Origin of the sequence: Corynebacterium sp. KPL2680 (genome assembly GCF_040225675.1) — a bacterium.
GTDB classification, from domain to species: domain Bacteria; phylum Actinomycetota; class Actinomycetes; order Mycobacteriales; family Mycobacteriaceae; genus Corynebacterium; species Corynebacterium rhinophilum.
On record NZ_JBEHFM010000010.1, the window covers coordinates 1 to 57,671 of the forward strand.

At 61.5% G+C, this 57,671-nt stretch carries 49 protein-coding genes and 1 tRNA gene (1 of these 50 running past the window's edge); 21 read left to right on the plus strand and 29 right to left on the minus strand.

Annotated elements, in window-relative coordinates; all coding sequences use genetic code 11:
- Positions 1-44 precede the first annotated feature (44 nt).
- The 5 genes from ABRP66_RS06365 to purS all read right to left on the minus strand — a co-directional run bounded on the left by ABRP66_RS06365 (position 45) and on the right by purS (position 5,283).
- Positions 45-371 carry a hypothetical protein gene (locus tag ABRP66_RS06365; RefSeq protein ID WP_349838474.1) on the minus strand — a complete coding sequence of 109 codons (327 nt, stop codon included), beginning with the start codon at positions 369-371 and terminating at the stop codon, positions 45-47.
- A 233-nt stretch (positions 372-604) separates the two neighbouring features.
- Positions 605-1,888, minus strand: coding sequence for a glycosyltransferase family 87 protein (locus ABRP66_RS06370; RefSeq protein WP_239268364.1), 1,284 nt, complete (start codon positions 1,886-1,888; stop codon positions 605-607).
- A gap of 145 nt (positions 1,889-2,033) precedes the next feature.
- Positions 2,034-4,343, minus strand: a complete 2,310-nt coding sequence (purL, locus tag ABRP66_RS06375; RefSeq protein ID WP_349838475.1) for a phosphoribosylformylglycinamidine synthase subunit PurL — start codon at positions 4,341-4,343, stop codon at positions 2,034-2,036.
- A 13-nt stretch (positions 4,344-4,356) separates the two neighbouring features.
- Positions 4,357-5,040, minus strand: a complete 684-nt coding sequence (gene purQ / locus ABRP66_RS06380; protein WP_023029203.1) for a phosphoribosylformylglycinamidine synthase subunit PurQ — start codon at positions 5,038-5,040, stop codon at positions 4,357-4,359.
- Positions 5,041-5,283 carry a phosphoribosylformylglycinamidine synthase subunit PurS gene (gene purS, locus ABRP66_RS06385; protein ID WP_005279580.1) on the minus strand — a complete coding sequence of 81 codons (243 nt, stop codon included), beginning with the start codon at positions 5,281-5,283 and terminating at the stop codon, positions 5,041-5,043. It abuts the gene before it with no gap.
- Positions 5,284-5,562: 279 nt separating this feature from the next.
- Here purS and ABRP66_RS06390 point away from each other — a divergent pair, with 279 nt between their 5' ends.
- A complete protein-coding gene (locus ABRP66_RS06390) occupies positions 5,563-8,301 on the plus strand; it encodes an ExeM/NucH family extracellular endonuclease (RefSeq protein ID WP_284770362.1) in 2,739 nt (912 codons plus the stop codon).
- Positions 8,302-8,393: 92 nt separating this feature from the next.
- Here the strand turns inward: ABRP66_RS06390 and ABRP66_RS06395 are convergent, their stop codons facing one another.
- The 7 genes from ABRP66_RS06395 to purD all read right to left on the minus strand — a co-directional run bounded on the left by ABRP66_RS06395 (position 8,394) and on the right by purD (position 16,184).
- The gene (locus tag ABRP66_RS06395) at positions 8,394-8,948 is read right to left on the minus strand and encodes a PIN domain-containing protein (RefSeq protein WP_284770361.1); all 555 of its coding nucleotides are present in this window, start codon (positions 8,946-8,948) and stop codon (positions 8,394-8,396) included.
- Positions 8,945-9,394 carry an excisionase family DNA-binding protein gene (locus tag ABRP66_RS06400; protein WP_284770360.1) on the minus strand — a complete coding sequence of 150 codons (450 nt, stop codon included), beginning with the start codon at positions 9,392-9,394 and terminating at the stop codon, positions 8,945-8,947. Before ABRP66_RS06400 ends, ABRP66_RS06395 begins: the two co-directional genes overlap by 4 nt.
- A gap of 92 nt (positions 9,395-9,486) precedes the next feature.
- Positions 9,487-10,170 carry a DUF2334 domain-containing protein gene (locus tag ABRP66_RS06405; protein ID WP_005279578.1) on the minus strand — a complete coding sequence of 228 codons (684 nt, stop codon included), beginning with the start codon at positions 10,168-10,170 and terminating at the stop codon, positions 9,487-9,489.
- Positions 10,171-10,259: 89 nt separating this feature from the next.
- Positions 10,260-12,383 (minus strand): S9 family peptidase, encoded by a 2,124-nt coding sequence (locus ABRP66_RS06410; RefSeq protein ID WP_284853873.1) that lies wholly within the window; start codon positions 12,381-12,383, stop codon positions 10,260-10,262.
- Positions 12,384-12,489: 106 nt separating this feature from the next.
- Complete coding sequence (locus tag ABRP66_RS06415) at positions 12,490-13,383, minus strand: phosphoribosylaminoimidazolesuccinocarboxamide synthase (protein ID WP_284853872.1); 894 nt, start codon at positions 13,381-13,383, stop codon at positions 12,490-12,492.
- Positions 13,384-13,436: 53 nt separating this feature from the next.
- Entirely contained in the window at positions 13,437-14,876 is a 1,440-nt protein-coding gene (gene purB / locus ABRP66_RS06420; RefSeq protein ID WP_284770393.1) for an adenylosuccinate lyase, read from the minus strand.
- Between the two features lie 33 nt (positions 14,877-14,909).
- Positions 14,910-16,184: a phosphoribosylamine--glycine ligase gene (purD, locus tag ABRP66_RS06425; RefSeq protein WP_349838476.1), complete on the minus strand. Its 1,275-nt coding sequence runs from the start codon at positions 16,182-16,184 to the stop codon at positions 14,910-14,912.
- A 34-nt stretch (positions 16,185-16,218) separates the two neighbouring features.
- Between purD and ABRP66_RS06430 the strand changes: the two genes are divergently transcribed.
- Positions 16,219-16,647 (plus strand): HIT family protein, encoded by a 429-nt coding sequence (locus ABRP66_RS06430; RefSeq protein WP_284770355.1) that lies wholly within the window; start codon positions 16,219-16,221, stop codon positions 16,645-16,647.
- Here the strand turns inward: ABRP66_RS06430 and ABRP66_RS06435 are convergent.
- The 3 genes from ABRP66_RS06435 to ABRP66_RS06445 all read right to left on the minus strand — a co-directional run bounded on the left by ABRP66_RS06435 (position 16,644) and on the right by ABRP66_RS06445 (position 20,835).
- Positions 16,644-18,158, minus strand: a complete 1,515-nt coding sequence (locus ABRP66_RS06435) for a sensor histidine kinase (protein ID WP_349838477.1) — start codon at positions 18,156-18,158, stop codon at positions 16,644-16,646. The two genes, ABRP66_RS06430 and ABRP66_RS06435, sit on opposite strands and share 4 nt — an antisense overlap.
- A gap of 14 nt (positions 18,159-18,172) precedes the next feature.
- Positions 18,173-18,877, minus strand: coding sequence for a response regulator transcription factor (locus ABRP66_RS06440; protein ID WP_005279568.1), 705 nt, complete (start codon positions 18,875-18,877; stop codon positions 18,173-18,175).
- A gap of 212 nt (positions 18,878-19,089) precedes the next feature.
- The gene (locus tag ABRP66_RS06445; RefSeq protein WP_284850201.1) at positions 19,090-20,835 is read right to left on the minus strand and encodes a pyruvate dehydrogenase; all 1,746 of its coding nucleotides are present in this window, start codon (positions 20,833-20,835) and stop codon (positions 19,090-19,092) included.
- A gap of 159 nt (positions 20,836-20,994) precedes the next feature.
- On the opposite strand from ABRP66_RS06445, the gene ABRP66_RS06450 reads away from it, so the two are divergent.
- Positions 20,995-22,512 carry an MFS transporter gene (locus tag ABRP66_RS06450; RefSeq protein ID WP_296089024.1) on the plus strand — a complete coding sequence of 506 codons (1,518 nt, stop codon included), beginning with the start codon at positions 20,995-20,997 and terminating at the stop codon, positions 22,510-22,512.
- Positions 22,513-22,995: 483 nt separating this feature from the next.
- Here ABRP66_RS06450 and ABRP66_RS06455 read toward each other — a convergent pair whose 3' ends face one another.
- Together ABRP66_RS06455 and ABRP66_RS06460 are read right to left on the minus strand one after the other, a co-directional pair.
- Complete coding sequence (locus ABRP66_RS06455; protein ID WP_349838478.1) at positions 22,996-23,691, minus strand: DUF3800 domain-containing protein; 696 nt, start codon at positions 23,689-23,691, stop codon at positions 22,996-22,998.
- 89 nt (positions 23,692-23,780) lie between these two features.
- Positions 23,781-23,853 (minus strand) — tRNA-Thr (locus ABRP66_RS06460).
- A 152-nt stretch (positions 23,854-24,005) separates the two neighbouring features.
- On the opposite strand from ABRP66_RS06460, the gene thrE reads away from it, so the two are divergent.
- From thrE to otsB, 5 genes are all read left to right on the plus strand, one after another.
- Positions 24,006-25,736 carry a threonine/serine exporter ThrE gene (thrE, locus tag ABRP66_RS06465; protein WP_284782676.1) on the plus strand — a complete coding sequence of 577 codons (1,731 nt, stop codon included), beginning with the start codon at positions 24,006-24,008 and terminating at the stop codon, positions 25,734-25,736.
- 62 nt (positions 25,737-25,798) lie between these two features.
- Positions 25,799-26,155, plus strand: a complete 357-nt coding sequence (locus ABRP66_RS06470) for a hypothetical protein (RefSeq protein WP_349838479.1) — start codon at positions 25,799-25,801, stop codon at positions 26,153-26,155.
- A 14-nt stretch (positions 26,156-26,169) separates the two neighbouring features.
- Positions 26,170-27,639, plus strand: a complete 1,470-nt coding sequence (locus ABRP66_RS06475) for an alpha,alpha-trehalose-phosphate synthase (UDP-forming) (protein WP_349838480.1) — start codon at positions 26,170-26,172, stop codon at positions 27,637-27,639.
- Positions 27,639-28,157, plus strand: a complete 519-nt coding sequence (locus ABRP66_RS06480; RefSeq protein ID WP_284782672.1) for an META domain-containing protein — start codon at positions 27,639-27,641, stop codon at positions 28,155-28,157. Before ABRP66_RS06475 ends, ABRP66_RS06480 begins: the two co-directional genes overlap by 1 nt.
- Before the next feature lie 11 nt (positions 28,158-28,168).
- Entirely contained in the window at positions 28,169-28,927 is a 759-nt protein-coding gene (gene otsB, locus ABRP66_RS06485) for a trehalose-phosphatase (RefSeq protein WP_284782670.1), read from the plus strand.
- Here otsB and ABRP66_RS06490 read toward each other — a convergent pair.
- The gene (locus ABRP66_RS06490) at positions 28,899-30,044 is read right to left on the minus strand and encodes a LacI family DNA-binding transcriptional regulator (RefSeq protein ID WP_284782668.1); all 1,146 of its coding nucleotides are present in this window, start codon (positions 30,042-30,044) and stop codon (positions 28,899-28,901) included. The genes otsB and ABRP66_RS06490 overlap by 29 nt on opposite strands.
- 39 nt (positions 30,045-30,083) lie before the next feature.
- Between ABRP66_RS06490 and ABRP66_RS06495 the strand changes: the two genes are divergently transcribed.
- The 5 genes from ABRP66_RS06495 (at position 30,084) to ABRP66_RS06515 (ending at position 34,789) form a co-directional block, all read left to right on the plus strand.
- A complete protein-coding gene (locus tag ABRP66_RS06495; protein WP_502879909.1) occupies positions 30,084-31,094 on the plus strand; it encodes a metal ABC transporter solute-binding protein, Zn/Mn family in 1,011 nt (336 codons plus the stop codon).
- Positions 31,094-31,795, plus strand: a complete 702-nt coding sequence (locus ABRP66_RS06500) for a metal ABC transporter ATP-binding protein (protein ID WP_349838482.1) — start codon at positions 31,094-31,096, stop codon at positions 31,793-31,795. Before ABRP66_RS06495 ends, ABRP66_RS06500 begins: the two co-directional genes overlap by 1 nt.
- Positions 31,788-32,687 carry a metal ABC transporter permease gene (locus ABRP66_RS06505; RefSeq protein ID WP_349838483.1) on the plus strand — a complete coding sequence of 300 codons (900 nt, stop codon included), beginning with the start codon at positions 31,788-31,790 and terminating at the stop codon, positions 32,685-32,687. The genes ABRP66_RS06500 and ABRP66_RS06505 overlap by 8 nt, the downstream gene beginning before the upstream one ends.
- An 11-nt stretch (positions 32,688-32,698) precedes the next feature.
- Positions 32,699-33,529 (plus strand): CE1 family esterase, encoded by an 831-nt coding sequence (locus ABRP66_RS06510; protein WP_349838484.1) that lies wholly within the window; start codon positions 32,699-32,701, stop codon positions 33,527-33,529.
- 69 nt (positions 33,530-33,598) lie between these two features.
- The gene (locus ABRP66_RS06515) at positions 33,599-34,789 is read left to right on the plus strand and encodes an HNH endonuclease signature motif containing protein (protein WP_349838485.1); all 1,191 of its coding nucleotides are present in this window, start codon (positions 33,599-33,601) and stop codon (positions 34,787-34,789) included.
- Between the two features lie 169 nt (positions 34,790-34,958).
- Here the strand turns inward: ABRP66_RS06515 and rlmB are convergent, their stop codons facing one another.
- From rlmB to ABRP66_RS06540, 5 genes are read right to left on the minus strand one after another with little or no spacing between them, the layout of a single operon-like run.
- A complete protein-coding gene (gene rlmB, locus ABRP66_RS06520) occupies positions 34,959-35,909 on the minus strand; it encodes a 23S rRNA (guanosine(2251)-2'-O)-methyltransferase RlmB (protein WP_023023899.1) in 951 nt (316 codons plus the stop codon).
- 60 nt (positions 35,910-35,969) lie between these two features.
- Positions 35,970-37,418 (minus strand): cysteine--tRNA ligase, encoded by a 1,449-nt coding sequence (gene cysS / locus ABRP66_RS06525; protein ID WP_284796531.1) that lies wholly within the window; start codon positions 37,416-37,418, stop codon positions 35,970-35,972.
- A 31-nt stretch (positions 37,419-37,449) separates the two neighbouring features.
- Positions 37,450-37,938 carry a 2-C-methyl-D-erythritol 2,4-cyclodiphosphate synthase gene (ispF, locus tag ABRP66_RS06530; RefSeq protein WP_005279548.1) on the minus strand — a complete coding sequence of 163 codons (489 nt, stop codon included), beginning with the start codon at positions 37,936-37,938 and terminating at the stop codon, positions 37,450-37,452.
- The gene (gene ispD, locus ABRP66_RS06535) at positions 37,931-38,656 is read right to left on the minus strand and encodes a 2-C-methyl-D-erythritol 4-phosphate cytidylyltransferase (RefSeq protein ID WP_349838486.1); all 726 of its coding nucleotides are present in this window, start codon (positions 38,654-38,656) and stop codon (positions 37,931-37,933) included. Before ispD ends, ispF begins: the two co-directional genes overlap by 8 nt.
- A complete protein-coding gene (locus ABRP66_RS06540) occupies positions 38,628-39,212 on the minus strand; it encodes a CarD family transcriptional regulator (RefSeq protein WP_284796528.1) in 585 nt (194 codons plus the stop codon). The genes ispD and ABRP66_RS06540 overlap by 29 nt, the downstream gene beginning before the upstream one ends.
- Before the next feature lie 192 nt (positions 39,213-39,404).
- Here ABRP66_RS06540 and ABRP66_RS06545 point away from each other — a divergent pair, with 192 nt between their 5' ends.
- Together ABRP66_RS06545 and radA are read left to right on the plus strand one after the other, a co-directional pair.
- Complete coding sequence (locus ABRP66_RS06545) at positions 39,405-40,004, plus strand: hypothetical protein (protein WP_284796527.1); 600 nt, start codon at positions 39,405-39,407, stop codon at positions 40,002-40,004.
- 84 nt (positions 40,005-40,088) lie between these two features.
- Positions 40,089-41,453 carry a DNA repair protein RadA gene (radA, locus tag ABRP66_RS06550; RefSeq protein WP_349838487.1) on the plus strand — a complete coding sequence of 455 codons (1,365 nt, stop codon included), beginning with the start codon at positions 40,089-40,091 and terminating at the stop codon, positions 41,451-41,453.
- Positions 41,454-41,600: 147 nt separating this feature from the next.
- On the opposite strand, the gene ABRP66_RS06555 is transcribed toward radA, so the two are convergent.
- Positions 41,601-42,308 (minus strand): hypothetical protein, encoded by a 708-nt coding sequence (locus tag ABRP66_RS06555; RefSeq protein ID WP_349838488.1) that lies wholly within the window; start codon positions 42,306-42,308, stop codon positions 41,601-41,603.
- Between the two features lie 10 nt (positions 42,309-42,318).
- Entirely contained in the window at positions 42,319-42,978 is a 660-nt protein-coding gene (locus ABRP66_RS06560; RefSeq protein ID WP_284770336.1) for a carbonic anhydrase, read from the minus strand.
- A gap of 35 nt (positions 42,979-43,013) precedes the next feature.
- On the opposite strand from ABRP66_RS06560, the gene ABRP66_RS06565 reads away from it, so the two are divergent.
- A complete protein-coding gene (locus ABRP66_RS06565; RefSeq protein ID WP_284796524.1) occupies positions 43,014-43,868 on the plus strand; it encodes an HhH-GPD family protein in 855 nt (284 codons plus the stop codon).
- 40 nt (positions 43,869-43,908) lie between these two features.
- Here the strand turns inward: ABRP66_RS06565 and ABRP66_RS06570 are convergent, their stop codons facing one another.
- Positions 43,909-44,079, minus strand: coding sequence for a DUF4236 domain-containing protein (locus tag ABRP66_RS06570; protein WP_081443674.1), 171 nt, complete (start codon positions 44,077-44,079; stop codon positions 43,909-43,911).
- 131 nt (positions 44,080-44,210) lie between these two features.
- Positions 44,211-47,045 (minus strand): ATP-dependent Clp protease ATP-binding subunit, encoded by a 2,835-nt coding sequence (locus ABRP66_RS06575; protein ID WP_284852292.1) that lies wholly within the window; start codon positions 47,043-47,045, stop codon positions 44,211-44,213.
- A gap of 216 nt (positions 47,046-47,261) precedes the next feature.
- Between ABRP66_RS06575 and ABRP66_RS06580 the strand changes: the two genes are divergently transcribed.
- Complete coding sequence (locus ABRP66_RS06580) at positions 47,262-48,587, plus strand: serine/threonine protein kinase (RefSeq protein ID WP_284853853.1); 1,326 nt, start codon at positions 47,262-47,264, stop codon at positions 48,585-48,587.
- An 82-nt stretch (positions 48,588-48,669) separates the two neighbouring features.
- Here the strand turns inward: ABRP66_RS06580 and ABRP66_RS06585 are convergent, their stop codons facing one another.
- On the minus strand, positions 48,670-50,091 hold the full coding sequence (locus ABRP66_RS06585) for an MDR family MFS transporter (protein ID WP_349838489.1): 1,422 nt from the start codon (positions 50,089-50,091) through the stop codon (positions 48,670-48,672).
- Between the two features lie 97 nt (positions 50,092-50,188).
- Between ABRP66_RS06585 and ABRP66_RS06590 the strand changes: the two genes are divergently transcribed.
- Genes ABRP66_RS06590 through crtI form a run of 3 tightly spaced genes read left to right on the plus strand, consistent with a single transcriptional unit; the run spans position 50,189 to position 54,108 of the window.
- On the plus strand, positions 50,189-51,625 hold the full coding sequence (locus ABRP66_RS06590) for a GuaB1 family IMP dehydrogenase-related protein (protein ID WP_349838490.1): 1,437 nt from the start codon (positions 50,189-50,191) through the stop codon (positions 51,623-51,625).
- Positions 51,626-51,656: 31 nt separating this feature from the next.
- On the plus strand, positions 51,657-52,499 hold the full coding sequence (locus tag ABRP66_RS06595; RefSeq protein ID WP_284852296.1) for a phytoene/squalene synthase family protein: 843 nt from the start codon (positions 51,657-51,659) through the stop codon (positions 52,497-52,499).
- Positions 52,500-52,524: 25 nt separating this feature from the next.
- Positions 52,525-54,108 carry a phytoene desaturase family protein gene (gene crtI, locus ABRP66_RS06600; protein WP_284770329.1) on the plus strand — a complete coding sequence of 528 codons (1,584 nt, stop codon included), beginning with the start codon at positions 52,525-52,527 and terminating at the stop codon, positions 54,106-54,108.
- A gap of 387 nt (positions 54,109-54,495) precedes the next feature.
- Here the strand turns inward: crtI and lysS are convergent, their stop codons facing one another.
- A complete protein-coding gene (gene lysS, locus ABRP66_RS06605) occupies positions 54,496-56,073 on the minus strand; it encodes a lysine--tRNA ligase (protein ID WP_284770328.1) in 1,578 nt (525 codons plus the stop codon).
- 190 nt (positions 56,074-56,263) lie between these two features.
- Here lysS and ABRP66_RS06610 point away from each other — a divergent pair, with 190 nt between their 5' ends.
- Positions 56,264-57,671: the 5' portion of a PhoX family protein gene (locus ABRP66_RS06610; protein WP_284770327.1), read on the plus strand. The gene runs 695 nt beyond the window's last position; 1,408 of the gene's 2,103 nt are visible here — the first part of the coding sequence; it begins with the start codon at positions 56,264-56,266; the stop codon falls past the right edge of the window.

Consider the following 57,671-nt stretch of genomic DNA (forward strand, 5'->3'; position numbering starts at 1 on the left):
ACTACGGTGGTCGCCAGCCTCATTCATAAGGGGCCCACCGTCAGTTACAGATACACCACGCTACTGGACGCAACCGCGAACATGACTTCCTGCAGCTCTGGGCTGACCGTATCGAGCTGTTCATTGCGCACGGTTCTAAAGTCCGCGACCTCGACCTCATCGCCTGTAGGAACATCGAGAAGCAGCCTGCCGAAAGGAATGTGAGCTTTTTTCGCTAGGTCTTTCGCTTGTTTTAGAGTGGGACGCTCTTCACCAGTTTCCCATTCATGGATTTTGGGAAAATGCTTGAGTAGCGCGGATTCTGAGAGCCTAGTGCGGGATACCGCCCAAGCCAGCACAGCAGGTTGAATCGTCACTCGTACAGGTGCCATGACGATCCTCCTTCACTATCCGTAGATCTTAAATAGTAGCGTAAACCAAGCAAACGGCCCGGTCGAGGCTGGCGGCATCGGCAAGCGCGTTCAGCACCATATGACCGGCCGTGGGCATACATCATCACTGAGTGGGTACCAGAATCATTGGGTGGATAGCGGCCGAGCAACGATCTTCAAGTCCTCGGTTCCGGAGAGGCGCGGTGGTGGCTTTAGTGGAGAAAAGCCGCTTACTAACTCGCCTTTTTGAAGGAAAGGCGGCGATCCCGCAGAGGCAAGGCGTCCTTTCGGCTTAGCTCCGCGATGCACAGTGCGATTACAAAGCCCACCAAGACAATCAACGAGGACCATGACAACCACATTTCAGAATCTGCCCTGGCCAGCGGTGGGAACAAGAAGAGACCTAAGACCGGCACAACATAAATGATGCGATTCTGCCCGCGTGCCAGAACGCCTAGCAGTGGCAATACGGCGCACAAGACGTAATGATCCCACAAGATATTGCCGGTAGCCGTGAGAACCGTAAAGATGCCGACGGCAGCAATGCGCCACGGCTCCTGTGAGCGTAAAGCGGTAACAATAACCAGCGCAATTAATGCCAGGGTTACAAAAGGCGGAATAAGGCTGGCAGCCAGTGAAGGATCATGAACGATGGTGACAAGAATGCTGTCATCTTCAACGCGGTTGGTGCTCAGTTGGGAAGCAATCGACCCGTTGACAGGAGCGACCATTATTGCCGCCTTGATGTCCTGCAGGGTATCCCACCAAGAGGTAAACACGTCCCAGCCAGAAACGACGATTGAGTAGAGCACAGCAACGGCTCCTGTCCCAAGTGCTACCAATCCCGCTTTGCGCGCCCGCGGAAAGACCACACAGATGAGCACGAGGATAATGGGGGTTAGCTTTACTGCAGATACAAGTCCTAGTGCAATTCCTGCGCGTACTGGGTGCACGCGAGCAGCAGCAAGGCCGTATGCAACGCCCGCAAAAATCAGTGGGCTCGTCTGGCCAAGAAATAACGATGATTGAAAAGCTATCGATGCCCAGCCCAAGAGGATTCCGAAAAGCAAGGTAATGGTCGCTATCTCTTCCTCAAACCACAAGAACCAGGCGGAGACTATCAACACCACCAGCGCCCAACCGGAAGCAATCGCGAGCAATATCACGGAGACATCAAAACTCATGACCCGCACGACCAAGCTCATCACATCCGCGAGAAATGGGACGTGAACATAAGGGTGCGGGAACTCAGTGACATCAGAGTGGGCGATGGTGTCTAACCACACATCACCACGTGGCAGTGCGAAATCGCGTTCATCGATCCTATATAAATGCTCCCGATTTCCATCGCGGACGAGCAATCCAGCAATCCATAGCGCACCCCAGTCACCGTAATTCAGTTTTCCGGCGGAAATTACGGCAACCACGAGGCCAAATACCAGCCCAATACCATGGTGGTACCACCGCAGCACTGTTGTTGCGGGCGCGGAGGCTTGATGGCGGGAATGCGCGCTCATGGGACTCCTAATATAAAAATTACGATTCGAGACAGAGAGAAAGGGCGATGCTCATTGGGCAGCGACCCCGATCATCGAAGATAGTCTAAACGCTCCTCAAGCCCGGCCAAAGCCGGGCTTGAGCTAAGCGGTGACAGGGGCTGGCTTACTCCACAACGGAGTTAGCGCCCACGGCGTGACCGAAGAGGTCAGGCAAGGTAGCAGACCATGCCTCAACCAACTGAGAGATGGCCACGGATTCGCCACCCAAGGTAAGTGCACCAGTTTCGGTGGTCTCACCCACGATGGCTGCTGGAATGCCAAGCTCAGCGGCACGGGCGAGCACCTTATCGGCGCGGTCAGCGGTGGTGGCCACGAGCGCGCGGGAAGCGGACTCGGAGAAGGCCGCGGTGAAGGCGTCCTCGTGCACGGCGGTGAGATCGAGGTCGAGGCCTAGGCCGGCGGCATCGGCAGGCGCACCGGCACGCTTGGCCATCTCAAAGGCGGCAACGGCCAGGCCACCCTCGGAGACATCGTGCGCGGCGGTGAGCAAATCGTTGCCGTCGAAGAAATCCGCGAGGCGCTTCTCATTGGCCATGTCCACCTGCGGCGGCAAGCCGTTGAGGCTGTCCTTATCGGCGCCCTCGGCGCTCACCAGCTGCCAAATGGAACCGCCAAACTCATCCTTGGTCTCACCCAAGGCGATGAGGACTTCCTTCTCATTGACGGTGCCCAAGTTATTGCTAATGGCTTGGTGTACATCGTCGATAACGCCGAGCACGCCCACGACCGGGGTGGGCAGGATGGGCTCGGAGCCGGTCTGATTGTAGAAGGAGACGTTGCCGCCGGAGACGGGGATGGAAAGTTCAACGGCGGCATCGGCAAGCCCATGCACGGATTCGCGGAACTGCCACATCACGTCCGGGTTTTCCGGCGAACCGTAGTTCAGGCAGTTGGTAATCGCAACGGGCTTCGCGCCGGTAACCGCGACGTTGCGGTAGGCCTCCGCCAAGGCCAAGCGCGCGCCCATGTTCGGATCCAGCTTGGTGTAGCGGCCGGAGGCATCGGCGGAAACGGCGACGCCGCGACCGGTCTCCTCATCGATGCGCAGCACACCCGCGTCCGCGTGGTGGGACTGGACGGTATTGCCGCGCACGTAGCGGTCATACTGATTCATGATGAAATCGCGCGAGCACAGCGAAGGCGAGGAAATGAGCTTCTGCAGGGATTCCACCAGGCCGCGCTTGTCCGTGCCCTGGTATTTCTGCAGATCATCCTGCCACTCGGGGCGGGCGTAGGGGCGCTCGTAGACGGGTGCTTCATCCGCGATGGTGCCAGCCGGCGCATCGACAACGACCTCGCCCTGGTGGCGGATGACCAGGTGGTCACCTTCAGTAACCTCACCGATTTCGGCGCAGGTGACCTCCCAGTGCTCGCAGATTTCGCGGAACTTCTCCACGTTTTCCGGTGCCACGACGGCGCACATGCGCTCCTGGGACTCGGAGGCAAGGATTTCCGCTGCGGTCATGTTTTCCGCGCGCAACGGCACGGCATCGAGGTTGACCTCCATGCCGCCATCGCCGGAAGCTGCCAGCTCAGAGGTGGCACAGGCCAGGCCAGCGCCGCCCAAGTCCTGGATGCCCACCACAACGCCGGCGTGGTAGAGGTCCAGGCAGCATTCGATGAGCACCTTTTCTGCGAAGGGGTCGCCCACCTGCACGGCCGGCAGCTTGCGCTCCGCGCCGTCCTCAAAGGTATCGGAGGCCAGCACGGATACGCCGCCGATGCCGTCCAGGCCGGTGCGGGAGCCAAAGAGCATGACCTTATTACCCTTGCCGGAGGCGAAGGCGAGTTTCAGGTCATCGACCTTGAGTGTGCCCACGCACAGGGCGTTGACCAGCGGGTTACCGGCATAGGTTTCATCAAAGACGGTCTCGCCGCCAATATTGGGCAGGCCCAAGGAGTTGCCGTAGCCGCCCACGCCGGATACGACGCCGGGTAGCACGCGCTTGGTATCGGGGGCATCGGCAGGCCCAAAGCGCAGCTGATCCATCACGGCGATGGGGCGCGCCCCCATGGCCATGATGTCGCGAACGATGCCGCCCACGCCGGTCGCCGCGCCCTGGTAGGGCTCCACGTAGGAGGGGTGGTTGTGCGATTCCACGCGGAAGGTCACCGCGTTGCCATCGCCGATGTCCACCACGCCGGCGTTTTCACCAATGCCGGCCAGGATCTTCTCCCCCATCTCCTCCGTCATGGTCTCACCAAAGTAGCGCAGGTGCGTCTTGGAGGACTTATAGGAGCAGTGCTCGGACCACATCACGGAGTACATGGTCAGCTCCGCGTCGGTGGGGCGCCGGCCCAAAATATCGTGGATGCGCTGGTATTCGTCATCCTTCAGGCCGAGCTCAACGTACGGCTGCTGCTCATCCGGGGTGGACTGCGCCTTGTCTACGGTGTCATTAGAAACGGTCATGTAGGTGGCCTCCTTAAACCGCCGGCGCTTCCGCGACGGCCTTGATGGCGGATACGAATAGTCCCAATCCGTCGGTGGATGGGCCGGTCAGCGGGTCAATGGCGTGTTCTGGGTGCGGCATGAGGCCTACGATGCGGCCGGACTCATCGCTTACCCCGGCAATGCCATTGATGGAGCCGTTGTAATTATCGGTATAGCGGAAGACCACGCGGCCTTCGCCCTCGATACGGGCGATATCGTCATCGCCTGCCTGGAAGCGGCCCTCGCCGTGCTTGGCGGGCACCAAAATCTTTTGGCCCTTTTCAAACTCACTGGTCCAGGCCGTGGTGGAGTGCTCCACCTCCAGGTAAGTATCGGTGCAATGAAAATGCAGGCCCTTATTCCGGGTCAATGCGCCCGGCAAGAGGCCTGCTTCAGTCAAGATTTGGAAACCATTGCAAATGCCGAGTACCGGCATTCCCGCCTTAGCGCGGTCGATGACGCTGCGCATGACGGGGGCGAGCGCCGAAATAGCGCCCGAGCGCAGGTAGTCACCATAGGAAAATCCCCCCGGCACGACTACCGCGTCCACGCCGCGCAGATCAGCATCCGCGTGCCAGAGGTTAATGACCTCGGCGCCGGCGGTGCGGGCTGCGCGGGCGGCATCCACATCATCCAGGGTGCCGGGGAAGGTGATTACTCCGATTTTTGCGGTCACTTACTTGACCTCCAGCTGCGTAACCTCGTAGTCCTCGATGACGGTATTAGCCAGCAGCGTTTCTGCTACCTTATCCAGTTCCTCTGCGGTAACGGAATCATCTACCTCGAGTTCGAAGCGCTTTCCTTGGCGCACATCGCTGACACCGGATACTCCGATGCGACCCAATGCGCGGACGACAGCTTGGCCCTGCGGATCCAGAATTTCCGCCTTGGGCATGACATTGACAACTACACGAGCCATGAAATTTTTGCCTTACTGTATGGGGCTTAGGTCTGCCCGATTCAGTGTAGTCATACCCCCGCCCAATCCCTAGATATACCCCCACTGCAGGGTTTTCACCCCGGTAAAGCAAACTCCGCGTAAATTACCACCAACAGGAAAACGAATTTTGCGCGGCACCCAGGTTTCACTGCCTGCTCGCGCGAAACCCGCCCAAAGCGGTCCCGGGTACACCGATAGTTCAGCGAGTAAAAATAAAAGGCGTCCATGACAACTTTCTCTATGATTAAGGTGACTTCTATGGCTCTTCGCCGCCTTGGCAGGGTAGCCCTCGCTGCCGGTTTCTCCACCCTCTCCCTATCCATTGCGGTGCCTTCCGCCATGGCCGCCCCGGATAATTCCACCGCGGTCATCTCTGAGGTCTACGGCGGTGGCGGAAACAAGGGTGCGAGCTTTTCCAATGATTTCATCGAGCTTTATAACCCCACCGATGCCGCAATCGATCTCACCGGCTGGTCCGTGGAGTACTTTGCTTCCAACGGCAATAGCGGCGGCAAGATCACCCTGTCCGGCACCATCGCTCCCCACGGTTACTACCTGGTACAGGCTGCCGCCGGCAATGGCCAGGCCCAGGCTCTTCCCGCCCCGGATGCAGAAGGCAAGGTCAATATGTCCGGCACGAAGGGCTCGGTGCAGCTTGCCGATGCCACCGGTAATACCATCGACCTCATAGGTTACGGTGCCGCCTCCAAGTCTGAAGGAGCTGCCACCGGCGCGCTATCCAATGACACCTCCGCTTCCCGCAACGCGGCGGGCACCGATACCGATGACAACTCCGCGGACTTCACCGTCGGTAGGCCAAATCCCACCAATTCCGGCAACGAGTCCCCTGCCCCGCAGCCAGGCGGATCGGGTGACTCGGGCAGCTCCGATGATTCCGAGAACCTTCCCGCGCCCGAGGGCATTACCCCGATCGCTGAAATCCAAGGCACCGGCGATGCCTCCCCGCTCGAGGGCAAGAACGTTGCTACCCAGGGCGTTGTCACCGGCGTGTGGAGCGAGGGTGGCCTGAACGGCTTTACCATTCAGACCGGCGGCACCGGCCAAGAGGCCACCGATACCTCCCAGGCGCTTTTTGTCCACATGGGCAAAAAGGGCGCCGATAAATACCCCAGCATCGGCGATTCCGTAGAGGTCACCGGCCAGGTATCCGAGTACTTCGGCGCCACCCAGGTCAGCGCTTCTTCCGTCAAGCAGCTCGATACCGCGTTGGAGGAAGTCACCCCGCTCGCCGTGGACGAGCTGCCCCAAGGCGACGGCGCCCGCGAGCCCTTTGAGCACATGCTCATCCAACCCGGCACGCACACCGTGACCAATAACTACTCGCTCAACCAGTACGGCGAGGTCGGCCTCGCCCCGGGCGATGAAGCTTTCCGCCAGCCTTCCGATGTCCACTCCCCTTCCACCGACCCCAATTCCGAGCTGCAAAAACTGGCCAAGGATAATGCAGAAAAGCTCGTCACCTTGGATGATGGTCGCACCCGCGATTATTTGAGGACCGATAAGGACACCCCGCTGCCTTATATCGCCCAAGATGGCGGCAAGACCATCAAATCCCTGCGTACCACCGATACCGTCGAATTCCAGCACCCGGTCATCGTGGGCTACTCCCACGAGCAGTGGCGCTTCCAGCCCACCGAGCCGGTCACCGGTGAAACCGCCGGCGCCGATCTCCCCATTTCCTGGGAAGAATCCCGGGATGCGGAGCTGCACGCCGTTGATGATGTCAAGGGTGAATACACCATCGGTGCCTTTAACGTGCTGAATTACTTCACCTCCCTGGGCGAGGAATTCGGCGGCAGCGCCTATACCGACCGCGCGGGCAATAAAGTCACCGTCAACCGCGGCAAGACCCGCGGCGCCTATACCGAATCCGCGTTAAAGGACCAAGAGCGCAAGATAGTCGCCGCCATCAATGGCCTGGATGCCAATGTCATTGGTCTTTCCGAAATCGAAGATGGCTACGCGGTTACCGGGGACTTTGACCAGCGCGATAAAGCGTTGAAGCGCCTGACCGAAAAACTCAACGAGGCCGCAGGCTCAGAAAAGTGGGCCTTCGTTCCCTCCCCGTCCAAGGAACAAGTCCCTGAGCGCCCCGATGTTATCCGCACCGCGTTTATCTACCACAAGGGCGTGGTCAAGCCCATCGGCGAATCCCGCATCTTCCAAGATCCCCGCTTTTCCGGCACCGCCCGCGAGCCGCTGGCCCAGGAATTCCAGCCGCTCAATAGCGATGACGAGTCCTTCGTCGCCGTCGCCAACCACTTCAAGTCCAAGGGCTCGGTGGCCAAGGGCGATGAGGATTCCGGCGACGGCCAGGGCAATAACCCCAACGTCCGCAACGCCCAGGCCCAGGCCGTGCTCGATGCCCTGCACAAGCAGGAAAATTGGAAAGATAAGCCGCTTTTCGCCCTGGGTGATTTCAATACCTACACCCACGAAACCGCACTCGATGTCTTCCGCAACGATGGCTTCACCGTGCCTGCGGAAAAGTACGGCGCCGATACCTCTTACCAGTTCGGCGGCCTGCTCGGCACCTTGGACCATGTCCTGGCCAATGAGGTTGCTTCGGGCGCGCTTGCCGATGCCCAAGTGTGGAACATCAACGCCGACGAACCCGTCGCCTTTGAGTACTCCCGCCGCAACTACAACGCCGTGGATTTCTACGACGACTCCCCCTTCCGAGCCTCTGACCACGACCCCGTCAAGGTCGGTTTTACCCTGGGCGAGGATGAATCCACCGTTGCCCCGGGCGGCGACGACCAGGGCAACGATGACAACACCGATGGTCCAGGCTTCGGGTTCGGCTCCAGCTCACTTGGCACCGGCGCCATTATCGGCTTTGCCATCCTGGCCGGCCTTCTCGCCATCCCCGGCTTCATGGCGGCCACCGGCAACCTACAAAAGATCATCCCCGCTGGAATCTGGGGCATGCTCCCGCAGCAGGCGAAGGACTTCATTAACGGCCTGAATAAGTAATAATTAAATCCCAGTTCAAAGCCCTTTCTTTATGAAGGACAAGAACTGGGATTTTACTTTTGTAGGCTATCTCCTTGAAACAGATTCTTAGCCTAACGGCGAAGTAGCTCGGCAGCCTCAGGTGCTCCAGCCTTTGCCAGTGAATTAAGCACATCATTGATGGTTCTTGGCGGATTCTTAAGGGCCGCGGTTGCGTAGGTGATTGCTTGGTGCACCCGCGGGGCGTAGAGATCGATTTGATTACACAAAAACTCATCCGCTGATTGAGCTTCAATGTCGAACGGCATCAGGGCAGTCTTGGGAAAATCGCGCTTATTCTCAGTGACAATAACTTGTGCACCGCACCGAATCGCTGCAGCCAAGACATGCCGATCATCGCGGTCTGGCAGAGAAAGGGATTCAACCAAATCCTCATACCCGGTAACGAGGCAATCATCTACAGCCTGGCACATCAAAGTCCTAGTTCTAGCTAATTTTGTCGGATCAAGGTCCGGACGATTGCTTTTCAAGTTACGGAAGACTTCATCGAGTATCTTATCCGTCCAGCGGGCACGAAAATAGCCACTTCCCGCTAGCCGGACCAGGATATCGCGAAGCGTACTGGGATAAAGTACGTTCGCGTCATAGACCACCGTAAAACCACTCACTCGTACAAGCCCATCTCATCAGAAAGTACTGCGAGCTCATCTGCCGCAGCGCGCTGTTCAAGATCTCTATGACGCTTAAACTCCTGCACGCTGGAGGCATACAGGCGGCGGTGGGTGCCAACTTTATGCCCCTTCAGGATTCCTTCGTCCATGAGCTTGATGACATGCGGCCGAGAGACATTCAGGAGGTCTGCAGCCTGTTGCGTAGTCAGTTCCGCGTTCATGGGGATTACATTTACTGTCTGCCCAGCGGCCGTGTTTACAAGGATTTCACGAAGTAATTCAGCGACATCGCGTGATAACCGAATAGGTTCATCTGATCCTGGAGTTACTATATCGATTTCTCCGTGTTCGGGGCCACTAGCGAGCGTACGGTTAAGCTTTTGAAGGGCATCGCGCGCTGTGGCCTTGGCGCGGTCAATGCTTTTTTCTTGCGGGTTCGTCATAACCTACACATTAGCCCCTAAACGAAATAAACGAAAGGGGTAATTTGCTATACCTAGTTCTAGAGCTCGAAAACTCTATAGGCCCCGTGGATCTAACGCGGCAGGTAAATGCTGTAATCTGCGGGAGTAGCGCCCGCATCGAGGGCGCGGCGGGCTGCCTTGACAAAGTCCTTAATGACCTTGCGGTCATCCAGGTTGCGGGCGGAGATGGAAAGGCGCACGGTATTGCCGCGCTGGGCGGAGCGCTCTGCCGCGCGGATGATGTTTTTGCGCCACCATTTGGCAGAACCGAAGCCCTCACCGAAAGAAAGGTTGCGGGCTTGGTGGAATTTCCCGGTGGGTACCTCTAGGATGCCGCGGGTAGAAGCCGCCGCCTCAAAGGGGAATTTGGGCAGGACCTGCAACGTTCCGGGAGACATGCGCCAGCGCGGGGGCGCGAAGATGGTGGGTTCAAAACCAATCTGTGCCATCTGCCGGGTCGCACCGGCTAGGCGCAGCTTCGCCTCGTGTGAATTGAGGTTGGCAAACTCCGCGCGGCGGCCTTGGACTGCCTGGTCAAAGCCATTGAGGATAAGCGGACGGCCCGCGGCCGCTTGATCCTTGAGCCACTGTTGGGTGTCTTTGTCCTTGGCCAGGTGCCAATTGCCATCAATATGCGGGGCGATGAGCAGGGAGACGGGAATTTCCTCCCGGTCCAGAACCGACAGGAAGCTTGTAGCCTGCTTTCGAGTGTCCTCAAAAATACTGGAGATAGAAACCAGAAGGTGGCTAGTCATAGCTCAAATTATCGCACAGTACCGCCAGATCCGCGCGCTGGCCAGAACGCTAGCCAGGGTGCCGGCCAGCGCACGACTGTGGTGAGCAGTTACTCCGTCAGGCCGGTGGCCTTATTGATGGTCCAGGCGTATTCGAAGGCGTTTTGGCGCCACTTATCGTAGCGGCCGGATACACCGCCGTGCCCGGCAGCCATTTCCGTCTTAAGCAGGAATTCGCCGCCGGTGGCCGTAGCGCGCAGCTGCGCAATCCACTTCGCAGGTTCCACGTACAGCACGCGGGTATCGTTCAGCGAGGTGATAGCCAAGATGTCTGGATAGTCTTTGGCCTCGACATTCTCGTAGGGCGAGTAGGACTTCATGTAGTCGTAGTACTCAGGATCGTGGTACGGATCGCCCCACTCTTCCCACTCGGGAACGGTAAGGGGAAGCTCCGGCATGAGCATCGAGGTCAACGGATCCACGAAGGGGACGACGGCTTGGATGGCGGTAAAGCGGTCAGGTGCCATATTCGCCACGGCGCCCATAAGCATGCCGCCGGCGGACCCGCCTTCAGCCACCATCTGGTCCGGGGTGGTCACGCGGCGCTCGATGAGGTCATCTGCCACAGCGATGAAATCGGTGAAGGTATTTTTCTTCTGCAGCATCTTGCCATCGTCGTACCACTTACGGCCCATCTCGCCGCCGCCGCGCACGTGGGCAACCGCATAAATCATGCCGCGGTCCATGAGCGATAGGCGGGTCGCGGAGAAGTACGGGTCCATGCTGGCCTCGTAGGAGCCGTAACCATACAGCAGCGTCGGGTTGGGCTTGGTGCGGTCCAAGTCGGAACGGTGCACCACGGAGACTGGGATCTTGGTGCCATCGCTGGCAGTCGACCAGATGCGGTAGGCCACGTAATCATCCGGATCATAGCCACCGGGGACTTCTTGTTCTTTCAGCAGCGTGTACTCGCCGGTATCCACGCGGTAATCGAAAAGCTGCGCGGGCTGAATATAAGACACGTAATTCACGCGGACAACCGGCGCGTCCCATTCCGGGTTTCCGGCCACGGCGACGGTAAAGAGTTCCTCGTTGAAATTGAGTTCTTCGAATTCCCCGAAGTCATCGCCAACGCGCATGATGGCAGCGCGGCCGATGCCACCGCGGCGGTAGCCCACCACCATGTGATCACGGTAGGTATCCACGCCCTCGATGCGGGTGGTGTCATCGTGTGCTAGAAGCTCCGGCAGATCTCGCAGAGCGGGAAGTTCCGCATCCACTTTGGCATAGCCCACCGCGAAGTTCGGGCCGGTGGCGTTGTGGGTGACAATCCAGTAGTCCTCGCCGCCCACCACGGCATGGTCTACGTCATAGTCCACACCCGTCTCGCGCTTCCACAGCGGGCGGAATTCTCCTTCTGGGTTCTCCGTATCCAGCACCCAGGCTTCCGAGGTAATCTTCGAACCCACCCCGATGAAGAGGTACTTATCGGAGCGTGCACTGCCGATACCCACGTTAAAGTGCTCATCTTCCTCGTGGAAGACGCGCACATCCGCGGACTGCTCGGTGCCTACCTTATGGCGCCACACCGCATCCGGGCGCCAGGCATCATCGACCGTAGAGTAGAAGATATAGCCGTCGCCCGCCCAGGTAGCGCCATAGAAAATTCCGGTGAGGTGATCTTCTAGAAGCTCTCCCGTTTCGAGATCCTTAATGGACAGCTCAAAGCGCTCGTCACCGGCAAAGTCCACGGAATAGGCCAGGTAGCGGCCGGAATCTGAGATGGAGGCCGCACCAAGGGCGAAGAAATCCTTGCCCTCTGCCAAGGCATTGGCGTCCAAGATAATCTCTTCGCCCTCTGGGCTGCCTTCTTCCGGAATCACCGGCGCGGTCCAGGGATCGCTGCCTTCTTCTACCGGGATGCGGCAGGAATAGCCGTAGTTCTTGCCCTCTTCGGAGCGGCCGTAGTACCAGTACTTACCGCGGCGGGCCGGTACGGACATATCGGTTTGTTTAATGCGGGATTTAATCTCTTGGAAGATATTTTCCGTCATCGCATCCAAGTGCCCGGTATGCGCCGCGGTGTAATCATTTTCGGCGTTGAGGTAATCCAGGGTTTCCTGCGATTGCTTATCGCGCAGCCACTCGTAATTATCCACGAATTCGCGGCCGTGAAATTCGCGCTTGACGGGGTGGACTGGGGCTACCGGTGCGGTCGTCTTTTCATCACTCATGCCCTACCACTGTACGCGTCACCGGTTGTGCCCCAGCGGCGGGCAACAGCCGTGGGCAACCAGCTAACACGCGGTTGCCCTATCCGGCCTAGACCGGCCCGGGCGGCTAGGAACGCGGCGCAAGGAAGTCCGCGAAGCGCCCACCCGATAGCTTTTCGTAGGCCTCGATATAGCGCAGGCGGGTGGCGGAAACGACGTCATCGGGAAGCGCGGGCGGGGTGATCTCAGAGGACTTATCCCAGCCGGAGGCATCAGAAGTCAGCCAATTGCGCACATACTGCTTATCAAAGGAGGGCTGGACCTCGCCTTCCACGTAGGAATCTGCGGGCCAGTAGCGGGAGGAATCGGGGGTGAGGACTTCATCGGCAAGCACGAGCGTGCCATCTGCATCGAGGCCGAACTCGAATTTGGTATCGGCCAAGATAATGCCCTTCTCTTCCGCCAGCTGGGCGGCCTTGGAATAAATGCGCAAGGTAGCCGCGCGCAGTTCCTCGGCGCGCTCGCGGCCGAGCTTGTCTGCCACGTGTTCGAAAGACACATTCTCATCGTGATCGCCCTGCTCAGCCTTCGTGGCTGGGGTGAAAATGGGCTCGGGCAAGCGGGAGGCCTCCACCAAGCCGGCGGGCAGCTCGATGCCGCACACGGTGCCGTCTGCCTGGTATTCCTTTAAGCCGGAGCCGGTGAGGAAACCGCGCGCCACGCACTCGAAGGGCAGCATGTCTAGCTTCTTGACCACCATGGCGCGACCCAAGCACTCTTCCGGAATGCGCTCATCATCGAGCGGTCCGGCGAGGTGGTTGGGAAAATCGATGGCATCAAAGAAGAACTTCGAGGTGGCCGTGAGAACCCGGCCCTTGTCCGGGATGGCCGGTTCCAAGGCAAAGTCGTAGGCGGAGATGCGGTCAGAGACCACCATCAGCAGGGTGGTGTCATCCACATCGTAAATATCGCGGACCTTGCCGGAGGCTACATGGGTATAAGAAGAAAGCTCAGGACGCATGGTCCTCATCATAACGCGCGGGTGTGCGCGGGCACGTAAGCCCGCGCGTGAGCTTAGAGAATCTCGCCCGGCGTATAGGCAGCGGCCTTGGGGTGCTCACCCACGAGGGCCTTGATGCGGTGCAGGACCTGAGAGACCTGGGATTCAGCGGCGCCGATGAAGGCGTGCTTATCCTCGAGGACCCTTTCGAGCTCGACCTCGTCCATGGGCAGGCGGTCATCTGCGGCAAGGCGCTGGACCAGGTCTTGGTTGCCACCGTTTTCGCGCATATTCAGCGCCACGGCCACGGCGTTTTCCTTGATGACCTCGTGGGCGGTCTCGCGGCCCACCCCGGCGCGCACCGCGGCCATGAGGATGCGGGTGGTGGCGAGGAAGGGCAGGTAGCGCTCCAGCTCGCGGTCAATCATGGCCGGGAAGGCACCGAATTCATCGAGCACGGTGAGGAAGGTTTCGAATTGGCCGTCGATGGCAAAGAAGGCATCGGGAAGCGCCACGCGTCGCACCACCGAGCAGGAGACATCGCCCTCGTTCCACTGGCTGCCGGCGAGGTCTGCGGCCATGGTGAGGTAGCCGCGCAGGATGACCTGCAGGCCGGTCACGCGTTCGCAGGAGCGGGCGTTCATCTTGTGCGGCATGGCGGACGAGCCGACCTGGCCTTCCTTGAAGCCCTCGGTGACGGTCTCGTTGCCGGCCATCAGGCGGATGGTGGTGGCCAGCGATGCCGGGGCGGTTCCCAGGGAGACGAGGCAGGAGATGGCATCGAAATCCAGCGAGCGCGGGTACACCTGGCCCACGGAGTTGAAGATGCGGCGAAAGCCCAGGTAATCCGCAATATTGGTCTCTAGGGAGGCGAGCTTATCTTCGGAACCGCCCATGAGATCGAGCATGTCCTGCGAGGTACCCATGGGGCCCTTGATGCCGCGCAGCGGGTAGTGCGAAAGCAGGTCTTCCACGCGTTCGATGGCCAGCAGCATTTCATCGCCGGCGGTGGCAAAGCGCTTGCCCAGCGTGGTGGCCTGTGCGGCCACGTTGTGTGAGCGCCCAGCCATGACTAGGGATTGGTACTCAGCGGCGTGACGGCCGATGCGCGAGACCACGGCGATGGCCTTATCCCGGATAATTTCCAGCGAGGTGTGGATCTGCAACTGCTCCACGTTCTCGGTGAGATCGCGGCTGGTCATGCCCTTGTGGATGTGCTCGTAGCCGGCCAGCGCATTGAATTCTTCGATGCGGGCCTTCACATCGTGGCGGGTGACGCGCTCGCGCTCAGCAATGGATTCGAGGTTTACGTCCTCGATAACGGCCTCATACGCGCTAATGGCCTTGGCGGGGATGTCCACGCCCAGGTTCTTCTGGGCGTGCATCACGGCGATCCATAGCTTGCGCTCGAGGATGATTTTATGCTCCGCGCTCCAAATATTGGCAAGCTCCGCAGAAGCATAACGGGAGGACAGGACGTTGGGGATATTCTTCTTCTCAGCCACGTGGCTTATTATTCCATGCCTGCCCTCCCCCGTGGCTACTTGCTAGATAGAAATTTCCCCGGCTGCTGCGCGCTTGCCGATGTCCCTCCGGACAAACCCGCCCGCAAACTCAATGCCCTGGGCGGTGGCGTAGGCATTCTCGCGCGCGGCGTCTAGCGTTTCGCCCTTGCCCAGCACGTTGAGCACGCGGCCACCATTGCTCTGGAATACTCCATTGGAGCGTTTCGTTCCGGCGTGCAGCACGCGCTCTGAATCCTCGAGGCCTTCGCCCGTGATGGCATCGCCCTTGCGGGGCGAGGCGGGGTATCCCTCGGCCGCCATGACCACGGTGATGGCATAGCCATCTTCCCACTGAAGGGGCTCGAGTTCTGCCAGCGTGCCTGTGGCGGTGGCGTTGAGTGCTTGTGCCAGCGGGGACTTTAGGAGTGAGAGCACCGCTTGGGTTTCTGGGTCACCAAAGCGGCAGTTAAATTCCACCACCGCTGGGCCTTCTTCGCCCCAGGCCAGTCCGGCATAGAGCAGGCCGGAATACGGGGTGCCGCGGCGCACCATTTCCTTGGCAACCGGGGTGCATACCCCGTCCACGATGCGCTGCACGTCGTCCTTGCCAAGCCACGGCAGCGGTGTGTACGCGCCCATGCCGCCGGTATTGGGGCCCTCGTCATTGTCGTAGGCGCGCTTGTGATCCTGGGCGGGCAAAAGCGGCACGACGGTCTCGCCATCGACAAGGCAGAATAGCGATACCTCGGGCCCGTCCAGGAAAGTTTCCAGCAGCACGGGGTTGCCGGCGCCTAAGACCGCATCCACGTGGGCGCGGGCAGCGGCGCGCTCGCCGGTGACCACGACGCCCTTGCCGCCTGCCAGGCCATCGTCCTTAACCACGAACTGCGGGCCAAAATTATCCAGCGCGGCCTCAATATCGGTATCGCTAGCGCCTGGGCGCAGCTGCTCCGCGCGGGCCGTCTTGACCCCAGCGGCTTCCATGACTTCCTTGGCAAAGGCCTTGGAGCCTTCAATTTGGGCCGCGTCCTTATTCGGCCCGAACACGGCGATGCCTGCTGCGCGCAGTGCATCCGCCACGCCGGCGACCAGCGGCACCTCGGGGCCGATGACCACGAGCTCGGCGGCGATCTCACGGGCCAGTTCCACCATGCGTTCTGGATCATCTACCTGGGAGTATTCCGGGTGCAGGGTAGCCAGCGGTTCCATGGCCGCGCTGCCGGGCGCGACGTGGATCTCCGCAGCCTGTGGATCAGCGTGCAGTCCTTTTACGAGGGCGTGTTCACGGCCGCCCGAACCAATTACGAGAATGCGCATGCCCACCATCATAGCTGGGGGTAGCCTGGCAGCTATGGCTTCTGTATTTAGCAAAATCATCACTGGTGACCTACCCGCCCGCTTTGTCTACCGCGATAAGAGCTGCGTGGCATTTTTATCCATCGAGCCACTGCGCTACGGCCACACTTTGGTCGTTCCCGTCGAGGAAGTAGATAAGTGGACCGACCTGGATCCCCAGACCTGGACGCACCTGAACGAGGTGGCCCTAGAAATCGGTGAGGCCATCAAGAACGCGTACGATACCCCGCGCACCGGCTACGTCATCGCCGGCTTCGATGTGCCGCACACCCACATCCACCTCTTCCCCACCGAGAAGATGGAAGAGTACGACTTTGCCAAGGCTTATGCCGCCGAGGACACCGATGATGCCGCCATGGATGAGGCGGCGGCGCGCATCCGCCAGCACTTGGGCACCAACGAGGACGGCTACCGCGAGGATTAATCCTCCGGTTCCTCCAGCGCGGGCAGGCGCACCGTAAAGGTGGTGCCGTGGCCGAGCGTGGAATCCACGCTGATGCTGCCGCCGTGCTGTTCCACCAAGGAATGCACGATGGCAAGACCCAAGCCGGATCCGCCGGTATCGCGCGTGCGCGAGGAATCCGCGCGGTAGAAGCGCTCGAAGATGTGGGCGGCATCCTCAGAGGACATTCCCTTGCCGTCATCGATGACATCCACGAGGATGTCCTTGTTGTCGCGGCGCAACTGTAGGGTGACCGTGGCATCCTCGCCGCCGTGACGCAGGCCATTGGAAATAAGGTTGAGCAGCACCTGGTGGAGGCGGTCTGCATCGCCATTGACCACGGGAATGGACTGCGCCTTATTGACCACCTTGACCTCGCGCTCGGGGAAGGCTGCGCGCGCAGACGAACCCACAGAGAGGGAAAGCTCCAAAAGGTCCACCGGCCGCAGATCCAAGCGCGTTCCTTCCGCGCGGGTCAGCGCCAGCAGGTCTTCTACCAGCAGCGACATGCGTTTCGATTCCTTATCGATCTTGGAAAAGACCAGATCCACATCGTTTGTCGCCCCAGAGCGGTAGAGCTCCGTGTAGCCGCGCAGGCTGGTCAGCGGGGTGCGCAGCTCGTGGGAGGCATCGCCAACAAAGCGGCGCATCTGTTCCTCTTTTTCCTGCGCCGTCACGACCGAGCGCTGCAGGTGGCCCAGCATGATATTGAGCGCGGCAGCCAATTGGCCGACCTCCGTGTGCAGCGGCCACTCGGGCACGCGCTTATCCAGGTCACCGGCCGCGATTTCCGATGCCGTCGATTCCACCACCCGCAGCGGCCGCAACGCCCTGCGGATAAACCAGAAGCCGACGCCGGCCATGGCCGCCAAGGCGATCGCCGCAATGGATACCTGCACCATCGCTAGGCCGTGCAGGATCTCCTTTTCATGGGTCATGTCCTTGGCAATGACGGTGATAATGCCATTTGAATCCGCAAAGGCCAGCGCGCGCCACTTGGTGTTATTTTCAATCGAGCCCACCGTCGTGGGGAACCCGCCCAAGGGAACGCCCTCCACATCCGGAGTGGTCGACGTGGGCCCGGAATAGCGAATCGTGCCATCCGGAAGGTAATTGAGCACCACGTATTCCGTGGGCGGGCGCTTGGTGTGATCACCTAAAAAGAAGTCATTGCCCACATCGCGTGCCCAGGAAGACGACGCTGAGCGCAGTTCGCTATCGACGTTGTTATAGAGCACGTTGCGCATGATCGAGTTCACGGCAAAGGACGAGCCCGTCAACCCGAGGCCGGAGATAACCACGAGGAGAACCACCAGCCAGGTGCGCAGGGGCATCGCCTGCGGAATCTGCTTGATGTAGTCGCGCTTGGAGCGCTTCTTTTTCTTTCCCTGCCCCTGCTGCGGTAACTGATCCAGCTGCTCATGCCACTTCTTGGGCGGCTGCTGCGACTGCGCGGGCCTGCCCGAAGCGGGGTTCTCCTGTGAATCTGCCATTACGAAACGTCAGTTTAGGACCGCGGGGTGCGCAGCACATAGCCAACACCGCGCACGGTGTGAATAAGCTGCGTATCGCCGGTATCGATCTTGCGGCGCAGGTAAGAAATATAGGATTCCACGACGTTTCCATCGCCGCCGAAGTCGTAGTGCCAGACGTTATCCAGGATCTTGGACTTAGAGAGCACCACTTCCTTGTTTTGCATGAGGTAGCGCAGGAGGTTGAACTCCGTGGGAGACAGCTCGATGAGCTCACCGCCCTTGGTGACCTCGTGGGTATCGTCATTCAAGGTCAGATCGGCATAGCTCATGGTGGCGTCATTAGAAGACTCCTCGGCGGCACCGCCGCGGCGCATGATCACGCGCAGGCGGGTAATGACCTCTTCGAGGCTAAAGGGCTTGGTGACGTAATCGTCTGCACCGATGGTCAGGCCGTGGATGCGCTGATCCACGCCGTCCTTGGCGGTCAGGTACAGCACTGGGCCGTCTAGGCCTTCCTGGCGCAGCTTGCCCAAGAGCTCGAAGCCGTCCATGCCCGGCATCATGACGTCCAAAATATAGGCATCCGGGTTTACCTCGCGCGCCACGCGCAGCGCCTCGTTACCTGAGTTAGCGCTGTAGACCTCAAAATTTTGGAACTTCAACGATACCGTCAGTAGTTCCACGATATTCGGCTCGTCATCAACGACGAGGACTTTGGCAAGTTTATTGTCTTCCATGCGTCCTGTAGCTCCTATTACTTCCTGTTATCTGCACACCTGCGTGCGTGCAAGCTTCAGTAAGCCATCATGGCAAACCCAGTTTCTAGCCTACTGATACGTTTCTGGATGAAACCTGTGAAAGCAAAAAGCCACGCTCCCCCTCCCCACCCGGAACGAGATCCGGGGTAGGAAAAGAAAGCGTGGCTAGCAAGCCATAAGTAAGTTACGGCTTAAAAGTCCTGCGGGCGCGGGATATTGCGCAGGTTGGACTTGGCCATGGACAGCATGGAGCCCACGCCGCCGCCGAAGACGGTGCGGGTAGCTGCCTTGGAGAAGCCCAGGAGCTGATCGAAGGTCAGCGTCGGTGGCAGGGAAAGGGCGTTGGGGTCAGTGACGACATCGATAAGCGCAGGGCCGTTATAAGCCAAGGCCTTCTTGATCTGCTTAGGAGCCTGCTTCGGATCCTCGATGCGGAAGGTCTTGATGCCAGCGGCTTCTGCGATCTTGGAAAAGTCCACGGACTCGTGGTCGGTCTCGTGCTCCGGGATGCCGCCCACCAGCATCTCCAGCTTGACCATGCCCAGCGAGGAGTTATTGAACACGAACATCTTGACCGGCAGCTGGTGCAGCTTAACCGTCAGCAGCTCGCCCATGAGCATGGACAATCCGCCGTCGCCAGAGAAGGTGATGACCTGGCGGCCCGGGTTGGCCTGCTGCGCGCCGATGGCCTGCGGCAGGGCGTTTGCCATGGTGCCGTGGCGGAAGGAGCCGATCTGCTCGCGCTTGCCATTCGGGGTGATGTAGCGCGCGCCCCAGACGTTGCACATGCCGGTATCGACGGTGAAGATGGCGTCATCGTCGGCCTCTTGGTCAATGAGGTCCGCGATGTACTCAGGGTGGATCGGGGTGTGCTTTTCCACGTTGGAGGTATATGCCTCGACGACGTGCTCCAGCTTGTCGTAGTGCTTCTTGAGCATCTTGTCCAAGAAGGAGCGGTCCTTCTTCTCCTCCACGTGCGGCAAGATGTTGTCGATGGTGGCGGCAACGTCACCGGTCACGGGGTAGGAGATCTTGGTGCGGCGGCCGATGTGGGAACCGTTGATATCCACCTGCGCCACGTTGCCCTTAGGCAAGAAGTCGTTATATGGGAAGTCCGTGCCAAGGAGGATCAGCAGGTCCGCCTCGTGGGTGGCCTCGTGCGCGGCGCCGTAACCCAGTAGGCCGGACATGCCCACGTCAAACGGGTTATCGTACTGGATGTACATCTTGCCGCCGAGCGCGTGGCCAATGGGTGCCTTAACCTTTTCCGCCAGCTGCAGCACCTGCTCACGGGCATTTTTCGCACCGGCGCCCACGAAGAAAGCGACGGACTCGGCCTCATTGATGGCCTGGGTCAGCGCTGCGGCCTCAGCCGGGTCCGGGTAGACCACGGGGCGGCCGGTGGAGATCTTGGATTCTACGAAGGTGTCATCGTCCACCTCTTCGGTAGAAACGTCGCCAGGGATAACCAGCACGGACACGCCATTGCCGGCCATGGTGGACTGGATGGCGTGGTGGAGTACTACCCCGCCCTGGTCACCGGACATGACCATTTCGCAGTAGCCAGAGCACTCCTGGAAGATCTGCTCCGGGTGGGTTTCCTGGAAGAAGTGGGAGCCAATCTGGCGGGAAGGAATGTGCGATGCCAGGGCCAGCACCTTGGCGCCATTGCGGTTGGCGTCATAAAGGCCCTGGATGAGGTGAGTATTGCCCGGACCACAGGAGGCCGCACACACGGCCAGCTTGCCGGTGGTCAGCGAGTCTGCCTCTGCGGCAAAGGCCGCGGCTTCCTCATTGCGCACGTGGATCCATTCAATGGAGGAGCGGCGCACCGCGTCCACGATCGGGTTGAGGGAGTCTCCCACGAGGCCATAAATGTGCTCGACGCCCTGCTTTTCTAGCGTTTCAACGAGTTGTTCTGCGTAATTACGTGCCATTAAACATCATCCTTAACTCTTTAACTGTTCTAGTACCACTGTGCTACTAAACGTGCAGGAAAGTCCAGCAATTCCTGCATACTCACACCACCGGCCTATCTGTGAGGAAGGCAATACTAACCTGAAATATCACAGGCTTATTCGCTACGGTTTCTAGCGATGAGCATCGAGACACCTGATACAGCGACACAGCCCCCGCACCAGGCGGCCGCGACATCCTCCTCCACCCCAGCGCAGCGGTGGTCCTTCTTTGCCGTGGTGTCCCTGGGGCTGCTCATGGTGGGCTTGGATAATTCCATCCTATATACGGCACTGCCCCAACTAACGCAGCAGCTGCACGCCACAGATATGCAGCAATTGTGGATCATCAACGCCTATACGCTGGTCCTATCGGGTTTGCTCCTTGGCACCGGCACATTGGGCGACCGCATTGGCCACCGTCTGATGTTCCTCATTGGCTTAGCCACCTTCGGCACCGCCTCGCTCATGGCGGCTTATTCACCCAATGCCTGGCTGCTCATTTCCGGCCGGGCCTTATTGGGCTTAGGCGCTGCCATCATGCTGCCTTCCACCCTGGCGCTTATCCGCCTGACCTTCCCCAACGAAGTAGAGCGCAATAAAGCCATCGGCATCTGGAGTTCCGTCGCCGTCGTGGGCGCTGCCGCCGGGCCCACCGTGGGTGGATTCCTCTTAGAGCATTTTTGGTGGGGCTCGGTCTTTTTGATCAACGTGCCCATCGTGACCCTCGCCATTGTTCTTACCTTCCTCCTTGGCCCGCCCAACCTGCCGAATCCGCATAAGCACTGGGATTTCCCGTCCTCGTTCTATGCGCTTATTACCCTGTCCAGCCTGGTCCTGGCCATTAAAACTGCGGCGGCCACCAAAATCAATGTCATGCTGCTGGTCTGCTCCATTGCCGCTTTCTTGCTCGGCGCCGCAGCCTTTGCACACCGGCAAAGCCGACTTAGTGATCCGCTTTTAACCTTTGACATCTTCCACTCACCCACCTTTACCGGCGGCGTGCTCACCGCCGGCGGCGCCATGTTTGGCCTTACGGGCCTTGAGCTTTTAACCACCCAAAAGCTGCAGCTTGTCGATGCCCTCTCACCCCTCGACGCCGGCCTTTTCATCTCCGCCATGGCGCTTGCGGCCATCCCCACCGCCATTGCGGGCGGCAGCGTCTTGCACCGCGTGGGCTTTTTGCCCATCATCAGCGGCGGTTTCCTCAGCATGTCCGTTGGCATGCTGAGCATCATCTGGGCCGACCGCGCCGATAACCTCGCGGTATTTATTACCGGCCTCATCCTCACCGGCTTGGGCGCCGGCTCGTCGATGTCCGTTTCTTCTACCGCCATCATTAATGCCGCCCCCTCCCACCGGGCGGGCATGGCCTCTGGTGTGGAAGCCGTGTCCTACGAGTTCGGCACGCTGCTCTCCATCGCCATTACCGGCTCCCTCATGCCGCTACTGATGACGCACAAGCTTCCCGATGCCCTCGCCCCGCAAGGCACCGACGCCCTCCTATCGCCCGCCACGCACGACACCGCCGCGGCGGCGTATGATTCCGCGTATTTCCTCACCGTCGGCGGGCTTGCCTGCCTGGCCCTAGTCTTCGCAGCACTGACCGCCTGGTGCTTCCGCGACAACCCGAAGTCCGGGGCGCTGTCAGCGCACTAATATTGCTTCGCTAGCCGTTCTATCCGCCCCCAACACGCTACGACTGGGTGCCTTCCGCTAGGTCCCGCTGGAAAAACACGGCACTGACTCTCCCGGTATGCTGCACGCAACTTAGGAATCCCGCTAGTAGGAACCAATGATTCATAGCTCACACTCGACTACGCAATAACCCAAAATTAGAGAGGTCGGTCATCCCATAAGGAGCAGTAGCCGCAGACTTACCATCGGTGCCTAAAATACGAAGAAATGTCGAATTCGAAGGCACTCCTCAAGTCGTTTCAGCTACACGTCATACGGTGACAAATTTACGCCTACATTAAAATCCATTGGAGCACGCGGTAAGCCATGTGCATGAGATAAATTCCGGAAGCAACCCACTTTGCATTATTACCGTTGTCACACTATAGTTAGAGACACCGAGGCCTTTCTACCGAATAGTCACCGTATGGTGTGCGTGCGTCAGCTAGGTAGCTAGGCCGCTTTTCATTTTTTCATTCTCCAAGGCTGAACGTATTTATCTTCAGCTATAGCGTTTCTAACTTCCTTAGTCGTAAAGTCCCAATTTGTGCCCCCGACTTTTCTCCGAGTTTTCGGCTCGACTAAGCTAAAAAGCTCATTTTTCCCACAGTCAAGTGCTGAACGGCATGCCCCCGCTACCAGATCTGCGACCTGAATACCAACGTTTTCCTTTGAATCAACAAATCGAATCTGATTAGCAGTATTCTCGTATTTCCGATTGCACATACGAAGAAAATAATCTTCATCAGACCGTTCCGTGGAAAAACCTTTAGTATCTTTCCCGTCGATGAAAATCTTTGCATCCGATATCGTACCGTCATGCTCGGAGAGCAACATTCTAATTAGATATGACTTGAGAGCTGCAGGATTCTGACGTAAATGTTTTTTATATATAAAACGCTTATCCGCACTAATTATCCGAATACGACAATCACTTTCCCCAACCACTCTCAAGAGGGCCCCCCTAGCTTCATCAGAGGACTTGTTGAATTTAATTTCACCTTGATAGTTATAGGCTTTTTTCTTTTCAGCTATACCGTTAGACAACCTTTCTAATGAGGCTGGAAAATCAAAAATAATGGCTGCAAATACCAAATGAATAGACGACCCTAGGCCAAACTTAAATCCACCACAACCCGAATCATCAATATAGATATTCATTGAACAACTACCCGAAAATTTAAAATCTGTCAGATATCAAACCTTAACAAGAAAACTCCCTCAGTTTGACCATCCTGTTAACGAGGTTGAGCTGGAGACGAGACTTGAACTCGCAACCTACGCATTACAAGTGCGTTGCGCTACCAATTGCGCCACTCCAGCACCGCGGAATTTCTTCCGCTCGTTGCATGGTACCCGAGGACCTCGCCCAAGTGGAAAGCCGGTCCCCCTTGTATGCATTTGCGCCCCACAAGGGTTAAAGTTCAGGCTGAAATTATTACTAGTGTCCCACCGCTTTTTCGAAGGTTATTTTCGTGTCACTACTGTCCGCTATGCGGGAGCACCTGCGCGTATCCGCAGGCCAAGTCGCCATCATTGACGCGGCCAAAGCCGCACCCCCACCATCGCCACTCGCCCCGGTCGATCTGACCGATTCCGCCCAAGTTACGGGCGTGATGGAGATTGCCGCGCGCATCGGCGAGCTGCTCATTAGCGCAGGATCCGCCAACTCGGATGCCCGCGCGCAGGTCCACCTGGCGGCGTCGTCATACGGCCTGCACTACTGCCACGTGGATATTTTGATGAATACCATCACCATCCACACCGCGATCGGCACGGGCGATAAGCGCCAGAACCTCCACGTCTTTCGCGTGGTGCCGGATGTGGGCGTGAACTTTTCCAAGCTTTCGGAAGTAGACCGGCTCATCCGCGATATCCACTCCGGTAAGGTCCCGCCCGCTATGGCGGAAAAGCGCCTGGATGACATCGACCGCATGCCGGCGCCATATAAGCCGTCCACGGTGATGCTCGGCTGGGGCGGCATGGGTGGCCTGATTTCCATGATGCTCGGCGGCGACCTCCTCGTGGGTCTCATTGCCTTCGTGGTCTCCGCGCTGATTATGGGGCTTAATGACTGGTTGGCCAATTACCGCCTGCCGCCCTTTTATCAAAACGTCGTCGGCGGCTTCTTGGCCGTCTTCCCGGCCGCGATTTTGTATAACGTTGCCGCCGCCTTCGGCATTAATATGTCGCCGGCGCAGATTATTGCGTCCGGAATCATCGTGCTGGTGGCGGGGCTGACGCTGGTGCAATCGCTTGTCGATGGCATCACCCGCTCCCCCGTCACCTCTTCCGCGCGCTTTTTCTCTGCGCTGTTATCGACGGGCGCGATCATCGCCGGTGTGGGTGTGGGCATCCAGCTGGCCTCTGCCATGGGCTTTGACCTGCCCCCAATGGGCACCTTGGCGCCGCCGGTTTATCACAAGATTCCCCTTCTGGTGCTGCTCGGCGGCACGGGTTCGGCCGCATTCGCGCTGGCTTGCGGGGCTAACTGGATAGAAATTACCCTCTCGGGGCTTACGGCGGCCGCCGGAATGGTCTTCTACTACTTCGTGGTCGTGCCCTTCGGCGTTGGCCCGGTGATTGCCTCGGGCTTATCCGCCATCGTGGTGGGCCTGGCCGGCGGTTTGATGTCGCGCCGGTGGGGCATCCCGCCGCTCATTACGATGATCGTGGGCTATACGCCCATGCTGCCGGGCCTCATGCTGTACCGCGGCATGTATGCCTCCATCAACGAGCAGATGATTACCGGCTTTACCAACCTTGCCACCGCGCTGGCCATCTCCGGCGCGCTGGCAGCCGGCGTCGTCTTTGGCGAGCGCGTCGCCCGCCGCTTGCGCCGCCCGAAGTACTTCCGCCCGTACTCCGCTTTCAAGCGCATCGGCCGGTTCTCCTTCCACAAGGCAACGAACCTGGCGCGCAAGGCCCCGCGCATCCCGCGCGTGCCGATGTCCCCCTTTGCCCCACGTGTCAACCGCCCCGAATTGCCGCCCACGCTAGGACCAAAGCCACCGCAGCAGGCGCCCACGCAGCAGCACGCGCCGGGGACCACTCCCGCGAAGGATTTGTGGCCGGCGGGTTCCCAGTGGCCGGCCCAGCCGCAGGATGCCGAGCGCACCACCTATACGGTGCCCGGGCAGAAATCGCCCACGCCGGAGGAATCCGGATCCGCCAAGCCCGGCGGGGAGGAACCCGAGGAGCCCTAAACGCCGCCGGTAGCGTACAATATTTAGCCTGATAGCTTTCCCAACATTCAGGAGGACTCGCCGTGCCACCCAAGGTCCAAGACACGCACCCACAGGCAGAACAAGATATTGCCCTGGCAGAGGAAACCGCCCGCGCCGCCCGCCGCGTGGTGGCCACCTACTCCCAAGACTTTTTGGACGGCGTGACCTTGATGTCCATGCTGGGTGTCGAGCCCAAGGGCCTGGTGCACAAGAAGGTATTGGCTGAACAGGCCGATGCCGCGCGGAAGAAATCCACGAAGAAGTCCACCAAGAAGTCGACCTCCAAGGCATCGAAGAAGTCCACTAAGAAGTCGACCAAGAAGACCACCAAGGCGGCCAAAAAGTCCACCAAGAAGTCGACGAAGAAAGCAACAAAGAAGTCGACCAAGAAGTCTTAAGCTAGTCTTGGACTATGAGTGAGCGCGGCAATGACTTCGTAGTAGTGGCAAACCGCCTGCCGGTAGATTTAACCACCGCGTCCGATGGCAGTCAGACGTGGACGGCCTCGCCTGGCGGTCTGGTCACCGCGCTCTCGCCGGTGCTGGAAGCGCACCAGGGCTGCTGGGTGGGGTGGCCCGGCGTCGCCGATGCCGCGCCGGAGCCCTTCCGCACCGAGGCTGGGGTGCTCTTGCACCCGGTCAGGCTTACTGAGGCCGATTTTGAGGCCTTCTACGAGGGCTTTTCCAATGCCACGCTGTGGCCGCTCTACCACGATCTCATCGTCACCCCAACCTATGACCGCGACTGGTGGGATGCCTACCGCGAGGTCAACCTCCGCTTCGCGGACGAGGTAGCCCACGTGGCCGCAGAAGGCGCGACGGTCTGGGTGCAGGACTATCAGCTGCAATTATTGCCGGGCATCCTGCGGCAAATGCGCGCCGATCTCACCATCGGGTTCTTCCTGCACATCCCGTTCCCCTCCCCCGATCTTTTCCGGCAGCTGCCCTGGCGCGAGGAAACGGTGCGCGGCATCCTGGGAGCAGACCTGGTCGGCTTTCACTTGGAGGCCAATGCCCGCAATTTCTTGGAATTAGCCCGCCGCCAGGGCCTCGAGGTGCGCGGGGAGGCCACCACCCGCGATGTCACCGCCCATATCCGCCTCCCCGGCGGCCGCACCGTAGGCGTGGGCGCGTTCCCCATTTCCATCGCCGCGCAGGATTTCGGCCAATTTAGCGACGAGGATAAACGCCGCGTGGCTCAATTGCGCAAGGATTTGGGCAGCCCCAAGCGCATCATTTTGGGCGTGGATCGCCTCGATTACACCAAGGGCATCTTACAGCGCCTGACCGCCTTCGAGGAGCTCTTGGAAACCGGCGCCCTGGACCCGGAAGAGGTCACCTTGGTGCAGCTGGCCACACCCTCGCGCGAGCGCCTCGACCACTACAAGGCCACCCGTTCCCAGGTCGAGGAGGCCGTCGGCCGCATCAATGGCCGCTTTTCCCGCATGGGCCACCCCGTGGTGCACTACCAGCACCGCGGCGTGCCCAAGGACGTGCTGCGCTGCTACTACCGCATGGCCGATATCATGCTGGTCACACCCTTTAAGGATGGCATGAACCTCGTGGCCAAGGAGTTCGTGGCCTGTCACGATGACGGTTCCGGCGCCCTGGTGCTCTCGGAATTCGCCGGCGCCGCCGCGGAGCTCGATGAGGCCTACCTGTGCAATCCCTTCGACATCGAGTCCGTCAAACGCGCCCTGCTCAACGCCGTGCGCGCGCTTTCCGATGCCCCCTTCACCATGACCCAGCGCATGCTCACCATGCACGAACAGGTCATGAGCCACGATGTGCGGCTGTGGTCGCAGTCCTTTTTGGGCTGCCTGCGTACTACCCGCACCGACACCACCTCGCACACTCCCGACCCGCACGGAAAGGACTCCTAATGCTTCCTTCCCACCCCCGCGCACGCGCCGCTGCAGCGACCGCGCTGGGCATCGTCACGCTGCTTGCCGCCTGCGGTTCCGAAGACGACGCCCCGCAGCCCGCGGGCGATGACCGGATCGTGGACAAGCAGTGGCAGGTCGTCTCCATCAATATCGCGCCCGACGCGGCCTCTACCATCCCGGAGTCGATTCCCCACGCGCCGGAATTTAGCTTTGGCGAATCCACCATGGTGGGCACCACTGGCTGCACCCGCCTTGCGGCCCGGCTGAGCTACACCGCCGATGATGAGCGCGAAAATATCCGCGACGGCAATAAACTCCACTTCGATGAGGTCAAGTACGACGACACCGATGAGGACTGCGAGGGCGGTTCCGTGTGGGCCGATAACCTGCTGCGCAACCTCATTAGCTCGGATAATGATTTTATCTACACCGTCAACAGCAATAACCAGCTCATCCTGGAACTGGATACCGATGAGGTAGATTCGCCCTCCATCAAGCTGGTCTCCCGCGGGTAGCATGTGATGCCATGACGCTTTCTACCACCATTAAGGCCTTGGCCGCGGCAGAAGAGCTCGCCGTGGTTTCTGATTTTGACGGCACGCTTTCTCCGTTTGCCACCGCCATTTATGACGTGGAAATCAACGCCGATGCCGCCCGCGCCCTCGACCAATTGGCCCACCTGCCGCGCACCACGGCCGCGGTGCTGTCCGGGCGCCACCTCGAGGGCCTGCAGCGCGTGTGCCCCCTGCGCCACCCCGTCCTCTTCGGCGGCTCCCACGGCGCCGAATCCTCCTGGCAGCAGACCGAGCTCACCCCCGCCATGCGCGATCACCTTGCGCGCAAGGAGGAAGAAATCCGCGGCATCATAGACCGCTTCCCCGGCGCGGAACTCGAGGTCAAGCCCTTCCAGCGCGTGCTGCACCTGCGCTCGCTCGAGCTGGAGAACCCAGAGCAGGGCGCGGCCGCCTACGAGGCGGGCCTGGCGCTCGATACCGCCGGTTTCCCGCGCACCGCAGGCAAGTCCGTCATCGAGTTTTCTGCCACCACCGCCACCAAGGGCACGTGGCTAGAGGCCCTCCGCGAGCGCACCGACGCCACCGCCATGGTGTTCTTGGGCGATGACGTCACCGATGAAGACGGCTTCCGCGCCGTCCACCAGCCGCCGGACGTGGGCGTCAAGGTGGGCGAGGGCGATTCCATCGCCGCCGTGCAGCTTGCCGATGTCGACGCCGTCGCCCACTTCCTCACCGAGCTCGCTACCGCCCGCGCGGCCGCGGTGCAGTAACCGATTTCCCCGGCGCGAACCGCGTCTGCAGCACCCGCCGCGGCACCGTCTCAGCCTCGTCAGCACCTCGTGACGCCGCTTTCGCGCTGGCCGAGCCCGCCGTGTCTGTCGCGCCCGCGATGAGTTTTTCCAGCATGTGCCCGGCCGCAGCCCCCTTGGCCTTATTGGGCTGGATGACTGTGGCTAGGTCGAGGCGCCGCGCCGCATCGATGCCGTCAAAGCCTGTCACGGATAAATCCTCTGGCACTCTGAGCCCCCGCTCGCGGGCATAGGCCAGCACGCCGAGCGCCATGGAGTCGGTCGTGCACAGCACGGCCGTAAGCTCCGGGTGCGCCTCGAGCAGGAGCTCGGCGGCGGCGCGGGTGGTATGGGCATCGTTAATGTGCTGCGTGACCACGGGCACGGATTCGGGCGCGATACCCGCCTCGGCGAATACGTCGAGCGCACCCATCACCCGCGAGCGCTGCACGTGCATCTCCGCATCCTGGACTTCCTGCCAGGAAATCGGGCCGTCGTGGCGCTGCAGGCGCAGGCGGATGGCGAGGATGCCGATGTGGCGGTGCCCGGCATCGATAAGCGCACGCGCCGCTGGGGCAATTGCCGCGCGATCATCAATGCCCACGAACGGCAGCTCCGCATCGGTGGGCTGATCGCAGACCACCAGCGGCAGGCCCCTGCCCCGCGCGGCCGCGAGGTAGGCATCGCCCGCGGCGACCGAATAGACCACGAAGCCATCCACCGCGGCCGAACCCACCAGGCTGGTCGCCTCCGCCTCGCCTTCCGGGCCTGCGGGAATCAGCGTCAGCGTGGTCTGCGCGCCTGCCGATGCCTCCGCCATGCCCGCCAAGAAATCCACCGACGCCATGTCCTCGAAGGCATAGGACAGGTGCTCGGTTAGCAGCACGCCTACCGACCCGGCGCGGCGGGTGCGCAGGCTGCGCGCCGTGGGATCGGGACCCGGGTACCCGCGCGCCTTGGCCGCGGCCAAAATGCGCTCCCGCGTCGCCGGCGAGAGCTGGTCAGGGCGGCTATAGGCGTTGGATACGGTTGTGCGCGAAACCCCCAGCTCCGCGGCGAGGGAGGCCAGTGTCTTCCGGGTGGGGCTGCGTTTAACCATGCCTGTTACCTTACCCTGCGCCCCGCCGCTGGATTTTCAATACATATTCAATTGACAATGATTGCCAGCAAACGCACACTGGAGGGTATGCACACGTCACTACGCGCAACAACAGCCCTACTCGCAGCAAGTGGCCTCCTTTTCACCGCCGCGTGCTCCGCAGATTCTGGATCTGGCTCCGGATCCGACTCCGGCGAAAAGAAGCTTTCCATCGTCGCCTCCACATCCATCTGGGCCGATGTTGCCCAGGCGGTGGCCGATACCGCCTCCGGCATCGACATCGAGGTAAAACCCATCGTGGAAGGCAATGACACCGACCCACACCACTTCGAGCCCACCGCGGCCGATGTAGCCAAGGCCAATGACGCCGATATGCTCGTGGTCAACGGCGGCGGCTACGATGCCTGGATTTACCAGGCCGTCGCCGATCAGGACAACATCATCTCCGCCCTGCCCCTGACGGACCACGGCAAGCTGGACGAGGACCCCGATGTCATGACCATCGATGCCGCGAAGGCCACCGCCAAGGATGACCCGGACAAGGTCACCAATATCGAGGGCAACGAGCACATCTGGTACGACCCCGCCGCCCTGGAGGAGGTAGCAGGCTCCATCGCGGACCAAATCAACGAGGAATACTCCGACGCCGGCGCCACCACCGAGAAGATCGACTCCCACGTGGATCAGCTGCGCGATAAGCTCAAGGAGCTTCCAGATGGCCTGAATTACGCGCAGACCGAGCCCATCGCCGATTACCTGATGAAGTACACCGACACCAAGGACGTCACCCCCGAGTGCTTCCGCAAGGCCACCATCTCCGAGGGCGAGCCCGCTACTGCCGATGTCGCCGCCTTCATCAAGGCCATTGACGATGGCGAGGTCGATCTCCTCATCTTCAACCCCCAGACCGAAACCGATACCGCCAGCCGCATCAAGTCCGCCGCAGAGGACAACGACGTCGATATCGTAGAAATCGGCGAAACCCCGCCGGACGGCAAGAAGTTCTGGGAATACTACGACGAAGTCACCAGCAAGCTGGGGAAGCACTAGTGCTCGTTGAATTCCATGAGGCCGCAGTAGACCCGCTGTGGTCGCAGCTTAATCTCGCCGTGGACAGCGGCGAGTTTATCGCCGTTTTAGGCCCCAATGGCGTGGGCAAGTCCACCCTGCTGGGCACCATCCTCGGCACCCGCACGCTCACCAGCGGCCGCGTCGATGTCAACTGCCGGGTCGGGTTCATCCCCCAGCAGCGCATGTTCCCCGCTGACCTTCCCCTGCGCGCCCGCGACTTGGTTTCGCTCTCCGTGGCGCACGGGGTATTCCGGCACCGGCACCCACCCCGTGGACGGGTGGACGAGCTTTTGGAAGAGGTGGGTGCCACGGGGCTGCGGGACCGGCGCGTCGGCCAGCTATCCGGCGGCCAGCAGCAGCTCATCCGCCAGGCCCAAGCCCTGGCCAATGACCCGGACCTCATTCTTGCCGATGAGCCCCTCCTCTCCCTCGACCCCGCCCGGCAAAACGCCACGGTTGACAAGCTGGACTCGCTGCGCCGCGAGCGCGGGACGTCCATCGTCTTTGTCACCCACGGCATCAACCCCGTGCTCGGGGTGACGGATAAGGTCCTCTACATCGCGCCCAATGGCCACACCTTCGGCCCGGTCGATGAGGTCATGCGCTCTGAGGTGCTTTCGGAGCTGTACGGTTCCAAGGTCAATGTCTTAAACGTCGACGGGAGGCTCATCGTTGTCTAGCTTCTGGGAAGATACCCAATACTTGCTCAGCGTGGACTTCGTGCAGTCCTCGCTCATCGCCTCCGCGCTGCTGGGCATCCTGTCTGGCGTGATGACCTCGCTCATCGTGCTGCGCCAGATGTCCTTTTCCGTCCACGCCACCTCTGAGCTGGCGCTCATGGGTGCCTCCGCGGCGCTGCTTTTCGGACTCAACCTGGGCTTCGGTGCGGTTGCCGGCGCCATCGTCGCCGCTATCATCCTGGCCATGCTGGGCTTTAAGGGCCAACAAGACAGCGCCATCGGCGTGGTCATGAGCTTTGGCCTGGGCCTCTCGGTGCTGTTCTTGCACCTCTACCCCGGCAATTCCAATACGGCGATGACGCTTCTGACCGGCCAAATCGTCGGCGTATCCTCCGCCTCGGTATGGCTGCTGGCCGCCACCACGGTCATCATCGTCGCCGCCGTCGGCTTCCTCTGGCGGCCCATGCTCTTTGCCTCCGCCGATCCTGATATGGCCCGCGCCGCCGGCGTGCCCACCCGCGCCATCTCCGTCGCCTTCGCCGTCCTCGTCGGCCTCGCCGCAGCGCAGTCGGTGCAAATCGTCGGCTCGCTGCTCGTCATGGCGCTGCTTATCACCCCCGGCGCGGCGGCGGTACAGATCACCTCCTCGCCGCTACGCGCGGTGCTGTGGTCCACCATCTTCGCCGAGGTCTCCGCCGTGGGCGGTTTCATCCTTTCGCTGGCGCCAGGCCTACCGGTCTCCGTCTTCGTGACCACCATTTCTTTTGTGATCTACCTGGTGTGCCGGTTCATCGGCTGGCGGCAGGACAAGCGCGCTATCCGCGATGAGGTAGCGGCCAAGCATTTCCACGCCGATAATCGCAGCGCCGCAGAGGCCCACCACGCCGACTAAAATCGGCGGGCATGCATATTCATCGTCGCACCGCGGATGTGGCTGGCCACACCCGCCGCTTCATCGTCATCGAGCCCGAGGAGCTCGGGCCCCAGCCGGACTTACTGCTGTTTTTCCACCGCTCCCACCAGTCCGCCAACGTCATTCGCCGCTTTACCAACGGCACGGTGGACGCGCTTGCCGATGCCACCAATACCCTCGTCGTCTACCCCGACGGCATCGGCCACCACTTCAACGACACCCGCGCCGATCTGCCGGTCCGCGCCCGTGAGCTCGGGGTGGACGACGTTGCTTTTAGCACCTTCCTCATCGAGACCATGCAGCGCGAGTACTCCACCGCGCGCACCTTCGCCGCCGGCTATTCCAACGGCGGGCAGATGGTGCTGCGCCTGCTTTACGATGCCCCCTTTACCCTCACCCGTGCCTGCGTCTTCGCCTCCACGCTGGGCGAGGGTTCCAACCACGCGCCCACCCACCCCGATGGCTACCGGCCTACCCCGCTGCTTTTTATCCACGGCACCGAAGACCCGATTGCACCCTATGATGGCGGGCTTGCCGGCATCGATGGGCAGCAAACCCGCGGGTGCGTGCTATCTGCTCCCGTCACCGCAGAACACTTCGCACTCGCCAATGGCTGCCGCCCGCCCCGCGAAAGCCAGCCCATTCCCGGGATAACGTCCACCTACTACGACGGCGACTTTCCCGTGGAGCTGTGGACCATGGAAGGCCTCGGGCACGTGATCCCCTCTAGCAAAGAAACGCCGCTGAGCATAGGACCAAATACGGATTCCTTCAATGCTGTGGATAAAGTCCGCGAATTCTTCGGCTTAGGTGACGCTTAAGGGCAGTTGTCCACAGGGAGGTGGGGCATCGGCTAGCGCGGGCTTGCGAGGCTCTTTAATCTCTGGGGCATGAACGCGCTGCAGACATTTCTCAAGGGCCTGGCACCCGGCATGGATATCATCGCCAACTGCCACGGCATGTCTGTGCGCGCGCTGATTGCGGCCGGGTGCCCCGATACCACCGCCACCCGCCTGCTCACGCTTGCCGAAACCTACTTCGGCACCACCACCTTTCGCCGCCAACAACGCGAGTCCATCGCCGCGAGCCGCGCCAATGGGCACAGCCTCACGGCATTGCTTACCATCGAGCGCCACGCCGCCAAGCTGAAGAAAAAGCGCGATGCGTGGGCGCTGCGGCGCGAATTGTGTGGGATGAAGGGAAAGGTCTCGGATATCGATAAGCGGGGCCGCGCCCGCGTCAAAGAGCTCAAGGGCCCCGTGAAGCGCCAGCCCGGCGTGAAGATTTATCGCCGCGCTGACGGCCCCTGGACAATGTCCATTACCGGCCCGTCCGCCGATATCGCCGATATGCACGCCGCGATTGATAAGGACGCCCCGCTTGCCTCTGTGCAGAATATCTTCCACGGCGAGGCCGCCGCCCGCCCCAGCGTGACGACCAATGTCGTGCTCCGCCTCGACGAGCTCGACCGCATCGTCGATTTCGGCTCCGGCTCCCCTTCCGGTTCAAGCTCCAAGCCTGGCTCGAGCTCCAACGCCCGCGCCGGCTCATCCGCAGGCACAAACTCGAAACCCAGCACCGATTCCGGCTCAGCCGCCGGCTCGGGCTCCAACGCCGCTGCTGACCCTAGCGCGAACCTTGGCGCTGACTCTGCCCATGGTTCTGGCTCTGACGGCGATGTCGTGGTCCAGCTGACCAATGGCGCCACAATGACCGGTGCTGATCTGGTGCGACGGGCGTTTACCGAGCACGGCTACGTCACCCTCATTCATCCAGTGGAAGGTCCGGTAAACCTTTACCGCACCTCGCGCTTTGCCTCTGCAAAGCAACGCCTGATGGCAGCGGCCGAAAACCCGGTCTGCACGTGGCCGGAGTGCCGCTACCCCGCCGATGAATGCCAGGTTCACCACCTCAATGCCTGGAAAAATGGTGGCGAGACCAACCCGCGAAACTTGACCATCGCCTGTCCGTACCACAATGGCGTGAATGACGACGATCCCAACGCCCCGCCATTGCGCGGGCACTTAGCCCGGGTCAACGGAACCATCCGATGGCTGCCGCCCTGGGCAGATAATGGTTAATCGTTGCGGCCCACAACGTTTCGCACTCAGAAGGTTGTGCCCGCAAAGGACCCAGCGTGCCTTTTGACGCTGGGCTTGCACCCGCGCCGGTGATTCTGAGCGCTCGAAACATGACCAGCATGGCCTCCGGCGATAGTCCAAGGCGGTGAGCCGGCAGGGTAAGAACGGGTTATTTTGCGGCGGCGCGGCGTTGGCGCGCGAACTCGGATAGCACCGAGCCCGCGGCAACGGAGGCGTTGAGGGATTCAACCCACCCGGTCATGGGAATGGACATAAGGACATCGCAAGTTTCGCTGACCAAGCGCGAAATTCCCTTGCCCTCGGAGCCGATGACGATGACCACGGGGTCCGTGCCGCCTTCATAGGTATCCAACGTGTGATCCCCGCCGGCGTCGAGGCCGACGACTTGGTAGCCGTTTTTCTGGAATTCCTTCACGGTGCGCGTGATATTCGTTGCGCGGGCGACCGGCAAACGGGCAGCGGTACCAGCTGAGGTGCGCCAGGCCACCGCGGTGACAGAAGCCGAACGGCGCTCTGGAATGATCACGCCATCGCCGCCGAAAGCGGCCACGGAACGGATGACGGCACCCAGGTTGCGCGGATCGGTGATGTTATCCAGGATGACGAACATGCCGGGGCGCGGGTTCTCGGCGGCGTTGGCAATCAAATCCTCCACCGCGGCGTACTTGTACGGCGGAATCTGCAAGCCGATGCCCTGGTGCATGCCATTTCCCGTCATGCGGTCCATCTCGTGGCGCTGGACCTCGATGATGGGGATATTGCGGGTATTGCACATGGACACTGCCTCGGAAAGCCGCTTATCATTGCGAGTTCCGGCAGCGATGTAGAGCGTGGTGGCCGGCACCTTGGCGTGCAGACACTCGATGACCGGGTTGCGGCCCACCACCATCTCTGCGGTTTCTTTCTGGTGGCGCCCCGAGTTGCGGCGCTCACGCTCCAGCTTCGCCTTGTGCTTGGCGTGGTAGACGCGGTCCTCGGCCTTCGGGGTGGGGCCCTTGCCTTCTAGGCCCTTGCGGCGCTGGCCGCCGGAGCCTTTGGTAGCGCCCTTCTTATTCGTCTTGCGGATGCCCGCGCCACCGCGGCCATGGGTTCGTGCCATCGTTTCAGTCCTTTCGAGGAAACCGTTCAATAACCAGCGGAAATAACAGCGAAACGCTGCTTAACGCTGGGTCAACGACCACGTGGGGCCGTCTGGGGTATCGGTAATGGTAATGCCGGCGGTAGTGAGGCGATCACGCACGGCATCGGCAGTAGCGAAGTCTTTTTCTGCGCGGGCCTGCGTGCGCCGTTCCAGTTCTGCCTGGACCAGCGCACCGAGCGCCGCGTCTGCCCCGCTAGCTTCGCCTCCATCTTCCCACTCCAGCGGATCAAATCCAAGTACGTGCGCCATCCCGCGCACCTGGGCGGCCTTCGCGCGGGCGGCGTCCTCGTCCCCGGCGGCCAGGTCCTTATTACCCGCGCGCACGGTGGTGTGGATAGCGGCCAGCGCCTTGGGCACGGCGATATCATCATTCATGGCGTCCTCGAAGTCCGGCGTCCACTCGCCGCGTTCGACGCCTGCAAAGCGCTTGACGAAGTCCTCAATCCGCCGGTAGCCCGCCGCCGCCTCCGTCAGGGCGGATTCGGAGTATTCCAGCACGGAGCGGTAATGCGCAGAGCCCAGGTAGTAGCGCAGCTCCACTGGGCGCACGAGCTCTAGCATGTTCGAGATGGAAAGCACGTTGCCGAGCGATTTCGACATCTTCTCGCCGGCCATCGTCACCCAGTGGTTATGCATCCAGTAATTGGCGAACTTATCGCCAGCCGCGTGCGATTGCGCGATCTCGTTTTCGTGGTGCGGGAATTGCAGGTCCAAGCCGCCGCAGTGGATATCGAAATTGGAACCCAGGTAGTACGTCGACATGGCAGAACACTCCAAGTGCCAGCCCGGGCGGCCACGCCCCCACAGGGTGGGCCAGCTCGGCTCGCCCGGCTTCGCGGCCTTCCACAGGGCGAAGTCGAGCGGGCTGCGCTTGCCCGCGTTGTCTGACTCGCCTTGTTCCATCTCCTCAACGCGGTTGCCGGACAGCGCGCCGTAGTCGGATCCTTCCGCCTTGGTCCAGGCCTCGACGTCAAAGTACACCGAGCCGGCCGCATCGGCAGGGGTCGATGCGCCATCGGTCTGCGCGGTGGCTTCGGCGTCTTGGGCGGGAACGGGATAGGCAAAGCCGGCATCGATAAGCCGCTGCATGTACTCGACCATCTGGGTGACAAAGCCCGTCGCGCGCGGCTCCACGGACGGCGGGAGCACGCCGAGCAGGTTATAGGCCTTGGTGAACTCGCGCTCGTAGGTAGACACCCACTCCCACCAGGGGCGATTATTCTCGGCGGCCTTGGTAAGGATCTTGTCATCGATATCGGTGACATTGCGCACGAGCGCGACGTCATAGCCTTGCGCGAGCAACCAGCGGCGCAGGATGTCGAAAGCCACGCCGGAGCGCAGGTGGCCGATGTGCGGCTGCGCCTGCGGGGTGGCACCACACAAGTAGATGGAGGCATGGCCGGGGCGAATCGGCTCGAAGTCGCGTTGGCTGCGGGTGGCTGTGTCAAAAATGCGCAAAGTACTCACACCACCCAGTCTAAATCACCCGTGCGCGAGGTTAGTGTTGGCGCCGCCAGACAACGGCCGTTGCCACCGCCGCGCGGCCCTCTTTGCGGCCGGTAAAGCCCAAATGGTCGGTCGTGGTGGCGGAAATAGAAACATCCGCGCCGAGGATTTCCGAAAGCACGGCCTCGGCTTCCTCGCGGCGCGGGCCCATCTTCGGTGTCTGGCCAATGAGCTGGGCTGCGGCATTGCCGATGATGAAACCTTCTGCTTCCAGCAACTCGCGGCACTCGCGCAGGAGCTGGGCGCCGGACACGCCATCGTATTCGGGCCGGCCCACCCCCACGAAGGAGCCGAGATCGCCGAGGTGGGAGGCGGAAAGGAGGGCATCGACAAGCGCGTGGGCTACGACATCGCCGTCGGAGTGGCCTTCGCAGCCGGGGGCGTCATCGAAAAGCAGCCCGGCAATCCAACAAGGCTTGCCGGCTTCAATCTGGTGGGCATCGGTCGCGATGCCGACGCGGGGAATGATGGGCTCAGTCATGCTGCTCCTCTGCAAGGGCGTGGGCCAGGGTCAGGTCCGTGGGGGTGGTGATTTTGAAAGCAAGGATATCGCCCGGCACGGTCTCCACGCGCTGGCCGTGCCATTCCATCAGGCTGGCATCGTCCGTGGCGGTGAAATCCGGCTGCTTGCGCCAATAATCCAGGTTGGCCTGGCGCAGCGCGGCGAGGCGGAAACCTTGCGGGGTCTGCACGGCGCGCAAGCGGGCGCGATCGGGGGTGCCAATGACGGTGTCGCCGGCGACCTCCTTGATGGTATCGGTCACGGGAACCGCCGGGATAACGGCGGGCGCACCGGCAAGAACGCGCCGCGCCACGCGCTCGACCATCGCGCTGGGCGTGAGCGCGCGGGCGGCATCGTGGATGAGCACGACGGCGTCCTCGTCTGGAATGGCCTGCAGCCCGGCCCAAATGGAATCGGCGCGCTCGCCACGCCCATGCACGAGGCGCACCGGGATATCTGCGCGCACGCGCTTGACGATGCCCCCAGCTTCCCCCTCCATAGCCGGGCTCACCACCGCAATGACCTCGTCCACGAGGCCGGAGTTGGCCATGGTGCGTATGGATCGCTCCAGCAGGGTGCGGCCGTGCAGATCGACGTAGGCCTTGGGCACCTGCGCGCCGAGGCGGGTGCCTTGCCCGGCCGCGGCGATTAAGGCGATAACGCGGGGTTTAGTCTTCGTCGTCGAAGGAGAGGTCATCGAGATCGATGTCGTTGTCGATATCGGTGGTAATGGACTGGTCATCGACCAGGCCGGCGGCGCGGTGGCGCTCGATGGTGGCGTCGATTTCTTCCATCATGGTATCGGCCTTTTTGTCATCGACAGGCTGCGCCAGCGCCAGCTCGCCCACCAGGATGGTGCGGGCCTTGCCCAGCATGCGCTTCTCGCCGGCGGACAGGCCGCGGTCCTGGTCGCGGCGCCAGAGATCGCGCACCACTTCTGCCACCTTGTTGATATCGCCGGACGCAAGGCGCTCCTGGTTGGCCTTGTAGCGACGGGACCAGTTGCCGGCTTCTTCCACATCTTCATCGCGCAGTACGGAGAAGACCTTTTCCAGGCCCTCCTTGCCCACGACATCGCGCACGCCGACGTTATCCGCATTCTTCTTAGGCACGCGGACGACGAGATCGGATTGGTTGATGTGCAGCACGAGGTATTCCAGCTCTTCGCCGCCCATTACGCGGGTTTCGATATCCTCGATGACCGCCGCGCCGTGGTGCGGGTAGACGACGACCTCGCCGACCTTATATTCCATTGCCACTCCTTATAATCCCGTGAATATGCCGATAACTAAGGCCGCCATTTTATCACGCGCGCCATGCCCGACACCGGATGCCCCCGATTACCCCCACGGACTACCCGCTAGGTTAGCGAGAAACTGTGTACTTTATATCGAAAGGGACTAGGCTAAAGATTTGATAAGCCCTGAGATCGCAATTGATGGAGGATGCTCAACGTGCAGTCCCTGAAGTCCGCCGCCCGTCGCGGTGCCATTATTTCCGTTACCGCCGTCTCCGCTTTGGCGCTGGCTTCTTGCTCGGCAGGCCACGTCGCCCAGACGGCAGAGAAGGTAGCTGCGGTTGATGGCGCTTCTGCCAGCACCGATGACGATAAGATTGCCGTCCGCGATGTCACCATCCTGACAGAGCCAGACGGTGGCGCCGCGTTGAAGTTCAACGCCGTCAACCAGGGCTATGAAACCGATGTCATCACCTTGAAGTCCGTGAAGGTGGACGGCCAGACCGTCGAGATGAAGCAGACCCAGCCGCTCAAGCGCGATCACTCCATCGTGGCGGACTCCCAGAAGAACCTGGACGCAACCCCGGATCACGATTCCGAGACCGTACAGTACGTGGCCACCCACCTGGATAACGATGACTTTGGCTACGCCGGCCACCGCCCGGTGACCTTCGAGTTCTCCAACGGCTCCATCGAGGTCGACGCCACCGTCGCCGCCTCCCAGATGGAGGCCGGTAAGTACGACCGCGACGTGGAATCCCCAGAGGGCTACACCACCGACGCGAACACCGGTAACTCCCACCACTAATAGCCCACCGCACGCGCGCCCTACTCTTTCCGCGGAGTACGGGCGCGTTCGTCGTTTTGGCCGCCACGTTCTAGGCTCTACACCATGGCCAAAAAATCTCGCCCCATCCACACTTGCTCCGAATGCGGTTATGTCTCCCCCAAGTGGCTCGGGCGCTGCCCGGATTGCGGTTCGTGGGGGACGATGGAGGAAAAGGCACCGGTGGTGGCGGGGGCATCGGCAAGCGGCGGGCATAAGGGCGTGGCGCCGACGAGCCCGGTGCAGCCCATCACGCAGGTGGGCGCGCAGGCGACGAAGACGGTGCGCACGGGCATCGGCGAGCTTGACCGCGTGCTGGGTTCCGGCATCGTGCCGGGCTCGGTGGTGCTCATGGCCGGCGAGCCCGGCGTGGGCAAATCCACGCTGCTTCTCGAGGTCGCCTCCCGCTGGGCCCAGCTCGGCCGCACCGTCCTCTACGCCACCGCCGAGGAATCCGCCGGCCAGGTCCGCGCCCGCGCCGAGCGCACCGGAGCGCTGCAAGAATCGCTGTACCTCGCGGCCGAATCCAACCTGGACGCCGTATTTGGGCATGTCGATGCCGTCAAACCCGGGCTCATCATCGTGGACTCCGTGCAAACCATGCATGCAGTGGGGGTAGAAAGCGTGCCCGGCGGCGTCGCGCAATCGCGCGCCGTGACCGCGGCGCTGACCTCCCTGGCGAAATCCACCGGCATCCCCGTGCTGCTGGTAGGGCACGTGACCAAGGACGGAAACGTGGCGGGACCGCGGGTTTTGGAGCATCTTGTCGATGTCGTCCTAAACTTCGAGGGCGACCGGCAGTCCAGCCTACGCATGCTGCGCGGGATGAAAAACCGCTTCGGCGCGACCGATGAGGTAGGTTGTTTCGAGCAAACCGCCGGGGGTATTCGGGAGGTCGCGGACCCGTCGGGGCTCTTCCTCTCCCACCGGGGCACGACGCCGGATGGCTCCGCGGTGACCGTCGCCATGGACGGCGTGCGGCCCATCCTCGCCGAGGTCCAGGCGCTGACCGTGGACCCCGTGGCGAAGAACCCGCGGCGCGTGGTCACGGGACTCGATGCCAACCGCGTGCCCATGGTGCTCGCCGTATTGCAGGCGCGCGCCGGCCAGCGCACGAACGATAAGGATGCTTATGTGGCCACGGTGGGCGGCATGCGGATTACCGAAACCGCAACCGACCTCGCGGTGGCGCTGGCTACCTGGTCCTCGCTGCACGAGCAGCCGCTGCCGGCGAAGACGGTGGTCATCGGCGAGGTGGGCTTGGCCGGCGAGCTGCGGCCGGTGCCCAATGTTGAGCGGCGCCTGCAGGAGGCGGCGCGGCTGGGATACAAGCGGGCGATTGTCCCGCGTGGGGAAATTAACCCCGTGGACGGCATGCAGGTGCGCCAAGTCGCAACGCGTGGCGAGGCCCTCGCCGCGGTCCAGCCGTAGTTCAATCGTAACCGGTGGCGGGTTCTTGCCGAGCTGTTGCCGAGGGGAGGGCGCTCCGGCGGCGCGGACTCCCACGCGGGATGCTTCCGCCCGAGCAGATAACGCGCGGGTTGGTTCCGCGCGGCCGACTGTAAGGAGGCCGCGCGCTTAGCGGAGGGTGAAGTCCTGCGGCGGGGAGGAATTATCGCCGATGACAGTGTGGGCGAAGTAGGCACCCGGCTCGGCGGTCGGGCGGTCGGTGCACTTGCCCGGTTCGGATGCCTGGCGGGACCATTCAGCCTCGAATTTCAGGTCCTTGCCCGCGGGGAAGGTCTGCTCACCGGTCTGCACGGAGGCGTAGCAATCGGTATCAGACCATACGCGCTGGTTATCGGTCATCTTGTAGACCTCGAAGCGCAGCGAGTTCTCATCTAGGTCGATTTTGCAATCCGCGGCGGTGGGGTTGGTGACGGTCATGAAGAACTTCGGCAGCTCGCCGTCCGGCACGGAGTAGTTGAGCATGGAGGTGCGCACCTCCAAGTCCTCAAGCGAGCAGGTGTCCTTCGCAGCGTGCACGGATTCCTCGGGCTCCTTGCTTTCCGATGCCCCCTCTTCCCCATCCTTGGCTTCCGACTCGGAGGCAGATTCGGATTCGCTCGTCGAATCCGTGGACGTGGTTGCGGATTCGCTGGTGGTTTCGGCGGACGTGGTTGCCGCCGAAGACTCTGAGGACGCGGCACCGGAATCGTCGCTATCGCCGCCAAAGGCGGCCACCGCCGCCCAGATCAGCACCACGGCCAGGACGATCACGATGATAAGCGCGGCAACCCGGCGGCGCTTATAGATCTCTTCTGGAAGGGGCTTATTCTGGTTCACGCACTCAATTTTAAGTGGTAGACGCGCCTGGATCCGCTAAGCCGGCACCGCGTGTCAACTCAACGCCGTAGGAGTGCAATGGCTCCACGCGCGATTCTTCGAGGAGGTAGCGGGCACCGACGATGCCGAAGGAGCCATCGTCAAGCTGCTTGCGCACATTAGGGATGCTGGCCACGACCTGGGTGACGGTTTGGAGGGTGTGTTGACGCTCGACATCGGCAAGCGTGGCGTCAGGGCCCGCAGTCCAAGCGGACGTCGCGACCTTCTCGATGATGGGCCGCTGCAGGCCGATGGGCAACTCGCCGCCGCGGACAAAATCCACCGCGGCCGCCACCGCACCGCAGGACTGGTGGCCCAAGACCACCAATAGGTTGGGGTGCAGGTGGTCGAGCGCATAGTCCAAGGAAGCCAGCACGGAGGCGTCCAGGATGTGGCCGGCGGTGCGGATGACGAAGGCATCGCCGAAACCGATATTGAAGATGTGCTCGATGGGCGCGCGGGAATCGGAGCAGGCCAAGACCACCACGCGGGGATCCTGGCCCTTGGTGAGCCCGTCGCGCTCATAAATCTTGTTGAGATCCATGATGGTGCCGTCGATGACGCGCTGGTTTCCGGCCTGGAGGGCCTCCCAGACGGCTTGCGGATTATGGGCAACGTTACTTAATGGCATGAACTATATTTTAATGCCCTAGACTGTCCTGCGAGATGGATACGCACGCACTTCTTTCCTGGTTTGACGCCAATGAACGCGATTTGCCCTGGCGGTGCCCCGGTACCTCCGCCTGGGGAGTGCTCCTTTCCGAGGTCATGAGCCAGCAGACCCCCGTCGCCCGCGTCGCCCCCGTGTGGGAGGAATGGATGCGGCGCTGGCCCACCCCCGCGGACTTCGCCCAAGCCTCCCGCGCCGAGGTGCTGCGCGCCTGGGGCAAGCTCGGCTACCCGCGACGCGCGCTGCGGCTCTGGGAGTGTGCGGGGGTAATGGACAAGGTTCCATCAGACGTGGATGAGCTGCTCGCACTGCCTGGAATCGGCGACTACACCGCCCGCGCCGTGGCGTGCTTTTACTTTGGCCAGAACGTGCCGGTGGTCGATACCAACGTGCGCCGCGTCTATGCCCGCGCCGAGGACGGAAATTTCCTCGCCCCGTCGCCCTCCAAGCGCGAGCTCGCCGCTGTGGCCGCCCTCTTGCCCGAGCGCAACGGGCCGCGGTTTTCTGCTGCGCTCATGGAGCTCGGCGCACTGGTGTGTACGGCGAAAAATCCCGATTGCAAGCGTTGTCCCCTGCGCGCGACGTGTGCCTGGCAGCTCGCCGGGTGCCCCGAGCCTTCCGCCGCGGAACAAACCCGCGCGAAAAAGCGCGTGCAAAAATTTGCCGGGACCGACAGGCAGGTGCGCGGCAAGATTCTAGACGTGCTGCGCGCCGCCGAACACCCAGTGCCGCAGTCCGCTATCGACGTGGTTTGGCCCGATGCCGCGCAACGTTCCCGCGCGCTGGCTTCGCTGCTTGACGATGGCCTCGCCGAGCAAAACTCCGCCGGCCTCTTCCACCTGCCGGTTTAACCTCCCGCCGGGCCTATCAGCGTTGAAGCACAGAGAATCGTTAACGCCAACGGCCGCGGAAGTTGAGCCCGCCAGGGAGGTTGACCCACATGCCGCCGCGAGAATTAAAGGTCACCGGGCCAATCTTCGTGGACATGGAAGCACCGGATCCGGAGATGTTAATCCAGCTATTCTTGCCGGTCTTTTTGCGCGAACGATATTGAAGTCCCATAACCGGCCATTTTAGCAATACCCCCGTGCACCACGCTGGGCACATACGAAAACCACCCAAGGTTCGCAGTGGAACCGAGGGTGGTTATGGAGGCCCGCGCGGGCCGGGGCGGGGCGGGCCGAGCCGATTAGTTACATCGGCTGGCCAGCACCTGCTGGTGGCGGGTTCTTGCCATCGTCGTCGGAGTTACCAGGGCCCGGCGTTTCCGAAGGCACATCCGGGGAAATGACATCCGGCTCGCCGTTGGTGTCGATGCCGTCATTGTCGGAACCGGAACCGCCGTCCTTTGGACCGTTGCCGTCGCCGTTGTCGTCGTTGGAATCGGAATCGGAGTTATCCGAATCGGAACCGTCGGAGGGATCGTTGTCGCGGACGGAGGCATCGGCAAGCGAAGGCTCATCGATGTCATCCGGCAGCGGCTTCGGGCGCGGGGTAAAGGTGAACGTAGCGCCGGAGTCGTCCTTGGACTCGCCGTCCCAGCCTTCGACGTCGACCGAGATGATTTCGCCGGCGCCAATCTCGCCGAAGAGGATCTTCTCCGAGAGCTGGTCCTCGATATCGCGCTGAATGGTGCGGCGCAACGGACGAGCACCAAGAACCGGGTCGAAGCCGCGCTGGGCCAGGAGGTTCTGGGCCTTATCGGTGAGCTCGATGCCCATATCGCGCTCCTCCAGCTGGGTACCCACGCGGTCAATGAGCAGGTTAACCATCTGCACGATCTGCTCGCGGGTGAGCTGGTGGAAGACCACGACGTCATCGATACGGTTCAGGAATTCGGGGCGGAAGTGCTTCTTCAGCTCGTCGTTGACCTTTGCCTTCATCCGCTCGTACTGGGCGTCCGAATCGTTCTCGCTGGCGCCGGTAAAGCCCAAGCCCACCGGCTTAGAGATGTCCTGGGTACCCAGGTTCGAGGTGAAGATGAGGACGGTGTTCTTGAAGTCGACGACGCGGCCCTGGCCATCGGTAAGCCGGCCATCTTCCAGCACCTGCAGCAAGGTGTTGTAGATCTCCTTGTGGGCCTTTTCGATCTCATCAAAAAGCACCACGGAGAATGGCTTGCGGCGAACCTTCTCGGTCAGCTGGCCGCCCTCTTCGTAGCCAACGTATCCCGGAGGAGCACCGAAGAGGCGGGAGGCGGTGAAGCGGTCGTGGAACTCGCCCATGTCGATCTGGATGAGGTCATCATCCGAACCGAAGAGGAAGTTAGCCAGCGACTTCGACAGCTCAGTCTTACCCACACCGGACGGGCCGGCGAAGATGAAGGAACCGGAAGGACGGCGTGGATCCTTGAGGCCTGCACGGGTGCGGCGGATGGCGCGGGAGACGGACTTGACCGCCTCGTCCTGGCCAATGATGCGCTTGTGCAGCTCTTCTTCCATGTTGAGCAGGCGGGAAGATTCCTTCTCCGTCAGCTTCAGCACGGGGATGCCGGTCCAGTGCGCCAGAACCTCAGCAATTTGGTCCTCGCCCACCTCGGCGATTTCCTCCAGGTCACCGGAGCGCCACTGCTTTTCCTTCTCGGAGCGCTCCTCGCCCAGCTTGCGCTCGTCATCGCGCAGGCCGGCGGCCTTTTCGAAGTCCTGGGCATCGATAGCCGCTTCCTTTTCCCGGCGAACCTCTGCGATGCGGTCATCGACCTCGCGCAGGCCCTTCGGGGCGGTCATGCGCTTGATGCGCATGCGGGCACCGGCCTCATCGAGGAGGTCGACGGCCTTATCCGGCAAGAAGCGGTCATTGATGTAGCGGTCCGCCAGCTGCGCGGCAGCGTGCAGTGCCTCATCGGTGTAGGACACGCGGTGGTGCGCCTCGTACTTATCGCGCAGGCCCTTCAGGATGAGGAAAGTATCATCCAGCGAAGGTTCATCGACCTGCACCGGCTGGAAACGACGCTCCAGCGCGGCATCCTTTTCGATGTGCTTGCGGTACTCATCCAGGGTGGTAGCACCGATGGTCTGTAGCTCACCGCGGGCAAGCTTGGGCTTGAGCAGCGAAGCAGCGTCGATGGCACCTTCGGCGGCACCGGCACCGACGAGGGTGTGAATCTCGTCGATGAATAAGATGATGTCACCGCGCTGGTTAATTTCCTTAAGAACCTTCTTCAGGCGTTCCTCAAAGTCACCGCGGTAGCGGGAACCGGCGACCAAAGAACCCAGGTCAAGCGAGTACAGCTGCTTGTCCTTAAGGGTTTCTGGGACCTTGCCGTTGACGATGTCCAGCGCCAAGCCCTCAACCACAGCGGTCTTACCAACGCCGGGCTCACCGATGAGCACCGGGTTGTTCTTGGTGCGGCGGGAGAGTACCTGCATGATGCGCTCAACCTCAGACTCGCGACCAACGACGGGGTCTAGCTTGCCGTCCTTGGCTGCCTGGGTGAGGTTGCGGCCGAACTGGTCCAGCACGAGCGAGTTGGAGCGCTCGCCCGAGCCGCCGGAACCACCGCGTCCGCCGGCACCGGCGCCGGAACCTGCGCCCGCGCCGATGGGGCCTGGGGCTTGGTTCGAGTCGCCGCCGCCTTCTTGCTGGCCGCCCTCGTAGCCGGACAGCAGCTGGATAACCTGCTGACGCACGCGCGGCAGATCAGCGCCGAGCTTCGTCAGCACCTGTGCGGCAACGCCGTCGCCCTCACGGATAAGTCCGAGCAGGAGGAACTCCGTGCCGATGTACTTGTGACCCATCTGCAGGCCCTCGCGCAAGGACAGCTCAAGGACCTTCTTAGCGCGCGGGGTAAAAGGAATGTGGCCGGTGTGCGGCTGGCTGCCCTGGCCGATGATCTCCTCTACCTCACGGCGCACGTCCTCCAAGGAAATGCCCATGGACTCTAGAGCCTTGGCAGCTACACCTTCTCCCTCGTGGATAAGGCCGAGCAGGATGTGCTCGGTTCCGATGTAGTTGTGGTTAAGCATGCGTGCTTCTTCTTGCGCCAAAACGATGACGCGACGAGCACGGTCTGTAAACCTCTCGAACATGACTCCCCTAAACTTTCGCTTCTAATGTGGTACCCACTGTAACGCCGCACGCCCCAAAGGATTTCCTCTTTTTGGCCCCCATCGCCCTATAAACGGCCCAAACCGCCCATACTCGCAGCTCACATGGGTGTACGCCGGTAGCGAACAGGGCCTTTTTGCCCTAGAATCTTCTTCATTCTCCCTGTCGTCTCGTAGATACAAAGGAATAAAATAGCCGTGCCGCACCTTCCCGAATTCTTTGCTTCCCAGCACAACCTGCACGAAAAGGCAGTGCTGGATGAGGGGCCCAACTCCACCCTTTTTGTCGTGGAGGATGGCTCCACGCACGAGGAATTTACGGTGGAGATCTTTGCGGCGGAGGCAAGGGGCATCGTCAAGGCCTCTACCGCCCTGCACGGCCTGCACCACCCCGCGCTCGCCGCCCTGGTGGGCTCTGGCACGACGGCGGATGGCCAGGAATTCTTAGTCCGCAAGGCCTGCCCGGGTACCGCTTTGCCCACGCTTGCCGATGCCCCCACCAAACCCCACGCCCAAGAAATCCTCACCCCCGTGGCAGGCGCGGTGGATTTCCTGATTAGCCGCAACCGCGCGGATTTCGCCGTCCATGGACTCAAGGCCGAGCGCGTTTTCGTGGATGAGGATAAAGAGGTCGCCGTCCTCGCCGCCGCTGGCCCAGGCGGTGCCAGCTCCGCGGAGACAACGGCGGAGAAGTCTGCACAGGAAACCGCCGAGAAAGATTCGGAAAAGGCGAAGAGCGCGACGGGTGCCGATGCGGTCCGCGCCTTCCAAAAACTCGTTACCGCCACGTGTCCTTCTTTTAGGCCGGACAAGGATTTCTCGAGCGCTAAAGAGGTCGTTAAGGCGCTGCGCCCCGAGCGGGATCTCGATACCTCACAATTCCCGCCGGTGCAGGTCGCAGAGCCCGAGTCCCAGCCGCAACAACAGTTCCCGCCACAACCGCAGCAACAGTTCCCACCGCAGAACCAGGCCGGGCCGCAGTATCAACAGCAATACCAGCAGCAGTACCAGCAACAGCCGGTACCGCCGATGAATACGGCCCCGCCAAAGAAGAAGGGCAAGGGCGGGCTCATCGCGCTCATTTCTGTTTTGGCCGTCATCGCGGTGGCCGCCGCGGGCGCGTTGTGGTTCTTCCTGTCCTACCCCAGCTGGGATGACAAGGAAAAGAACCTAGCGGATGCTTATCCGAGCCTGATCGGCTCGCGCAGCGGCCAAGACGGCGCGCTCGGTGCAGAGTGTTCCTCCCGTCCTCCAGAAGATGGACAAGAAGCGAAGATCACCTGCTCGGGCGATGGTTTCAACTACACCGCCGCCTACTACCCCAGTGTGGAAGAACGCGATGCCGTCCTCCCAAACACTGACCCAGTAGAGCTGTCTAACGATAGGTGCACCATCCAAAGCTACGAGGCCTCAACGGATCCGCAGACCTACGTTATGGCCGTGGAAGGCACCCAGTCCATCTTCATGGTGTGGGGCGACGATGCCGAATCCGCGCGGCTAAAGCTACCTTTGTGCGCGCAGTAGGCGCCGGAGGAGAGCTGGCGAGGCTGACCGGTCCGCGCTCTCCCGGCAGGGGTTACTCCGCGCGGCGCTAGTCCGCGCGGCGTTAGTCGGCGGCGGGCACGCGCTTGAGCAGCGGCGCTAGCACGAGCACGAAAAGCGAGAGCACGCCGGCGAAAAGGAAGGCCCAGTGCGCGCCTTGGGCGGTGGCGGCGGCCTCGCTCATGCCCTCGGCTTGGCCGGATTTGGTGCCGCTAGTCAAAAAGGCCACGAGGAAGGCGGTGCCCGCCGCGCCGGCGAGCTGCTGCAGCGTATTCAAAATGGCGGAGCCGTGGGAGTAGAGGTCATCGGGAAGCGAGGACAGCGAGACCGTCATCAGCGGGGTCATCATGAGCGCGATGCCCACGGCGAACAGGATATGCATGCCAATAACCATCCACACCTCACTGTTTTCTGTCAGCAGGGTCATCAGCCAAATGCCGGTAGAAAACATGATGGCGCCGGGAATCAACAGGGGCCGGGGGCCAAGGGCGTCATAAATCCGCCCCACAATCGGGGATATCCCGCCCTGCAAGAGGCCGCCCGGCATGACCACGAGGCCGGTGACCAGCGAGGATACCGCCAGCGAGCTCTGCAGATAAATGGGCAGGATATTCACCGTGCCCAGCAGCAGGGCGAACATGAGCAGCATGGCGATAACCGCGAGGGTGAAATTGCGGACCTTGAACGGGCGCAGGTCCAATAGCGCGCGGTTTACCTTGGCCAGCCGGTGTTGGCGCACGGTAAAGGTAATGAGGGCGAGGATGCCGAGGAGGAGTAGGAGGGCATCGGCAAGCGAGCCGCCCTCCACCATCTTCTCGATGGACGATAGGCCATAAATGAGCCCGCCGAAGGCCAGGGCGGATAAGAATACCGACGGAATATCGAGCCGGGTATCCCTGCGCTCACCCACGTTGACCAGTCGGAAGTAGCCAGCGACGCTAATGGCGGCGATGAGCGGGACCATGGCCCAGAAGATGACGTGCCAGGTCGCCATGCTCAAAATGAACCCGCCGACGGTGGGGCCCAGGGCCGGCGCGACGGAGATAACCACGGTGATAATGCCCATGATGGTGCCGCGGCGCTGCGGAGGAACGAGCGTCATGGCCACGGTCATAAGGGTGGGAATCATCAGCGCGGTACCGGCAGCCTGCAGCACGCGGCCGGCCAGCAGTAACCCAAAGGCCGGGGCGAGCGCCGCTAGCACCGTGCCCGTCAGGAAGATGCCGGTGGAGGCGCCAAAAATCTGCCGGGTGGTGAATTTATCCATCAGGAACCCAGTGGTGGGAATGACCACGCCCATGGTGAGCAAGAAGCCGGTCAGCAGCCACTGCGCGGAGGTCGCCGGGATGGAGAAATCCGCCATGATGGTGGGCAGCGCCACCGAAAGCGCGGTTTCATTCAGGATCATCACCATCGCGGAGAGTACCAAGATGGTGAGGTTGGCTATGACCTCTGCGGAGATTTTCGGAGCGGGATTCTGAGACACCAAATCAGGATACTGAGTTGGCTTAACCGGCAAAACTTGGGGCGTATGATTTAGATGTCTTCTACCGCACCCTCGATTCACGTTAGGCAATCCCACAGTGCATTTCCTCAATGATTCCCGCCCGCCCTACGAGCTGACCTACTCGGATGTATTTATGGTGCCGAATCACTCGGATGTTGGCTCGCGACAGGCGGTCGACCTCACCGCAGCCGATGGCACGGGCAATACCATCCCGCTCATCGTGGCGAATATGACCGCAGTGGCCGGCCGCCGCATGGCAGAGACCATCGCCCGGCGCGGCGGCATGGCCATCCTGCCGCAGGATCTCAGCCTGGAGGCCGCGGCGGAGACGATGGCCTCGGTAAAGGCCGCTGACCTGGTCTATGACACCCCAATCACCATCAAGCCGCACCACACGGTGGGCTATGCCAGCAACCTTTTGCACAAGCGCGCCCACGGCGCGGCCATCGTGGTCGACGGCGCGCTGCCGGTGGGCATCATTACGCCGAAGGACCTGCGCGGGCAGGATAATTTCACCGCCGTGGGCGAGCTCATGACCACGGATTTGGTGACCCTGCCGGTGGGCATCGACCCGCAGGAGGCCTTTACCCGCCTGCGCGCAACCTCGCGCAAGCTCGCCCCAGTGGTCAATCCGGATGGCACGCTGGCGGGCATTTTGACGCGCAAGGGTGCGCTGCGGGCGACGATGTATAAGCCGGGCATCGACAAGCAGGGACGCTTGCACATCGGTGCCGCGGTGGGCATTAATGGCGACGTTGAGGGCAGGGCGCGGGCGCTTGCCGATGCCGGCGCTGACGTCCTCGTCATCGATACCGCCCACGGGCATCAAGACAGCATGCTGGCGGCGCTGCGCAAGGTCCGGGACCTGGATTTGGGTTTGCCGATTGCCGCCGGAAACGTGGTCACGGCCGCCGGCGTGCGCGAGTTGGCCGCGGCGGGCGCGGATATTATCAAGGTCGGCGTGGGCCCCGGCGCGATGTGCACCACCCGCATGCAAACCGGCGTGGGGCGCCCGCAATTTTCCGCCGTGCTGGAGTGTGCCGCCGCAGCCCGCGAGGTTGGCGCGCACGTATGGGCCGATGGTGGCGTGCGCGATCCCCGCGACGTGGCCCTGGCGCTGGCCGCGGGCGCGTCCAATGTGATGATTGGCTCCTGGTTCGCCGGCACCTTCGAATCCCCCGGTGACCTGCACAAGGATGCCGATGGCTCGTTCTACAAGGAATCGTTCGGCATGGCCTCGCGCCGGGCTGTGCGCGGCCGCAATTCCGCCACCGAGGCCTTTGAGCGCGCCCGCCGCGAGATGTTTGAGGAGGGCATTTCCACCTCCCGCATCTACCTCGATCCGGAACACGGCGGCGTGGAGTACTTGGTGGACCGCATCATCTCCGGCGTGCGCTCGTCCTGCACCTACGCCGGGGCCGATTCGCTGGCTAGCTTCCACGAGCGCGCCACCGTGGGCGTGCAATCGGCCGCCGGCTTTGCCGAGGGCCAGCCGCGGGCCACCAACCGCTAGGGCCCTTTGGGCCCGTGCTACTTTTGCAAGTATGTTGACTCGCTATGACCAGGCGGCCTCGCGCGCGGCCGCGCAGGTTATGGGGCAGTATTCCACCAGTTTTACCCTGGCCACGCGCCTTTTGCGCGGGCGGGTGCGCGAAGACATCCGCCACCTTTATGCCGTAGTGCGCATCGCAGACGAGCTTGTCGATGGCACCGCGCACCAAGCCAGCATCGATGCCGCCGCCGCGCTCGATGCCTACGAGGCCGCTATCCTAGCGGCGCCGGAGAAAAGGTTGCACACCGATCCCGTCGTGCACTCCTATGCCATTACCGCTAGGCGCTGTGGCTTCCAGCGCCAGCACCTCGTGGCCTTTTTCGATTCCATGCGCGCCGACCTTTCCCAGCGGGAGTATTCCGCCGCGGAACTCGCCGAGTATATCTACGGTTCCGCCGAGGTCATCGGCTTATTGTGCGTGCAGGTCTTCCTGGCGGAAGAAACCGTGTCCGCCGCCGACCGCGCCACGATGAACCGCGGCGCACGCCACTTGGGGGCAGCGTTTCAAAAGATTAACTTCCTGCGGGATTTAGGCGAGGACTCCTCGGTCCTGGGCCGGGCCTATTTTCCACAGGCCGCTGGCGGAGAGCTTTCCGAGGCCGCCAAGTCCACGCTCATCGCCGATATCCGCCACGATCTCGCTGCCGCCGAAGAATCCATTAACCTCTTGCCGCTATCCGCCCGCTTCGGTGTGCGCGCGGCCGCCGATATCTTTGCCGAGCTCACCAACCGGCTCGCCGCTACCCCCGCCGCGGAGTTAAAAACCACCCGCATATCCGTGCCGAATCGCACCAAGGCGTGGCTAGCCGCCCGCGCGGTGCGCGCGGTTCGATAGTGCACCGAGTACTAAGGAGAACATCATGCACGTCGTCGTCATCGGGGCCGGCATCGCCGGCCTTGCCACCGCTGCCCTCCTCGGAAAAGAGGGCTATGAAGTTACCGTCGTAGACTCCCTAGACGAGGTCGGCGGGCGCGCGGGCAGCTATGCGGAGGCTGGGTTCCGCTGGGATACCGGACCGTCCTGGTACCTCATGCCGGATGCCTTCGACCACTTCTTTTCCCTCTGCGGTACCTCGACAGAAAAGGAACTGGATCTAGTGGGACTCTCGCCGGATTACCGCGTCTATACCGGCGGCCCCGCCGAATCCGCTACTGGCACCGGCTCGCGCCCTACCCCCGTGGATGTACATTCCGGGACCGATAATGTGGCCCAACTCTTCGAGTCGCTAGAACCAGGCGCGGGCAGCCAGGTGCGCAGCTATTTGGCAGATGCCAGCGACGCCTACCACGTAGCGCTCGATCACTTTTTGTACACCACATTTTCGGCGCCCTTGAACTTGGTGCATGCAGATATTCGGCATCGGCTAGCGCGGATTGCAGCGCTGCTTACTACTAGCTTGCAAAAGCACGTCAACGGGCAATTTTCGGATACGCGCCTGCGACAGATCCTGAGCTACCCAGCGGTTTTTCTCTCCTCCGAGCCTGCCGCGGCCCCAGCGCTGTATTCCCTTTTAAGCCATACTGACCTGGTGGAAGGTGTGCGCTACCCCCTCGGCGGATTCCACGCGGTGGTGCAGGCCATCTACCGCCAAGCGGAAAAATTCGGCGCCACCTTCCGCTTGGGTGAAGAGGTCACCTCCATCACCACCACCGGCGGGTCCTCCTCCCGCGCCACCGGCGTCCGCACAACGAACGGGCATATCGATGCCGATATTGTGGTCTCGGCTGCTGACCTGCACCACACCGAAAATCAGCTGCTGCCCCGGAAGCTGCGCACCTATCCGGAGCGCTACTGGGCCCGCCGCAATCCGGGGCTGGGTACCGTGGTGGTACTCGCCGGTGTGAAGGGAAAGCTCCCGGAGCTAGCTCACCACACCTTTTTGTTCAGCCAGGACTGGGACCCCGATTTCCGCGCAGTCTTTTCCGCGCCGGAAACGGAACGTCCCCTCGGCGCCTCTGAGTCCATCTACATTTCGAAGGTTTCGGCCACCGACGCGGATGTCGCACCAGAAGGCCACGAGAACTTGTTCTTCCTCATCCCCGTACCCGCTGCAGAAGCCTACGGGCACGGCGATGCCTACCATCCCGAGGCTTCCCCGCGCGTTGCTGCTATTGCAGATGCCGCCCTCGACCAGCTTTCCCGCACCGCCGATATTCCTGACCTCCGCGAGCGAATCACCATCACGCGCAGCCTCGGACCAGCCGATTTTGCCGACCGCTATCACTCCTGGTCAGGTGGAGCTTTGGGGCCAGCACATACGCTATTTCAATCTGCGTTCTTCCGCGGGCGCAATGCCTCGCGCAAGGTGGCCGGCCTCTACTACGCCGGTGCGACCACCGTGCCGGGCGTCGGCGTGCCGATGTGCCTGATTTCTGCAGAAAACATCATCAAACGCCTGCGCGGCGATACCTCCGCTGGGCCGCTTCCCACAGATGATGCCTGAGGCCGCTCGCCGGATCGTTCTCCACTTGCCGCCCACTTCTCGCAGCGCGGCCTCCGATGCGCAACGCCTCCCGTTCGGCCTCGATTGTGGAGCCTCTGATGCGCAACCTCCTTTGTGCAACCTCCGATGCAATAGGTCCTCGGTGATAACTGAGCAAACTCGGCCCTGAGATGTAGCATTTTTCGCTCAGATATCACCGAGGAGGTTGCACTTTTGTGAAACCGATAGAACTAGGCAGAAGTAGGCGTGCGACTCGGCCTGCGAGGCACACGCGGCGGGTGCAATGGGTAAACAAAAAGGCTGCAGCCAAAGGAAGGCTGCAGCCGGTTTCGGGGCGCTAACGGGTGCCTGCGTGGGCGGGCACCGAGTGGGGGCGCCGGGTATGGGCTACTTCTGTTCTGGCTTTACCAGCGGGAAGAGCACGGTCTCGCGAATTCCGAGGCCGGTCAGGGCCATGAGCAGGCGGTCCATGCCCATGCCGGTACCGGCCGTCGGCGGCATGCCCTGTTCCATCGCGGCCAGGAAGTCCTCGTCCAAGACCATGGCTTCCTCATCGCCACCGGCGGCAAGGCGGGCCTGGTCCTCGAAGCGCTCGCGCTGGACGACGGGATCGACAAGCTCCGAGTAGCCGGTGGCCAGCTCGAAGCCGCGCACGTACAGGTCCCACTTTTCGGTCACGCCGGGCTCGGAACGGTGCTGGCGGGTTAGCGGGGAGGTCTCGACCGGGAAGTTCTTCACAAAGATGGGGCCTTCCAGTTGGTCCTCGCACAGGACCTCCCAGATTTCCTCCACCAGTTTGCCGTGGCCCCAGCCTTCACCCTGCGGCACGTCGAGGCCAATGACCTTGGCGATGCCCTTCAGGGTCTCCACGTCGGTATCGATGGTGACCTCCGGCTGACCGGGGAACTTGCGCTGCAAGGCCTCGTTCAAGGACGGGTACATCTCGATTTCGGGCCATTGCTCGCCGCCGAAGTCGAAATCGGTGCCATCGGCAAGCGTGACGGTGGTAGAACCAAAGACCTCGCGGGCCACGGACTGGATGGACTCGCGGGTCATGCGGGCGCAATCATTGTAATCGCCCCAGGCGGCGTAGGTCTCCAGCATGGCGAACTCCGGCGAGTGGGAGCGGTCCACACCCTCATTGCGGAAGTTGCGGTTGATTTCAAAGACGCGGTCGATGCCACCGACGACGGCGCGCTTCAAGTACAGCTCCGGAGCAATGCGCAGGTAGAGGTCAATATCGAGCGCATTGGAGTGGGTGATAAACGGGCGAGCGGCCGCACCACCGTGCAGGGTCTGCAGCATCGGGGTTTCGATCTCTACAAAGTCCTGGCCTTCCAGGTAATTGCGCAGCGCACGCATGACCTTCACGCGCACCATGGCGTTCTTGCGGGCCTCTTCGCGGATAATGAGGTCGTTATAGCGCTGGCGCACGCGGGTATCTTCAGCCATATCCGCGAAGGACACCGGCAGCGGGCGCAGGGACTTGGCCGCCATGGTCCATTCCTCAGCCATGATGGACAGCTCGCCACGGCGGGACGCAACCACGTGGCCGCTAACGGAGATGAAGTCGCCCAAATCCACATCGGACTTCCAGGCATCGAGGCGCTCCTTGCCCACCTTGGCCTGCGAAAGCATGGCCTGCATCTGGGTGCCATCGCCGTCCTGCAAGGTGGCAAAGCACAGCTTGCCGGTATTGCGCATGAAGATAAGGCGGCCGGCAATAGCGTGGGTGACCTCGGTTTCCTCACCAGCGGCCAGGTAGGTCACGCCCTCTTCATTGCCCGGCTCTTCGCCCTCGGCCACTACGCGGAAATCATGGCGCAATTCCTTGAGGGAGATAGTGCGCTCGACGGATACCGGGTAGGCCTCCACGCCGGATTCGAGCAGGCGATCGCGCTTCTCGCGGCGGATGCGCAGCTGCTCAGGGACATCGTTTACTTCATTATTCTTCTGCTCGCTCACGTTAGCCTAGGGTAGTCGATCCCGCCCGCTACCCGCGATTTGGCCCATAGCGCCCCTACCCCGGGAAAGATTTACGCATAGTTCACTTCGCTGTCACCTCAAGGCCAACGCACTGTTGCTGGCATCCCCTTATATATATGGCTGATCCCATGTCTTATCAATATTTTCGACCTTCTTTGGAGCAGTAATAATGGCGCTTAAAGGCCGCAACCTTCTCTCTAGTCTCTTCGCATCCTCTCGTTCCAGCTTGACGTGCACCTACAAGTGCGGCAATGCCTGCTTCGGTGAATGTGAGAACAAGTCTGATAACCCATACTTCGGTGACCAGTTCTCCCGCCGTACCGCTCTGCGCGCGGGCAGCTTGTCCGTAGTAACCGTCGGCGGCGGCGCCGCGTTGGCTGCCTGCTCCAACCCGGATGAAGTCTCCAATGAAGCCTCTTCCTCCGAGGCCAAGGGGGGCAAGACTTCCGAGGCCAATGTAGAACTCACCTCCGCAGAGGGTATGAAGTTTGACCCAGTTGAGCCGAACGAAAAGGACGAAGTAGTCATCCCGGATGGCTATAAGCAGTCCGTTCTCATCGCCTGGGGAGACCCGCTGTTCAAGGATGCGCCAGAGTTTGATGATAAGAACCAGACGGCCGAGGCCGCCGAGAAGCAGTTCGGCTTCAATAACGACTTCGCCGGACTTATCGAGCACCCGGATGATGACAATCGCCTTATCTACGTCTGCTCCCACGAGTACACCACCGAGCCGCAGATGTTCCCCAACTACGATGCGGATAACCCCACCGAAGAGCAGGCCAAGATTGGTTGGGCGGGCCACGGCCACTCCATCGTGGAGGTGTCCAAGGTGGGCAATACCGGTGAACTCAAGCGCGAGTTTGGTCCGCTTAACCGCCGCATCACCGCCACGACCGAGTTCACTCTGGTTGGCCCAGCAGCCGGCTCCGAGTTTGTGAAGACCTCCGCCGATAAGACCGGCAAGCAGGTCAAGGGCACCCTGAATAACTGCTCCGGCGGCATCACTCCGTGGAACACCATGCTCTCCGGCGAGGAGAACTTTGACCAGTACTTCGCTCACGCCAACCTGGATGACAAGAAGGCACAGGAATCCCTTGAGCGCTTCGGCATGGAAGATGGTGAATCCGAGCGCAAGTGGGAGCGCTTTGATAAGCGCTTCGACGTCTCCAAGGAACCGAATGAGCCCAACCGCTTCGGCTGGATCGTAGAAATTAACCCACTGGACCCGGAGTCCACCCCGGTCAAGCACACCGCGCTTGGACGCTTCAAACACGAGGCCGGCAATATTCACATCGCTTCCGATGGCACCGTCGTGTGCTACTCCGGCGATGACTCCCGCTTCGAGTACATCTACAAGTTCATCTCCACCAAGAAGTACGAAGAAGGCAACATCGAGCACAACCTCAGCATCTTGGACCACGGCGCCTTGTACGTGGCCAAGATGGAAGGCAACTCCCCAGAAGATGAGATCGACGGTTCCGGCGTACTGCCAGAGGACGGTGCCTTCGACGGCGAAGGTAAGTGGATCAAGCTGCTGACCTCCGATACGGAGAACAACAAATTCGAGTCCCACGTCG

What these genes read in the sequence shown, in the direction of transcription:
- ABRP66_RS06415 (WP_284853872.1), bottom strand. Translation starts at nt 13,383, where the DNA reads ATGCGTCCTGAGCTTTCTTCTTATACCCATGTAGCCTCCGGCAAGGTC.
- ABRP66_RS06480 (WP_284782672.1), top strand. Translation starts at nt 27,639, where the DNA reads ATGCTTCCTTCCCACCCCCGCGCACGCGCCGCTGCAGCGACCGCGCTG.
- ABRP66_RS06570 (WP_081443674.1), bottom strand. Translation starts at nt 44,079, where the DNA reads ATGGGACTTCAATATCGTTCGCGCAAAAAGACCGGCAAGAATAGCTGG.
- crtI (WP_284770329.1), top strand. Translation starts at nt 52,525, where the DNA reads ATGCACGTCGTCGTCATCGGGGCCGGCATCGCCGGCCTTGCCACCGCT.
- ABRP66_RS06430 (WP_284770355.1), top strand. Translation starts at nt 16,219, where the DNA reads ATGGCTTCTGTATTTAGCAAAATCATCACTGGTGACCTACCCGCCCGC.
- ispD (WP_349838486.1), bottom strand. Translation starts at nt 38,656, where the DNA reads ATGACCTCTCCTTCGACGACGAAGACTAAACCCCGCGTTATCGCCTTA.
- ABRP66_RS06515 (WP_349838485.1), top strand. Translation starts at nt 33,599, where the DNA reads ATGAACGCGCTGCAGACATTTCTCAAGGGCCTGGCACCCGGCATGGAT.
- ABRP66_RS06475 (WP_349838480.1), top strand. Translation starts at nt 26,170, where the DNA reads ATGAGTGAGCGCGGCAATGACTTCGTAGTAGTGGCAAACCGCCTGCCG.
- otsB (WP_284782670.1), top strand. Translation starts at nt 28,169, where the DNA reads ATGACGCTTTCTACCACCATTAAGGCCTTGGCCGCGGCAGAAGAGCTC.
- purS (WP_005279580.1), bottom strand. Translation starts at nt 5,283, where the DNA reads ATGGCTCGTGTAGTTGTCAATGTCATGCCCAAGGCGGAAATTCTGGAT.
- ABRP66_RS06405 (WP_005279578.1), bottom strand. Translation starts at nt 10,170, where the DNA reads ATGACTAGCCACCTTCTGGTTTCTATCTCCAGTATTTTTGAGGACACT.
- ABRP66_RS06575 (WP_284852292.1), bottom strand. Translation starts at nt 47,045, where the DNA reads ATGTTCGAGAGGTTTACAGACCGTGCTCGTCGCGTCATCGTTTTGGCG.
- ABRP66_RS06410 (WP_284853873.1), bottom strand. Translation starts at nt 12,383, where the DNA reads ATGAGTGATGAAAAGACGACCGCACCGGTAGCCCCAGTCCACCCCGTC.
- ABRP66_RS06370 (WP_239268364.1), bottom strand. Translation starts at nt 1,888, where the DNA reads ATGAGCGCGCATTCCCGCCATCAAGCCTCCGCGCCCGCAACAACAGTG.
- ABRP66_RS06565 (WP_284796524.1), top strand. Translation starts at nt 43,014, where the DNA reads ATGGATACGCACGCACTTCTTTCCTGGTTTGACGCCAATGAACGCGAT.
- ABRP66_RS06450 (WP_296089024.1), top strand. Translation starts at nt 20,995, where the DNA reads ATGAGCATCGAGACACCTGATACAGCGACACAGCCCCCGCACCAGGCG.
- rlmB (WP_023023899.1), bottom strand. Translation starts at nt 35,909, where the DNA reads ATGGCACGAACCCATGGCCGCGGTGGCGCGGGCATCCGCAAGACGAAT.
- ABRP66_RS06435 (WP_349838477.1), bottom strand. Translation starts at nt 18,158, where the DNA reads ATGGCAGATTCACAGGAGAACCCCGCTTCGGGCAGGCCCGCGCAGTCG.
- ispF (WP_005279548.1), bottom strand. Translation starts at nt 37,938, where the DNA reads ATGACTGAGCCCATCATTCCCCGCGTCGGCATCGCGACCGATGCCCAC.
- ABRP66_RS06390 (WP_284770362.1), top strand. Translation starts at nt 5,563, where the DNA reads ATGGCTCTTCGCCGCCTTGGCAGGGTAGCCCTCGCTGCCGGTTTCTCC.
- ABRP66_RS06400 (WP_284770360.1), bottom strand. Translation starts at nt 9,394, where the DNA reads ATGACGAACCCGCAAGAAAAAAGCATTGACCGCGCCAAGGCCACAGCG.
- ABRP66_RS06455 (WP_349838478.1), bottom strand. Translation starts at nt 23,691, where the DNA reads ATGAATATCTATATTGATGATTCGGGTTGTGGTGGATTTAAGTTTGGC.
- purL (WP_349838475.1), bottom strand. Translation starts at nt 4,343, where the DNA reads ATGACCGTTTCTAATGACACCGTAGACAAGGCGCAGTCCACCCCGGAT.
- ABRP66_RS06365 (WP_349838474.1), bottom strand. Translation starts at nt 371, where the DNA reads ATGGCACCTGTACGAGTGACGATTCAACCTGCTGTGCTGGCTTGGGCG.
- purD (WP_349838476.1), bottom strand. Translation starts at nt 16,184, where the DNA reads ATGCGCATTCTCGTAATTGGTTCGGGCGGCCGTGAACACGCCCTCGTA.
- ABRP66_RS06545 (WP_284796527.1), top strand. Translation starts at nt 39,405, where the DNA reads ATGCTCAACGTGCAGTCCCTGAAGTCCGCCGCCCGTCGCGGTGCCATT.
- ABRP66_RS06510 (WP_349838484.1), top strand. Translation starts at nt 32,699, where the DNA reads ATGCATATTCATCGTCGCACCGCGGATGTGGCTGGCCACACCCGCCGC.
- radA (WP_349838487.1), top strand. Translation starts at nt 40,089, where the DNA reads ATGGCCAAAAAATCTCGCCCCATCCACACTTGCTCCGAATGCGGTTAT.
- ABRP66_RS06540 (WP_284796528.1), bottom strand. Translation starts at nt 39,212, where the DNA reads ATGGAATATAAGGTCGGCGAGGTCGTCGTCTACCCGCACCACGGCGCG.
- ABRP66_RS06490 (WP_284782668.1), bottom strand. Translation starts at nt 30,044, where the DNA reads ATGGTTAAACGCAGCCCCACCCGGAAGACACTGGCCTCCCTCGCCGCG.
- ABRP66_RS06440 (WP_005279568.1), bottom strand. Translation starts at nt 18,877, where the DNA reads ATGGAAGACAATAAACTTGCCAAAGTCCTCGTCGTTGATGACGAGCCG.
- ABRP66_RS06560 (WP_284770336.1), bottom strand. Translation starts at nt 42,978, where the DNA reads ATGCCATTAAGTAACGTTGCCCATAATCCGCAAGCCGTCTGGGAGGCC.
- ABRP66_RS06445 (WP_284850201.1), bottom strand. Translation starts at nt 20,835, where the DNA reads ATGGCACGTAATTACGCAGAACAACTCGTTGAAACGCTAGAAAAGCAG.
- ABRP66_RS06595 (WP_284852296.1), top strand. Translation starts at nt 51,657, where the DNA reads ATGTTGACTCGCTATGACCAGGCGGCCTCGCGCGCGGCCGCGCAGGTT.